Annotated in this window: 55 protein-coding genes, 1 tRNA gene and 2 riboswitches (2 of these 58 only partly in view); of the genes, 30 read left to right on the plus strand and 26 right to left on the minus strand. The window is 73.2% G+C overall.

The annotated features are described in order from the left end of the window. The 3 genes in view from LWC35_RS09855 to LWC35_RS09865 are tightly spaced (at most 5 nt apart) and all read right to left on the minus strand, a layout consistent with a single transcriptional unit that may run on beyond the window. On the minus strand, positions 1-346 hold the 5' portion of the coding sequence (locus LWC35_RS09855) for a GNAT family N-acetyltransferase (RefSeq protein ID WP_232869741.1). The gene continues 317 nt to the left of window position 1, outside the view; the window shows 346 of its 663 coding nt (coding positions 1-346); its start codon is at positions 344-346; its stop codon lies beyond the left edge, outside the window. Between the two features lie 5 nt (positions 347-351). After that, positions 352-1581 (minus strand): molybdotransferase-like divisome protein Glp, encoded by a 1230-nt coding sequence (gene glp, locus LWC35_RS09860; protein WP_232869742.1) that lies wholly within the window; start codon positions 1579-1581, stop codon positions 352-354. A 4-nt stretch (positions 1582-1585) separates the two neighbouring features. Then, positions 1586-2473, minus strand: a complete 888-nt coding sequence (locus tag LWC35_RS09865; protein WP_232869743.1) for a UTP--glucose-1-phosphate uridylyltransferase — start codon at positions 2471-2473, stop codon at positions 1586-1588. Between the two features lie 34 nt (positions 2474-2507). Here LWC35_RS09865 and LWC35_RS09870 point away from each other — a divergent pair, with 34 nt between their 5' ends. The 4 genes from LWC35_RS09870 (at position 2508) to mscL (ending at position 4848) form a co-directional block, all read left to right on the plus strand. Then, positions 2508-3203 (plus strand): 5-formyltetrahydrofolate cyclo-ligase, encoded by a 696-nt coding sequence (locus LWC35_RS09870; RefSeq protein WP_308194504.1) that lies wholly within the window; start codon positions 2508-2510, stop codon positions 3201-3203. Positions 3204-3254: 51 nt separating this feature from the next. After that, entirely contained in the window at positions 3255-3578 is a 324-nt protein-coding gene (locus tag LWC35_RS09875) for an FmdB family zinc ribbon protein (RefSeq protein WP_232869744.1), read from the plus strand. A gap of 97 nt (positions 3579-3675) precedes the next feature. After that, positions 3676-4383: an SAF domain-containing protein gene (locus tag LWC35_RS09880; protein ID WP_232869745.1), complete on the plus strand. Its 708-nt coding sequence runs from the start codon at positions 3676-3678 to the stop codon at positions 4381-4383. A 45-nt stretch (positions 4384-4428) separates the two neighbouring features. Then, complete coding sequence (mscL, locus tag LWC35_RS09885; RefSeq protein ID WP_232869746.1) at positions 4429-4848, plus strand: large conductance mechanosensitive channel protein MscL; 420 nt, start codon at positions 4429-4431, stop codon at positions 4846-4848. 55 nt (positions 4849-4903) lie between these two features. Here the strand turns inward: mscL and LWC35_RS09890 are convergent, their stop codons facing one another. Continuing rightward, the gene (locus LWC35_RS09890; RefSeq protein ID WP_232869747.1) at positions 4904-5071 is read right to left on the minus strand and encodes a hypothetical protein; all 168 of its coding nucleotides are present in this window, start codon (positions 5069-5071) and stop codon (positions 4904-4906) included. A 90-nt stretch (positions 5072-5161) separates the two neighbouring features. Here LWC35_RS09890 and LWC35_RS09895 point away from each other — a divergent pair, with 90 nt between their 5' ends. Next, a complete protein-coding gene (locus LWC35_RS09895) occupies positions 5162-5683 on the plus strand; it encodes an Rv0909 family putative TA system antitoxin (RefSeq protein ID WP_232869748.1) in 522 nt (173 codons plus the stop codon). Between the two features lie 42 nt (positions 5684-5725). Here the strand turns inward: LWC35_RS09895 and LWC35_RS09900 are convergent, their stop codons facing one another. Both LWC35_RS09900 and LWC35_RS09905 read right to left on the minus strand, forming a co-directional pair. Next, positions 5726-6217 carry a MogA/MoaB family molybdenum cofactor biosynthesis protein gene (locus tag LWC35_RS09900; RefSeq protein WP_372463029.1) on the minus strand — a complete coding sequence of 164 codons (492 nt, stop codon included), beginning with the start codon at positions 6215-6217 and terminating at the stop codon, positions 5726-5728. Positions 6218-6460: 243 nt separating this feature from the next. Then, positions 6461-7849: a S1C family serine protease gene (locus tag LWC35_RS09905; RefSeq protein WP_232869749.1), complete on the minus strand. Its 1389-nt coding sequence runs from the start codon at positions 7847-7849 to the stop codon at positions 6461-6463. Between the two features lie 144 nt (positions 7850-7993). Here LWC35_RS09905 and LWC35_RS09910 point away from each other — a divergent pair, with 144 nt between their 5' ends. Further along, positions 7994-8683, plus strand: coding sequence for an ArsR/SmtB family transcription factor (locus LWC35_RS09910; RefSeq protein ID WP_232869750.1), 690 nt, complete (start codon positions 7994-7996; stop codon positions 8681-8683). Continuing rightward, positions 8680-9339 carry an SRPBCC family protein gene (locus LWC35_RS09915; RefSeq protein WP_232869751.1) on the plus strand — a complete coding sequence of 220 codons (660 nt, stop codon included), beginning with the start codon at positions 8680-8682 and terminating at the stop codon, positions 9337-9339. The genes LWC35_RS09910 and LWC35_RS09915 overlap by 4 nt, the downstream gene beginning before the upstream one ends. Before the next feature lies 1 nt (position 9340). Here the strand turns inward: LWC35_RS09915 and LWC35_RS09920 are convergent, their stop codons facing one another. The 3 genes from LWC35_RS09920 to LWC35_RS09930 all read right to left on the minus strand — a co-directional run bounded on the left by LWC35_RS09920 (position 9341) and on the right by LWC35_RS09930 (position 12737). Beyond that, complete coding sequence (locus tag LWC35_RS09920; RefSeq protein WP_232869752.1) at positions 9341-10768, minus strand: HAMP domain-containing sensor histidine kinase; 1428 nt, start codon at positions 10766-10768, stop codon at positions 9341-9343. After that, positions 10765-11463, minus strand: coding sequence for a response regulator transcription factor (locus tag LWC35_RS09925; RefSeq protein ID WP_232869753.1), 699 nt, complete (start codon positions 11461-11463; stop codon positions 10765-10767). The genes LWC35_RS09920 and LWC35_RS09925 overlap by 4 nt, the downstream gene beginning before the upstream one ends. Before the next feature lie 101 nt (positions 11464-11564). Further along, positions 11565-12737: an MFS transporter gene (locus tag LWC35_RS09930; protein WP_232869754.1), complete on the minus strand. Its 1173-nt coding sequence runs from the start codon at positions 12735-12737 to the stop codon at positions 11565-11567. Between the two features lie 131 nt (positions 12738-12868). Between LWC35_RS09930 and LWC35_RS09935 the strand changes: the two genes are divergently transcribed. After that, positions 12869-12941: transfer RNA gene (locus tag LWC35_RS09935), tRNA-Arg, on the plus strand. 113 nt (positions 12942-13054) lie between these two features. Here LWC35_RS09935 and LWC35_RS09940 read toward each other — a convergent pair. Further along, entirely contained in the window at positions 13055-14200 is a 1146-nt protein-coding gene (locus tag LWC35_RS09940) for a CapA family protein (RefSeq protein ID WP_232869755.1), read from the minus strand. Between the two features lie 39 nt (positions 14201-14239). Here LWC35_RS09940 and LWC35_RS09945 point away from each other — a divergent pair, with 39 nt between their 5' ends. The 14 genes from LWC35_RS09945 (at position 14240) to LWC35_RS10010 (ending at position 27595) form a co-directional block, all read left to right on the plus strand. Next, complete coding sequence (locus LWC35_RS09945; protein WP_232869756.1) at positions 14240-15073, plus strand: HpcH/HpaI aldolase/citrate lyase family protein; 834 nt, start codon at positions 14240-14242, stop codon at positions 15071-15073. Continuing rightward, positions 15054-16214 (plus strand): CaiB/BaiF CoA transferase family protein, encoded by a 1161-nt coding sequence (locus LWC35_RS09950; RefSeq protein ID WP_232869757.1) that lies wholly within the window; start codon positions 15054-15056, stop codon positions 16212-16214. Before LWC35_RS09945 ends, LWC35_RS09950 begins: the two co-directional genes overlap by 20 nt. Next, complete coding sequence (locus LWC35_RS09955) at positions 16211-16702, plus strand: MaoC family dehydratase (RefSeq protein WP_232869758.1); 492 nt, start codon at positions 16211-16213, stop codon at positions 16700-16702. Before LWC35_RS09950 ends, LWC35_RS09955 begins: the two co-directional genes overlap by 4 nt. Continuing rightward, on the plus strand, positions 16699-17862 hold the full coding sequence (locus tag LWC35_RS09960; RefSeq protein WP_232869759.1) for an acyl-CoA dehydrogenase family protein: 1164 nt from the start codon (positions 16699-16701) through the stop codon (positions 17860-17862). The genes LWC35_RS09955 and LWC35_RS09960 overlap by 4 nt, the downstream gene beginning before the upstream one ends. After that, positions 17862-19043 (plus strand): MmgE/PrpD family protein, encoded by a 1182-nt coding sequence (locus LWC35_RS09965; RefSeq protein WP_232869760.1) that lies wholly within the window; start codon positions 17862-17864, stop codon positions 19041-19043. The genes LWC35_RS09960 and LWC35_RS09965 overlap by 1 nt, the downstream gene beginning before the upstream one ends. Before the next feature lie 9 nt (positions 19044-19052). Then, positions 19053-19358 (plus strand): muconolactone Delta-isomerase, encoded by a 306-nt coding sequence (locus LWC35_RS09970; RefSeq protein ID WP_232869761.1) that lies wholly within the window; start codon positions 19053-19055, stop codon positions 19356-19358. A gap of 64 nt (positions 19359-19422) precedes the next feature. After that, on the plus strand, positions 19423-20622 hold the full coding sequence (locus LWC35_RS09975) for a dipeptidase (protein ID WP_232869762.1): 1200 nt from the start codon (positions 19423-19425) through the stop codon (positions 20620-20622). 65 nt (positions 20623-20687) lie between these two features. Further along, entirely contained in the window at positions 20688-21989 is a 1302-nt protein-coding gene (locus LWC35_RS09980; protein WP_232869763.1) for an MFS transporter, read from the plus strand. Positions 21990-22000: 11 nt separating this feature from the next. Then, positions 22001-23182, plus strand: coding sequence for a M20 family metallopeptidase (locus tag LWC35_RS09985; RefSeq protein WP_232869764.1), 1182 nt, complete (start codon positions 22001-22003; stop codon positions 23180-23182). Then, positions 23182-24216, plus strand: a complete 1035-nt coding sequence (locus LWC35_RS09990) for an alcohol dehydrogenase catalytic domain-containing protein (RefSeq protein ID WP_232869765.1) — start codon at positions 23182-23184, stop codon at positions 24214-24216. The genes LWC35_RS09985 and LWC35_RS09990 overlap by 1 nt, the downstream gene beginning before the upstream one ends. Positions 24217-24280: 64 nt before the next feature. Then, entirely contained in the window at positions 24281-25054 is a 774-nt protein-coding gene (locus LWC35_RS09995; protein WP_232869766.1) for an IclR family transcriptional regulator, read from the plus strand. Positions 25055-25122: 68 nt separating this feature from the next. Then, positions 25123-25911, plus strand: coding sequence for an alpha/beta fold hydrolase (locus LWC35_RS10000; protein ID WP_232869767.1), 789 nt, complete (start codon positions 25123-25125; stop codon positions 25909-25911). Next, complete coding sequence (locus tag LWC35_RS10005; protein ID WP_232869768.1) at positions 25908-26174, plus strand: hypothetical protein; 267 nt, start codon at positions 25908-25910, stop codon at positions 26172-26174. The genes LWC35_RS10000 and LWC35_RS10005 overlap by 4 nt, the downstream gene beginning before the upstream one ends. Positions 26175-26191: 17 nt before the next feature. Further along, positions 26192-27595 carry an amidase gene (locus LWC35_RS10010; protein ID WP_232869769.1) on the plus strand — a complete coding sequence of 468 codons (1404 nt, stop codon included), beginning with the start codon at positions 26192-26194 and terminating at the stop codon, positions 27593-27595. Between the two features lie 193 nt (positions 27596-27788). On the opposite strand, the gene LWC35_RS10015 is transcribed toward LWC35_RS10010, so the two are convergent. Continuing rightward, positions 27789-28097: a hypothetical protein gene (locus tag LWC35_RS10015; RefSeq protein ID WP_232869770.1), complete on the minus strand. Its 309-nt coding sequence runs from the start codon at positions 28095-28097 to the stop codon at positions 27789-27791. Between the two features lie 131 nt (positions 28098-28228). Here LWC35_RS10015 and LWC35_RS10020 point away from each other — a divergent pair, with 131 nt between their 5' ends. Both LWC35_RS10020 and LWC35_RS10025 read left to right on the plus strand, forming a co-directional pair. After that, positions 28229-30187, plus strand: coding sequence for a potassium transporter Kup (locus tag LWC35_RS10020; protein WP_232869771.1), 1959 nt, complete (start codon positions 28229-28231; stop codon positions 30185-30187). 104 nt (positions 30188-30291) lie between these two features. Further along, on the plus strand, positions 30292-31017 hold the full coding sequence (locus LWC35_RS10025) for a DUF4118 domain-containing protein (RefSeq protein WP_232869772.1): 726 nt from the start codon (positions 30292-30294) through the stop codon (positions 31015-31017). A 378-nt stretch (positions 31018-31395) separates the two neighbouring features. On the opposite strand, the gene LWC35_RS10030 is transcribed toward LWC35_RS10025, so the two are convergent. The 5 genes from LWC35_RS10030 to LWC35_RS10050 all read right to left on the minus strand — a co-directional run bounded on the left by LWC35_RS10030 (position 31396) and on the right by LWC35_RS10050 (position 40478). Beyond that, a complete protein-coding gene (locus tag LWC35_RS10030; protein ID WP_232869773.1) occupies positions 31396-35772 on the minus strand; it encodes an HAD-IC family P-type ATPase in 4377 nt (1458 codons plus the stop codon). Positions 35773-35913: 141 nt separating this feature from the next. After that, entirely contained in the window at positions 35914-36387 is a 474-nt protein-coding gene (locus LWC35_RS10035; RefSeq protein WP_232869774.1) for a hypothetical protein, read from the minus strand. A 353-nt stretch (positions 36388-36740) separates the two neighbouring features. Further along, positions 36741-38972 (minus strand): xanthine dehydrogenase family protein molybdopterin-binding subunit, encoded by a 2232-nt coding sequence (locus LWC35_RS10040; protein ID WP_232869775.1) that lies wholly within the window; start codon positions 38970-38972, stop codon positions 36741-36743. A gap of 10 nt (positions 38973-38982) precedes the next feature. Then, entirely contained in the window at positions 38983-39966 is a 984-nt protein-coding gene (locus LWC35_RS10045; RefSeq protein WP_232869829.1) for an FAD binding domain-containing protein, read from the minus strand. Beyond that, positions 39963-40478, minus strand: coding sequence for a 2Fe-2S iron-sulfur cluster-binding protein (locus LWC35_RS10050; RefSeq protein WP_232869830.1), 516 nt, complete (start codon positions 40476-40478; stop codon positions 39963-39965). Before LWC35_RS10050 ends, LWC35_RS10045 begins: the two co-directional genes overlap by 4 nt. A gap of 501 nt (positions 40479-40979) precedes the next feature. On the opposite strand from LWC35_RS10050, the gene LWC35_RS10055 reads away from it, so the two are divergent. Next, positions 40980-41318 carry a hypothetical protein gene (locus tag LWC35_RS10055; RefSeq protein ID WP_232869776.1) on the plus strand — a complete coding sequence of 113 codons (339 nt, stop codon included), beginning with the start codon at positions 40980-40982 and terminating at the stop codon, positions 41316-41318. Between the two features lie 292 nt (positions 41319-41610). Here LWC35_RS10055 and LWC35_RS39085 read toward each other — a convergent pair whose 3' ends face one another. Continuing rightward, positions 41611-41745 (minus strand): hypothetical protein, encoded by a 135-nt coding sequence (locus LWC35_RS39085; protein WP_269803870.1) that lies wholly within the window; start codon positions 41743-41745, stop codon positions 41611-41613. A 233-nt stretch (positions 41746-41978) separates the two neighbouring features. Between LWC35_RS39085 and LWC35_RS10060 the strand changes: the two genes are divergently transcribed. Together LWC35_RS10060 and LWC35_RS10065 are read left to right on the plus strand one after the other, a co-directional pair. Continuing rightward, positions 41979-42989 (plus strand): thioredoxin family protein, encoded by a 1011-nt coding sequence (locus LWC35_RS10060; protein ID WP_232869777.1) that lies wholly within the window; start codon positions 41979-41981, stop codon positions 42987-42989. 537 nt (positions 42990-43526) lie between these two features. Beyond that, complete coding sequence (locus LWC35_RS10065; protein WP_232869778.1) at positions 43527-44414, plus strand: collagen-like domain-containing protein; 888 nt, start codon at positions 43527-43529, stop codon at positions 44412-44414. Positions 44415-44527: 113 nt separating this feature from the next. Here LWC35_RS10065 and LWC35_RS10070 read toward each other — a convergent pair whose 3' ends face one another. The 7 genes from LWC35_RS10070 to LWC35_RS10100 form a co-directional block, all read right to left on the minus strand. Next, entirely contained in the window at positions 44528-45892 is a 1365-nt protein-coding gene (locus LWC35_RS10070) for an NtaA/DmoA family FMN-dependent monooxygenase (RefSeq protein WP_232869779.1), read from the minus strand. Beyond that, complete coding sequence (locus LWC35_RS10075) at positions 45889-46974, minus strand: LLM class flavin-dependent oxidoreductase (protein ID WP_232869780.1); 1086 nt, start codon at positions 46972-46974, stop codon at positions 45889-45891. Before LWC35_RS10075 ends, LWC35_RS10070 begins: the two co-directional genes overlap by 4 nt. A gap of 17 nt (positions 46975-46991) precedes the next feature. Next, positions 46992-47984, minus strand: coding sequence for an ABC transporter substrate-binding protein (locus LWC35_RS10080; RefSeq protein WP_232869781.1), 993 nt, complete (start codon positions 47982-47984; stop codon positions 46992-46994). A gap of 34 nt (positions 47985-48018) precedes the next feature. Next, the gene (locus LWC35_RS10085) at positions 48019-48774 is read right to left on the minus strand and encodes an amino acid ABC transporter ATP-binding protein (protein ID WP_232869831.1); all 756 of its coding nucleotides are present in this window, start codon (positions 48772-48774) and stop codon (positions 48019-48021) included. A gap of 11 nt (positions 48775-48785) precedes the next feature. Beyond that, a complete protein-coding gene (locus LWC35_RS10090; RefSeq protein WP_232869782.1) occupies positions 48786-49739 on the minus strand; it encodes an amino acid ABC transporter permease in 954 nt (317 codons plus the stop codon). Beyond that, on the minus strand, positions 49732-50226 hold the full coding sequence (locus LWC35_RS10095; RefSeq protein ID WP_232869783.1) for a GNAT family N-acetyltransferase: 495 nt from the start codon (positions 50224-50226) through the stop codon (positions 49732-49734). The genes LWC35_RS10090 and LWC35_RS10095 overlap by 8 nt, the downstream gene beginning before the upstream one ends. Before the next feature lie 345 nt (positions 50227-50571). Then, positions 50572-50663, minus strand: a riboswitch (SAM riboswitch). 121 nt (positions 50664-50784) lie between these two features. Further along, entirely contained in the window at positions 50785-51936 is a 1152-nt protein-coding gene (locus tag LWC35_RS10100) for an LLM class flavin-dependent oxidoreductase (RefSeq protein ID WP_232869784.1), read from the minus strand. A gap of 4 nt (positions 51937-51940) precedes the next feature. Then, positions 51941-52033: riboswitch (SAM riboswitch) on the minus strand. Between the two features lie 310 nt (positions 52034-52343). On the opposite strand from LWC35_RS10100, the gene LWC35_RS10105 reads away from it, so the two are divergent. Further along, the gene (locus tag LWC35_RS10105) at positions 52344-53435 is read left to right on the plus strand and encodes an LLM class flavin-dependent oxidoreductase (RefSeq protein WP_232869785.1); all 1092 of its coding nucleotides are present in this window, start codon (positions 52344-52346) and stop codon (positions 53433-53435) included. Here LWC35_RS10105 and LWC35_RS10110 read toward each other — a convergent pair. Next, entirely contained in the window at positions 53432-53737 is a 306-nt protein-coding gene (locus LWC35_RS10110) for a hypothetical protein (protein WP_232869786.1), read from the minus strand. The two genes, LWC35_RS10105 and LWC35_RS10110, sit on opposite strands and share 4 nt — an antisense overlap. A gap of 333 nt (positions 53738-54070) precedes the next feature. After that, the gene (locus LWC35_RS10115) at positions 54071-54502 is read right to left on the minus strand and encodes an STAS domain-containing protein (protein ID WP_232869787.1); all 432 of its coding nucleotides are present in this window, start codon (positions 54500-54502) and stop codon (positions 54071-54073) included. Between the two features lie 494 nt (positions 54503-54996). Between LWC35_RS10115 and kdpF the strand changes: the two genes are divergently transcribed. Both kdpF and kdpA read left to right on the plus strand, forming a co-directional pair. Next, a complete protein-coding gene (kdpF, locus tag LWC35_RS10120; protein ID WP_232869788.1) occupies positions 54997-55101 on the plus strand; it encodes a K(+)-transporting ATPase subunit F in 105 nt (34 codons plus the stop codon). Position 55102: 1 nt separating this feature from the next. Continuing rightward, positions 55103-56182: the 5' portion of a potassium-transporting ATPase subunit KdpA gene (gene kdpA / locus LWC35_RS10125; protein WP_232869789.1), read on the plus strand. Its footprint extends 582 nt past the window's final position; only the first 1080 of its 1662 coding nucleotides appear in the window; its start codon is at positions 55103-55105; the stop codon falls past the right edge of the window.

The raw sequence follows: 56182 nt of genomic DNA on the forward strand, positions 1-56182 counted from the left end.
AGAGCAGCGGCTCCCGCACGACGTTGCCGACCATCACCTGGCCGACCAGGCGCCCGTCGAGGGTGATCGCGAACGGCAGCGCCGCCCCGCGCCGCGCGGCCGAGCGAAGCAGCCACCAGCGGCCCGGCCACTCCCCCGCCGAGTTGCGCCGGGCCCAGCCGCCGGGCGTCGACGGTTCCCATTGAACGAGGTGCTGCTGGTCGCGGATCCGGATCTCCGACCAGGCAGCGCCGTCCGACAGCTTGACCGGCCGGAGCTCGACCCGTCCGCCCGAGACCGTGAGCGGTCCCAGCCGTGCCGGCCAGCCGGGGTGACGCCCGGCGTACTCGGGCAGGGAGTGGGCCACCGCGGCTACCGGCGGACGGAGAGCAGGCTGACGTCGACGCGCTCGTCCACGGTCACGTCCGTGGTCTCCTCCGGTAGCGAGATCAGCGCGTTGGCCTCCGCGAGTGTGGCCAGCAGGTGCGTGCCGCCGGTGGCGAGGGGCTGCACGAGGTAGTCCCCCGACGCGACCTCGCGCAGCAGCCGGCCGCGCAGGTACGAGCGGCGCCCGGGCGGCGAGGACACCGGTGAGGTCAGCCGCGCGGACACCAGGCGGCGGTACGGGTCGGGCATGCCGAGCCCGAGCCGGATCAGCGGCCGGACGAACACCTCGAACAGGACCAGGGCAGTGGCCGGGCTCGACGGGAAGAGGAACGTCGGGACGGAGTCGCGGCCGAGCCTGCCGAAGGCCTGCGACGAGCCCGGTGCCATGGCGACCCGGGTCGTGTCGATCTCGCCCAGCCCGGTGAAGGCGGCCCTGGCCTCCGCCCCGGCGTTGCCACCCGCGCCGCCGCACACCACCACGACCTCGCTGAACGGCAGCAGGTCCTCCACCGCCGACCGCAGCTCCCGCGCGTCGCACCGGACCAGCCGCGGCGGGCGCGGGATCTCGGCGCCCGCCTCGCGGGCGGCCGCGGCGAGCGCGTACGAGCCCACGTCGGGCACGTGCCCGGCCGAGGCCGGACGCGCGACGTCGACCAGCTCGTCGCCCATCGAGACGACCGAGACCCGCGGGCGCGGGTGGACCAGCACCTTGTCCCGGCCGGCGGCGGCGAGCAGCGCGACCTGGGCCGCGCCGATGACGCCGTCCCGGCGGACGGCGACGTCGCCCGGCTGGATGTCCTCGCCGACCCGGCGCACGTACGCCGCCGACGGCACCCCGCGGGTGACCTGCAGGCGCGCGGACCCGCCGTCGGTGTGCGCGACCGGCAGCACCGCGTCGGCGAGCGTGGGCAGCGGCGCACCCGCGCTCACCCGGACTGCCTGTCCGGGCTGCAGCCGCAGCGGCTGGCGCGACCCGGCCGGGATCTCGCCGACGACGGGCAGTCCGACGGGCTCGGCCTCGCTCCCGCCGACGACGTCGACGCTGCGCACGGCGTAGCCGTCGATCGCGGCCTGGTCGAAGCCGGGCAGCGCGCGGGAGGTCACGACCTCCTCGGCGCTGCGCAGTCCCTGGGCGTCGGAGATCGCCACGCGCACGGGCGCGGGCCGGACCGCGATCTCCAGAACCCGTTTGAGCTGCTCGTCGACACTCCGCACGGCGTCAGTTTTCCAGCCGCTCCTGCAGCCAGGTACGCAGGGACGCGCCGTAATCCGGGTGCTGCAGGGCGAAGTCGACGAACGCGCGCACGTAGCCGCCGGGGTTCCCAAGGTCGTGCCGGCCACCCCGGTGGACCACGATGTGGACCGGGTGGCCCTCGTCGATGAGGAGCTGCACGGCGTCGGTGAGCTGAAGCTCGCCGCCCGCGCCGGGCTCGATGCGGCGGAGCGCGTCGAAGATCGCCCGGTCCAGCACGTAGCGGCCCGCGGCGGCGAAAGTCGAGGGCGCCTCCTCGGCGGAGGGCTTCTCCACCATCCCGTGCACCTGCTTGACGTCCGGGTCGCCGGTGTCGCTGACGTCGAACACGCCGTACGGCGAGATCTCCTCCTTCGGGATGTCGAAGGCGCAGAGGACGCTGCCGCCCTTCTCGGCGCGCACCTCGATCATCCGGTTGAGCACGCCCGTGGGCAGCACGATGTCGTCCGGCAGCAGGACCGCGATCGCCTGCTCGTCCTCCGCCAGGGCCTGCTCGGCCTGGGCGACCGCGTGCCCGAGGCCCTTGGGCTCGTCCTGGTAGACGGTCTTGACCTCGATCAGCCCGGGAGCGCGCTGCACCTTCTCCAGCAGCGCCTCCTTGCCGCGGGCCTCGAGGGTCTTCTCCAGGTCGGGGGCGGCCTCGAAGTAGGCGGCCACGGACTCCTTGCCCGGCGAGATGACGATCAGCAGCTGCTGCGCCCCCGCCTCGGCGGCCTCGGCGGCGATCAGCTCGACGCCCGGGGTGTCGACGACCGGCAGCAGTTCCTTCGGCACGGCCTTCGTGGTCGGGAGGAAACGCGTGCCCAGACCGGCGGCGGGGACGACGGCCGAGCGCAGGGCGGAGGGCTGGCTCATCCCGCGAGCCTATCGGCGCCACTAGCGTGGCCGGGTGCTGGAGCGTGAATCGCGACACGAACCGGGCTCCCGGGCCGCCGGGCGGCCGGGCACGGGGACCCGGGGTGACGGCGGAGACGACACCCCGGGCTCCGACGTCGCCCGGCAGAAGGACGCCCTGCGCGCCCGGGTGTTGGAGGCCCGCCGCGCGCTCACCCCTGAGCAGCGCGCCACCGCGGCCGAGGAGCTCCGCGGCCACGTGCTGGAGCTGGCGCAGGAGCTGCGGGAGGGCCCGGTGTGCGCGTACCTGCCGGTCGGCGCCGAGCCCGGTTCCCTCGCGCTGCTCGACGGGCTGCGGGCAGCCGGCCGCTCGGTGCTGCTGCCGGTGGTCCCGCCGCGGCCGGGACCGCTGGACTGGGCGGTGTACACCGGTCCGGACTCCCTCGGCCCCGGCCCGCTCGGGCTGCGCGAGCCCACCACGCCGCGGCTCGGCCCGGCCGCCCTGCGCACCGCCGTGCTGGTCCTGGTGCCCGCGCTCGCCGCCGACCGGTCCGGGCGACGCCTGGGCCGGGGCGGCGGCTACTACGACCGCACCCTGGGCGCCCTGCCCCCGGGCGTGCCGGTGGTGGCGTTGCTGCACGACGGCGAGCTGATCGACGAGGTGCCCGCCGACCCGCACGACCGTCCGGTCACGGGTGTGGTGCTGCCGACTCCCGGGACCGTGGCGACGGGGAACAACGGGCGGGGCTGACGGGTTATGCTGGCACTCGCTCATACAGAGTGCCAGTTTCCGGAGGATCACGTGCCGACCTACCAGTACGCCTGTACCGCCTGCGACCACCGGTTCGAGGCCGTGCAGTCCTTCTCGGACGACGCGCTGACCGAGTGCCCGGTCTGTGGCGGCAAGCTGCGCAAGGTCTTCTCCTCGGTCGGGATCGTGTTCAAGGGCAGCGGCTTCTACCGGACCGACAGCCGGTCCGGCGCCAGCAGCGTGGGCTCCTCGAGCTCCTCGGACGGGGCGAGCTCCTCCTCGGAGTCGTCGTCGGTGAAGTCGGACTCCGGCTCGGGCTCGAAGTCCGACTCCGGCTCATCGTCCACCAGCGCCCCCGCCGCGGCCGCCTCCTGAGGCCTCCGGGGCGGGAGTTGTCCACACCCCGCCCCGTTCCTCCACAGGCCTGCCGTCGGGCCGGGAGCCCGCACGTTCCCGGCCTAGCGTCACAGGCATGGCAGAGCGTCGCGCCCGGCCGGCCCCGAAGGCCGGCGCGGGCGGTTCCCCCCGTGCACCCGCCGGCCCGTCCCGGCCGGTCGAGGCCGTGGCCGCATTCCTCGGCAGGGCGAGCTGGCGGCGGGTCGTGCTGGTCCGCCGGTGCCTCGCGGGGGTGCTCGTGGTCGTCGCCGCCGTGCTCGCCCTCTCCCCCGCCGGTGGCCGCTCGAGCGAGGTCGTCGTGGCGGCGCGCGATCTCGCTCCGGGAAGCGTCGTGGCGCCAACCGACCTGACCGTCGCGACCTGGCCCGCCGAGCTCGTGCCGGCGGGCGTCGTGGGGGTCGCCGCGGCCGAGGGCCGCGTCCTGGCCGGAGCCCTCCGCGCCGGCGAACCCCTCACCGACCTGAGGCTGGCCAGGGCCGCCCTGGCCGCCGCGGCCACGGGCATTCCCGACGCGGCCGCGGTACCGGTCCGCCTCGCCGACCCGGACGTGGCCGCGCTGCTCACCCCGGGTGTCCGGGTCGACGTCGTCGTGGCCGCGCCCGAGGGCGGCACACCGACGGTGCTGGCCGACTCGGCGGTGGTCCTGACCGTGCTCGAGCCCGGTGGCGCGTCGGCCGGGAGCAGTGCGCGGGGCCGATCGGCGCTGGTCGCGCTGCCGCGCGAGCTCGCGACGCGGGTCGCGGCCGCCTCGCTCTCCGATCAGGTCGCCGTTACCCTCCGTTGACGGTAGTGATCACGCAGACCGATCCGTCGGTCACTGGAGGGAACCGTGCTCAAGGGCTTCAAGGACTTCATCCTGCGCGGCAATGTCGTGGACCTCGCGGTCGCGGTCGTCATCGGCGCCGCCTTCACCGCGATCGTCACGGCGTTCACCGGCAGCATCATCCAGCCGCTGCTCAACGCGATCACGCCGCCGGACGTGCCGGCGCTCGGCATCCAGCTGCAGGCCGACAAGCCCAGCACACTGATCAACTTCTCCGAGGTCATCGCCGCCGCGATCAACTTCCTGATCGTCGCGTCGATCGTCTACTTCGTCTTCGTGCTGCCGATCCAGACGATCAAGAACCGTCGCAAGCGGGGCGAGGAGCCGGGTCCCGCGGAGCCGACGGACGTCGAGCTTCTCGCCGAGATCCGCGACCTGCTCAAGGCGCAGGCCAACTCCAGCAGCAACGGCCGCCACCAGGCCTGACCGCGGCCCCACCCGCGAGGCGTACCGCGCCACTCCCGGCCCGCCCCCGGGACCGCTACCGGTCGTGGTGCGGGGGCCGGTTCGCCCGGTACCACTCCTCGTCGCGCTCCCGGTCCCGGTCCGCCGGGCGCGGGTCGTCGAGCTCGTCCCGGGTCACGTCGGGCATCGTGTCGCCGAAGATCTCCGCGAGCCGGCGGCGCACCCGATCCGGAAGTTCGGCCATCCCTCCATGGTGCCAGGCCACATCGGAACCGGTTCGGTGCCACCATGGCCGTGGAGGCCGGGTGACCGGGCGGCGAACAGGAGGGGCCCCATGACCCTGCAGGACATGACCAAGGAACTGCTCGAGAAGATCAAGCCCTACCTGGACCAGGCGCAGGAGAAGGCCAAGCCCTACCTCGACCAGGCCCAGGAGAAGGCCGGGCCGTACCTCGACAAGGCCTCCGAGAAGGCGGCGCCGTACGTCGCGAAGGCCAAGGAGAAGGCGGGGCCCTACGCCGAGCAGGCGCGGGAGAAGGCCGGGCCGCTGGTGGAGAAGGCGGCCCAGAAGGTCGACCACGCCACCGGGCACAAGTACAGCGACAAGATCGGCACCGTGAAGGGCAAGGTCGGCGACGCCCTCAAGCAGAGCGGCTCCACCACCGCCGGACCCACCACCACCGGGGCCACCGGAGCCACCGGGGCCACCGGGGCCACCGGGGCCACCACGGCCACCGACACCGCCGGGCCGACGGCCCCGGCCGCGCCCTCGCCGACGCCCACCGCCGCCCCGCAGGCCGCCGATCCCGAGGCACCCGGAGCGAAGCCCGGCAGCGGCACGACGCCGTCCGTCTGACGGCTCATGCTCGGGCGGTGCGCCCGGGCGCCCCCCGGCGGGTCAGGCGTCGAGGCTGGACAGCTCGCTGATCACATGCGTGACCAGCGGCGACAGGGTAGCCATGCCGTCGCGCACCGCGGCGCGCGAGGAGGCCAGGTTCACCACGAGGGTGCTGCCCGAGATGCCGACCAGCCCGCGGGAGAGCCCGGCGTCGACGGCGCCGGCGGCGAGCCCGGAGGCCCGCAGCGCCTCGGCGATGCCGGGGATCGGGCGGTCGAGGACGCCTGCGGTGGCGTCGGCCGTGACGTCCCGCGGGGACACCCCGGTGCCCCCGACGGTGATCACGAGGTCGACGCCGCCGATGACGGCGGTGTTGAGCGCGTTGCGGATCGCGACGGCCTCGCCCGGCACGGTCACCGCGCCGTCGACCACGAAGCCGGCCTCCTCGAGCAGCTCCGCGACGAGCGGACCGGTGCGGTCCTGGGTCTCGCCATGGCTGACCCGGTCGTCCACGATCACCACGAGGGCACGGCCGAGCTGCGGGGTCGCCATCTCCATGTGCTCACCGTAGTGGTCCCGGCACCGGGCGGCGCCTCGGGTGGCGGGTTCGTCGCCCGCCCGGACAGGGCGGGACCGCGCCGGCACTGGGAGGGGGTGCCGGCACCGACGCGGACCCTGTGTCCGGTCGCGGGGCACCACGACACGGACACCTCCATCATGACCCGAAACGCGGGCCCCGCGCCGCTCCCGGGCCGGATCTGGGCCGGTTGACACTTGCGGATCCCCCGGCGGCAGCTAGCTGGGCTCACCCGCGAGGGTGACGGTGACCTGACGGTCCGTGAGGGCGAGTCCGACCTGCTCACCGGGCTGATGGTCGCGGATCGCCGCGACCAGCTCGTCGCCGTCGGCGATCGGGCGGTCACCGACCCGGAGCACGACGTCACCGGGATGGAGTCCCGCCAGGGCGGCCGGCCCACCGGGTGTGACCTGCCCGACGACGGCGCCTCCGTTCGCGGGCTGTCCGACGGCGGTGACCGTCACCCCGAGGACCGCCCGGGTCGCGCGCCCGGTGCGGTTCAGCTCGTCGGCCACGCGCCGCGCCTGGTTGACCGGGATCGAGAACCCGACGCCGATCGAGCCGCCCTGGTTGCCGCCGGTGCTGGCGATGGCGGAGTTGACCCCGACCACGCGGCCCTGCAGATCGACCAGGGGCCCGCCCGAGTTGCCGGGGTTGATGGGGGCGTCGTGCTGGACGGCGTTGAGCACGGTCGCCTGGCCGCCCTGGTCGCCGCCGACGCTGACCGCCCGGTCCAGTGCGCTGACGATGCCGGTGGTCACGGTCCCGTCGAGCCCGAGCGGCGCCCCGATCGCGACGACCTGCTGGCCGACCCGCAGCGAGTCGGAGTTCCCCAGCTCGGCCGCGGTGAGTCCGCCGGCCCCGTCGAGCCGGACGAGGGCGAGGTCGGAGCCGGTGTCGCGGCCGACGATCCGGGCGGGGAACGCCCGGCCGTCCTGCAGCAGTGCGGTGATCGTGCCGCCCGCGGCCGCGGCGGAGACGACGTGGTCGTTCGTCAGCACGAGGCCGTCCGCGCTGAGCACGATGCCGGAGCCCTCGTCCTCGCCCGGACCGCCGCCCTCGACCTTGAGCAGCACGACACTCGGCAGCACCTTCTCCGCCACCGCCTCGACGGGGGTGAGCTGGGACGACGCCGGGTCGGCCTGGGGCAACGGCCGGCCGAGCGCGCCGTCGGACACGCTGCGCCCGGCGAGGGTCCAGCCGATCCAGCCGCCGGCCAGCCCCGCGAGGAGCGCCAGGACGACGGCCGCGGCGGCCAGCGGGGCGTAGCGGCGAAGCCGTCCGGACCAGGTGCGGGCCGGCGCCTCCCCCTCGTCGTCCGCTCCGTCCGCCGGAGCCGGTGCGGGCGCTCCCGGCGCGAGGCCGGGCCGCTCCGCCTCTCCCGCCGGATCCGGCAGCGGGGGTGCCGCGTCGTCCGGCTCGATCAGCGCGTGCCGACCGGTGTCGGTCACGGGATCGGGCACCGGCAGCCCCCGTGGGGGCGTCGCCTGCGCCGGGTCGCCTTCGAGGGGAGGCAGGGCCCCGCTCCCGTCGGCGGTTTCGGCGGGCGTGCGCCCGGCGGCGTGCCGCCCTCCGGCCCCGTGGCCGGAGCGCTCGTCGTCGGTCATCCGGGTCCCGTGCTCCTCGCTCCGACGGGCGCGTCCGCGGCCGCCGCCGCGACAGGGTAGGCGGGCGAGCGGTCCGCGCCCGCGCCGCCTCCGACAACGATTCCCTCCTTGACAGGATTTGTTGTCGGTGGCACCGTCGGTACCGTGACGAACCGGACGGCAGCACGGACCGCGGTGATCGAGGACGGGGCGGCCGCCGCGGTCGCCCTCGACCCGGTGCGGGCCCGGCTGCTGCGCGCGTTGCGGGAGCCGGGCTCGGCCACCTCGCTCGCCGTCGAGCTGGGTCTGACCAGGCAGAAGGTGAACTACCACCTGCGGGCGCTGGAGGCGCACGGCCTCGTCGAGCTGGTCGAGGAGCGCCGCAAGGGGAACATGACCGAGCGCGTGCTGCGGGCGACCGCGAGCGCCTACGTCGTCTCTCCGCAGGCCTGGGCCCTGGTCGCCCCGGACCCGGAACGCGAGCCGGACCGGGTGTCCGCCCAGTGGCTGCTCGCCCTCGCCGCGAGGTTGCTCCGCGAGGTGGGAACGCTCATCACGCGGGCCGGGCGCAAGCGGGTGGCCACCTTCGCCGTCGACGGCGAGATCCGGTTCGCCACCGCCGCCGACCGGGCGGCGTTCGTGCGCGAGCTCGGCGAGGCCGTCACCGAGCTCGTCGCCCGCCACCACGACGCGACGGCGCCGGGAGGGCGTCCGCACCGCCTCGTCGTCGCCCTCCACCCCGCCCTGCCGGACGGCGGGTCCCCGCCCGGCGCCGGGGCCGGCACCGAGTCCGACACCGGGCCCCACCCCGAGCCCCACACCGAGTCCACGACACGTACCGAGGAGCCGCCGTGAGTCGCCCGTTCGAGATCCGCCGCGAGGTGGTCCTGCCCGCGAGCCCCGAGGAGGTCTGGCGCGCGATCGCGACGCCGGAGGGACAGGCGGGGTGGTTCATGACCGGCCCCGATCCGGAGGAGGCCGGCGCCGAGATCGACGAGGACGCGCCGCGCCGGCTCGAACAGCGCTTCGGCACCCAGGCGATCGAGTACGTCCTCGAGGCCGCGAGCGGCGGCACGACCGTGCTCCGGTTCGTCCACAGCGGCATGGCCGAGGACGACTGGGGCGACGAGTTCGAGACCATGACCGGGTTCGGCTGGGACCTCTACCTCTTCACCCTCGGTGAGTACCTCCGCCACTTCCCCGGCCGCCCGGCGGTGTACGTCGAGGCCGAGGCGCCGAACTCGCCGGACGCCTGGAAGCGCATCCTCGCCGCGCTCGGCGACCCGGCCGAGGGCGACACCGTCGAGATCCTCGGCGGCCCCGGCGTGGTCGACAAGCGCACCGAGCACTACCTCGGCGTCCGCACCGCCGACAGCCTGATCCGCTTCCACGAGCGGTCGCTGCTCGGGATGCCGGTCGCCGTCGGGCACCACGACTACGCCCCGGGCGTCGACGTCGCGGCGAAGACCGCGGAGTGGACGCGCTGGTTCGCCGACACGGTCGCGGGCTGAGTCAGCCGGCAGCGCGCTCCTCCGGTGGCAGGACGTCCCCGCGACGGCCGGGCAGCCGCAGCGAGAGCAGCGCACCGCCCTCGGGGGCGCGGCCCGCCCAGGCCGCACCCCCGTGCCGCACCGCCACCTGCCGCACGATCGCCAGCCCCAGCCCGGAGCCCGGCATCGTGCGGGAGGTGTCGGCGCGGTAGAAGCGCTCGAAGACGTGCGGCAGGTCGGCCTCGGCGATGCCGGGGCCCGAGTCGGCGACCTCGATCACCATCGTCCAGTCGTCGAGGGGAACCATGCGCAGCCGGACCGTGCCGTCGGGCGGGCTCCACTTCACCGCGTTGTCCAGCAGGTTCAGCACGGCTCGCTCCAGGGCGGTGGCGTCGCCGACGAGCGTCCACGGCACCGGCGAGACGTCGAACGTGATGTCCCCCGCGCGCCGGCGCACCCGCTCCAGGGCCCGGTCGACGACGTCGGTCATCTCGACCGGTTCCCGGGGCACGGCCGGGGCGTCCTCCCGGGCCAGCTCGGTGAGGTCGCCGATGAGCTGGGTGAGCTCCTCGACCTGCGCCCGGACGTCGGCGAGCATCTCCTCGCGGTCCTCGGCGGGCAGGATCGGGGCGCCCGGCCTGTCGGCGGCCGCGAGCAGCTCGAGGTTGGTGCGCAGCGAGGTCAACGGCGTCCGGAGCTCGTGTCCGGCGTCGGCGACAAGGCGCCGCTGCTGCTCCTGCGACGCGGCCAGCGCGCCGAGCATCTCGTTCAGGCTCTGCGTGAGCCGGGCCAGCTCGTCCGACCCGCTGACCGGGATCGGCCGCAGCTCCCCCGTCGCCGTGACACGCTCGGCCGCCGCGGTGAGCCGCTGCACCGGCCGCAACCCGGCCCGGGCGACGGCCACGCCGGCGAACGCGGCGAGCACCACGCCGATGCCGCCGATCACCGGCAACGCCGTGGCCAGCTCGGACAGCACGGCCTGGGTGGAGTCCAGCTTCTGGGCGATCACGAGCGCCCGGCCGTTGCCGGCCTCGACCGCGACGACCCGGTACCCCGCCGCCGTCCGGAAGCTCTCTTCCTCGTCGCCGCGGGCGACGTCGAGCTCGGCGTCGCTCAGCGGCGGCGCGGAGGCCGGACCCTCGGCGGACTGCGCGAAGCCCGACGCGTAGACCAGGGCGACGCGGATGTCCCCCGCCCCCAGCACCTCCGGCGGGATCGTCGAGATCAGTTCGGGTTTGGCCAGCTCGCTCTGGGCGGCGGCCGTGGCGCGCCGGTAGAGGTTGTCGTCCAGCGTCTCCAGGATGCTCTGCCGCACGATGAGGAACGCGGCCAGCGACACCAGCACGACGACGCCGGCCGCCACCGCGGCGGCCAGGATCCCGATCCGCGCGCGCAGGCTGACCCGGTCGAGCCGCTCCCGGACCGAGGGCCAGTGCCCGCGCTCGGTCACGGCGGCGTCTCGCGCAGCACGTAGCCCACGCCGCGCACGGTGTGGATCAGCCGCGGCTCGCCGTCGGCCTCGGTCTTGCGCCGCAGGTAGCCGATGTAGACCTCGAGCGCGTTGCCCGTCGTCGGGAAGTCGTAGCCCCAGACCTGCTCGAGGATCTGCGCGCGGGTCAGCACCCGGCGCGGGTGCGACAGCAGGAGCTCCAGCAGCGAGAACTCGGTGCGGGTGAGGCTGATCGGGCGCTCGCCGCGGCGGACGTCGCGGGTCTCGGGGTCGAGCGAGAGGTCGGCGAACTCCAGCACGTGCGACTGCCCCGCGGCGGCCGCGATGTCGTCGATCGTCCGGCGCCGCAGCAGGGCGCGCAGCCGGGCCAGCAGCTCCTCCAGCGCGAAGGGCTTGGGCAGGTAGTCGTCCGCCCCGGCGTCGAGGCCGGCCACCCGGTCGGACACTGCGTCGCGCGCGGTGAGCACGAGGATCGGCAGCTCGTCGCCGGCCGCGCGCATCCGCCGGCAGACCTCCAGCCCGTCGAGCCGGGGCATCATGACGTCGAGCACCATCGCGTCGGGCCGCTGCGCGTCGACGGCCTCGAGCGCGGCGAACCCGTCGCTCGCGAGATCGACCTGGTAGCCGTTGAAGGCCAGCGAACGGCGCAGCGACTCGCGCACCGCACGGTCGTCGTCGACGACGAGGATTCGCATGGCCGTCAGTCTCGCGCGGTGTTCTGAGAAGCGTCTGAGAGGCCCCTGTGACGCTCGTCCGCTCCGGGCGGTTCGCGCGACGGGGTACGGCGGCCCGCGCGTCAGACGATGAACGGCTCCCGCTGCGCGCTGCGCCGCTCGACGACCGCCGAGACCGTCGCGACGACGAGCCCGGCGAGCGCGAGGACGGCGGCGACGACGTTGGGCGAGGTCAGCCCGAAGCCCAGCGCGATCGCCACGCCGCCCAGCCAGGCCCCCAGCGCGTTGGCCAGGTTGAACGCGGCGTGCATCGAGCCGGCGGCCATGTGCGGGGCGCCCGCGGCGCCGTCGATGATCCGCAGCTGGGCCGAGGGGATCAGCGAGAAGGTCGTGACGGAGAAGAGGAACAGCACGATCGCGGCGCTGACCGGGTGGTGCATCGCCGGGACCAGCGCGAGCGCGACGATCACGTCGGCGGCCAGGACCGTGCGGATCGCGCGCATCGGGTCGATGTCCGCCAGCCGGGCCCCGATGGCGTTGCCGACCGTCATGCCCACGCCGAACATCGCGAGCAGCAGCGTGATCGCGGCGGTCGGGAACCCTGCGACGTCGGTGAGCATCGGCGCCACGTAGCTGTAGCTGGCGAAGAGGGTCGCCCCGCCCAGGACCGCGATGAGCAGGGTCAGCCAGACCGGGCGGCGGGTCAGCGCGCGCAGCTCGTCGGCCAGGCGTGGCCGGCCGCCCTCGGGCCGGACGTCCGGGACCACGAGCCGGATCAGCACGGCGGCGGCCAGCCCGATCACGCCGACCGCGGCGAAGGTCCACCGCCAGCCGACGAGCTGCCCCAGGAGCGTCGAGAGCGGGACGCCGACGATGTTCGCGACCGTCAGGCCGGCGAACATGTGGGCCATCGCCCGTGCCCGCCGGTCCGGCGCCGCGAGGGAGCCGGCGACGATCGCCGCGATCCCGAAGTAGGCCCCGTGCGGCAGCCCGGACAGGAACCGCCCGAGCATCACGTAGTGGTAGCCCGGCGCGACGGCCGACAGCAGGTGCGCCACGCCGTACAGCCCGATCATCACGATCAACGCCCGGCGGCGCGGCAATCGGGTCGCGGCCGCGATGAGGAGCGGCGCCCCGACGACCACGCCGATCGCGTACGCCGACACGAGGTGCCCGGCCTCGGGGATCGACACCTGCAGGTCGCCGGCGACCTCGGGGAGCAGCCCCATCACGGTGAACTCGCCCGTCCCGAGGGCGAACGCCCCCAGCGCCAGCGCGAGCAGCGCGACGCGCACCGACCGCACGGTGACCCCCTTACGCACACAGAATGCAGAACTCTCCCAGCGTAGGCCTCGACCGGCCCTCAGCGGGTGTTCGACGGGTCACCCACGGGCCGCGGACGACGCCGTTAGGATGCTGCCCGCAAGCCCTCGTAGCTCAGGGGATAGAGCACCGCTCTCCTAAAGCGGGTGTCGCAGGTTCGAATCCTGCCGGGGGCACAGGTCAGCGTGTGCTTCGTGGATCTTGTTCTCGGACGTGGGAGCCAAATGGGAGCGAGTCTGTTGTTCGGCGTAACCATCCGTACACCGACGACGGATCGCCGCTTCGACCCTCAGCCGAATCCCACCTCCCCGTCAGGGGTCAGGCGGACCATCTCATCGATCTCACGCGAGTCACGCTCGAATGCCGCGAGGGTTCGTTCAGCAAAATCCGAAGTCGCCACCTGAGGCTCGCCTTTCGCGTCCAGCGTGATGGGCACGAGCCGGAGCCGTCCGGGCCCGCGCTCGGGCAGGTCGATCTCGAATGCCGCGCTGTCGAACCACCGACCGGTGAACAGCCTTGACGCCTGGTAGGGAAGCGGGAAGTAGAGTTCGGGCACACTGATCTCGGCGGCGTGGAACAGGAAGTTCCCGGCCGAGTAGAGGATCAAGCCGTCGTTCCATCTCTCGACGGGATGCAGGCAGTGCGGGTGCGTGCCGATCACGACGTCCGCTCCCGCGTCGACGAGTCGCCGTCCTAGCGGCTGTTGGTACTGCGCGAGCGGGCCCTGGTTATCCGGCAGGTACGCCCACGGGACTCCCCAGTGGAGGCAGACCACCACCCGGTCCGCCGTGCGCCGGGCGGCGCGGATGGCGTCCTCGGCCCGGGCAACATCTGCCTCCTGCGCGGCGGTGCGGAGGAACGGCGGCGTCCCGGGTTGTTCCTGCAACGTGATGCCGTCGAGCGCAAGGCTCTGGTCGATCCGAATGGGCGCGATTCCGGGGCGGGTGGTGGTCGCGTTGGCGCCGGGCGGAAGCGTGGAGCAGAAGCTCAGGACGGCGCCCCTGGAGCCCGCCGCCTCGACGACTGTGCCGCGCTCCGCCTCGGCGAGGGTCCGGCCACCGCCTGCATGCCGGACACCGGCGGCGTCGAGGGCCTCGATCGTGCTGAGTAGACCCTCCGTGCCGTGGTCGAGAGCATGGTTCGTAGCCAGCGAGACCACGTCGATCCCCAGGTCGGCGAGAAGCGGCGCCGTCGCCGTCGGGACCCCGATGGTCATCTCCTTCTCCGTCGGACTGTCGACGTCGACCAGCGGCGCCTCCAGGTTCGCGATCGTGACGTCGCCTCGCCTCAGCAGGGGCAGCGCAGAGGCCTCGGGTCCCGGCGTGCGGGCGAGCACGGTGTCGCCGACGCCCATGATCTTCATCGTTCCCCCTTCGTCCACCGGGTGGTTGACAGGATCCGTTGCCCGGTTCAGGATCGTCCCACTCTGCAGCACAAATCGTTCCGCAGATATGAACGCTCGGGAGACTACGTGATGCGCGTGGACCGCACGCTGCTGTTCACCCCAGGGGACGCACCCCGCCGGATCGGGCGGGCCCTGTCGCTCCGTTTCTCGACCGTCGTCCTCGATCTGGAGGACGGTGTGGGGGCGGGCCCGGCGAAGTGGCAGGCCCGGACCGCCGTCGTGCGTGCCCTGACGGTCTCGCGGCGGCCCGGGCTCATGGTCCGGATCAACGGGCTCGATGATCCTGAGCACCTCGCCGACCTCGAGGCGCTCCGGCCGGTCCTCGGCCATGCCGCCGCCGTCGTGGTCCCGAAAGTCGAGTCGGCGGCGCGGCTCGCCGAGCTCGCCGACACGGTCCGGGTACCGGTCGTTCCGGTGATCGAGAGCTGCACGGGCCTGCTCGCTGCGGCGGAGATCGCCACCGCTCCGCAGGTGGCGAGGGTGATCCTGGGTGTCCTCGACCTGGCGGCCGAGCTCGGCGTCTCACCGGTGCCGGGCGAGGCGGGCCTCGACCACGCGCGCACCCACCTCGCGGTGGCGTCCCGCGCGGCGGGTCTACGCGCCCCGATTGACGGACCCCACCCCGACCTCGACGACGAGGAGGGCCTGATCCGTAGCAGCCGCGCCTCCCGGGCGCTCGGGTTCGGCGGCCGCGTGGTGCTGCATCCCCGACACCTCGACGCGGTGGCCCGGGCGTACGCACCGACCGCGGCGGAGATCGAGCGGGCACGCCGGGTCGTCGACGCGGCCGGGTCAAGACCCGGCAGCCTGCGTCTGTCCGACGGCACCTTCGTCGACGCCCCGGTCGTGGCCCGGGCCCAGGCCCTGCTCGAGGAGGTGCACGGTGAGCCGACTCCCGCTTGAGGACGTCGTCGTCGTCGGCCTGGAGCAGGCCGTCGCGGCGCCGTACGCCACCCGGTTGCTCGCCGACCTCGGCGCTCGGGTGATCAAGGTCGAGCACCCCGAGGGCGGAGACTTCGCCCGGACCTACGACGACGTCGTCGGCGGGTTGTCGAGCGTGTTCGTCTGGCTGAACCGGGGCAAGGAGTCGGTGCAGCTCGACCTGAAGTCCGCGGCCAGCCGGGAGGCCCTGGAGGATCTTCTCGGAGCCGCGGACGTGGTCGTGGCCAACCTGTCCCCCCGGGCGCTGGCCGCACTCGGCCTCGGAGTCGAGGCACTCGGCGAACGCCACCCCGGCCTGATCGTCTGCACGATCTCGGGGTACGCACCGGACGGCCCGCAGCCGGAGCGCAAGGCCTACGACGCGCTGATCCAGGCGGAATCCGGTCTGATGGCACTCACCGGCTGGCCGGACTCCCCCGCGAAGGCCGGGATCTCGGTGGCCGACATCGCGGCGGGATCGTTCGCGCACAGCGGGATCCTGGCGGCGTTGCGTCACCGCGACCGGACGGGCGAGGTGCTGCCGGTGCACGTCCCGCTCTTCGGCGCGCTGACGGAGTGGATGGCCTACCCGCTGTACTACACCGCGCACGGCGGTGCGGCGCCGGAGCCGATGGGCACGGCGCACCCGACGATCGCCCCGTACGGGGCCATGCCCACGGCGGACGGTGGGCGGCTGATGATCGCGGTGCAGAACGACCGCGAATGGCGCCGGCTGTGCAGCGACGTCCTCCGGACACCCGCCCTGCTGGAGAACCCGCGCCTCGCGAGCAACGGGCTGCGAGTCGCCCATCGCGCCGAGCTCGACGAGCTGGTCGACGCGGTCTTCCGGACCCTGCCGGAAGCGGTCCTGGTGGAACGACTCGAGGCCGCGGACATCGCCTGGGCGCGGCTCAACCAGGTCACCGACCTGGCGCAGCATCCCGAGCTCGCCGTCCCGGCCCGCTGGCTCGACACCCCCACACCGAACGGTCCGGTACGCACGCTCACCCCGATCGCGACGCCCGGGGCCCGCGTCGCCCGCGACGGCGCCGTCCCGGGCCTCGGACAGCAGACCGACACCGTGCTCGCCGAGATCGCGGCACGCCGGAAGGAGACCGCATGACCACGCATGACGGCTGGCAGGGCCGGTTCTTCGAGGACTTCGTCCCCGGGGACGTCTACCGCCATCCGCTGGGGCGCACGATCACGACCACGGACAACATCTGGTTCACGCTGCTGACCCAGAACACCGCGCCGCTGCACTTCGACCACGAGTACGCGAAGCGCACCGAGTTCGGGAAGCCGCTGGTCAACTCCACGCTGACGCTCGCGCTCGTCGCCGGGCAGAGCGTCACCGACGTGTCCCAGAACGTGTTCGCGAACCTCGGCTGGACCGACATCACGCTGCCCGCCCCGGTCTTCGAAGGGGACACGATCCGCTCGTCATCCACCGTCGTCGAGGTCCGGGAGTCGAGGTCCCGGCCGACGGTGGGCGTGGTGATGGTGCGCACCACGGGGACGAAGCAGACGGGCGAGACCGTGATCGAGTACAGCAGGACGCTGCTGGTCTACAAGCGCGGGCACGGTCCGCGCGCGGAGGACGCCGCATGACCACCACTACCGACCGCACCGAGCTCCGCCGTGACCTGCGCGCGCTCATCGACCAGATCTGCACGGACTATCCCGACGCCTACTGGCGCGAGGTCGACGAGGCCCGCCGCTATCCCGAGGAGTTCGTCGACGCCCTGACCGGGACCGGCTGCCTCGGGGCGCTCGTGCCCGAGGAGTACGGCGGGCTCGGTCTGGGGCTGGGCGACGCGTCGGTGCTGTTGGAGGGGATCAACGCCAACGGCGGCAACGCGGGCCCGGTGCACGCCCAGCTCTACACGATGGGCTCGGTGCTGCGGCACGGCAGCGAGGAGCAGAAACGCCGCTACCTGCCCGACATCGCCGCCGGGAAGGTCCGGCTGCAGGCCTTCGGCGTTACCGAGCCGACCGCGGGCTCGGACACCACGAGCCTGCGGACCACCGCCACCCGCACCGACGACGGCTACGTCCTCAACGGGCAGAAGGTCTTCATCTCCCGCGTCCAGCATTCCGACCTGATGTTGCTGCTGGCCCGCACCACTCGCCGCGAGGACGTCACGCGCAAGTCCGACGGCATCTCGATGTTCCTCATCGACCTGCGCGAGGTCTCCGGCGTCGAGGCCCGCCCGATCCGCACCATGGTCAACCACGAGACCAACGAGGTCTTCTTCCACGACGTCCACATTCCCGCCAACGCCCTCGTCGGCGAGGAGGGCAGGGGCTTCCGCTACGTCCTCGACGGCATGAACGCCGAGCGCATCCTGATCGCCTCCGAATGCGTCGGCGACGGTCGCTGGTTCGTTCGGCGCGCCTCCCGCTACGCGAGCGAGCGCGAAGTCTTCGGCAGGCCGATTGGCCGCAACCAGGGCGTGCAGTTCCCCATCGCCCAGGCCCACGTGCACCTCGAGGCCGCCGACCTCATGCGCTGGAGAGCGGCCGACCTGTTCGACGCCGGACAGCCGTGCGGGGCCGAGGCGAACATGGCCAAGCTGCTGGCGTCCGAGGCCTCGTGGGAGGCGGCCGACGTGGCGTTGCAGACCCACGGCGGGTACGGGATGGCCGCGGAGTACGACATCGAGCGCAAGTTCCGCGAGACGCGGCTCTACCGCATCGCCCCAGTGTCGTCGAACCTCATCCTGTCCCACATCGGCGAGCACGTCCTCGGCATGCCGCGGTCGTTCTGATGGGCACGACCCTCGGCTACCTCGCGGACTGGGCCGCGCGGCTCGACCCCACCGACGCGGACCGGGCCCTGGCCCGGACCGCACTGGCCGACACCCTGGCCGTGACACTGGCCGCGGCGGACGAGCCGATCGTGTCCCACACCGTCGGGCAGCCCACCGCACTGCGGTGGGCGGCGATCGGGCACGCGCTCGATTTCGATGACGTCCATCTGCCGTCGACCTCGCACGTCAGTGTGGTCTGCGCGAGCGCCACCCTCGCCACCGGCGGGGGCGAACGGGAGTTCCTGGCCGCCGCCGGGGTCATGGCTCGGCTCGGCACCGCGCTGGGTTGGGGCCACTACCGGCGCGGATGGCACGCCACCTGCACTGCGGGCGCGCCTGCCGCGGCGGTCGCGGCGGCCCTGTCGCTCGGCCTGGACCCCGACGGCGTCCGACGTGCGATGGCCCTGGCCGTCCCCGCGGCGGGCGGGGTGCAGCAGGCCTTCGGCACCGAGGCCAAGCCGCTGCAGGTGGGGTTCGCGACGGACGCCGGGGTCCGGGCCGCCCGGCTCGCGGCGGCCGGTGCGGGCGCCGACCCGCGCGCGCTCGACGACTGGTTCGCACTGATGGGAGGCGCGCAGGAGATCGACCTGTCGGGCCCCGCGGTCCCCGGCGGTCTGGCCGTCAAGCCGTTCCCCTGCTGCTACGCCCTCCAACGGCCGATCGGGGCGGTGCGCCTGCTCGGCCCGGTCCCCGTCGACGAGATCGACACGGTGGAGATGTGCGTGGCCGAGTCCGTGCTGCAGCCGCTCGCCCACGACCGCCCGCGGACGGGAGCCGAGGGCAGGTTCTCCCTGCCGTACGCCGTGGCCGCCGCCCTGGTGGACGGCTTCCCGACCGCGGCGAGCTTCACCGATGCCGCGGTGCGGCGGCCCGAGGTCCGGCGGTTGCTCGAACGCATCGCCGTCCGCATCGTGCCGGGTGGCGAGGGCGTGCTCGCCGGCGACAGCACCGTCCGTCTCACCCGCCGCGACGGCGGGAACTTCGAGCAGACCCTGCACACCCCGCCGGGCCATCCCGACTTCCCGCTGTCACCCGCCGATCTGCACGCGAAGATCGCGGGCTGCGTCGGCGACGCCGCGGAGGTCGCCGACGCGACCTGGCGGGCTGCCGCCCGGCTCCTGTCCGACACCTACCCCTGAGAGCGAGCCATGGCCGATTTTCTGGTCTCCATCGACACCACCGACGTGTTCGCACTGCCGCCCGCCACGCGGTCGGACGTGGTGGACCGCGAACGCGCCGCGGGCCGGGCCCTGATCGAGGCGGGCACGCTCAAGGGGCTCTGGCGGGTGCCCGGGGAGAAGGGGAACGTCGGTATCTGGTCGGCCGCAGACGCCGACGAGCTCCACGACGTCCTGCAGGCGCTCCCGATCTTCCCCCATGCCCGCTTCCACGTGCGCCCGTTGGCGACGCACCCCCTGGCCAGCGGGGTCGACGACTTTTTCAACAAGCCGTAACATCCGTTCCGCTCTTCAGGACGCCGTTCCGAAATAGAGTACGGGCAACGTCGCCCAAGGAGGCATGAAGGTGGCACCACCGCACTACGCCGGGTACCGGTCGTTCTCCTACCTGGAGCCCGGTGAGGACTATGTCGAGTTCACCCTGGCCGCCGAGGTCGATCGGCTCCCCGCGCACGATCTCGGGCTGACCGCCGCCGAGGAGGACCGCGCCGAGCGGCTGCTCACGGAGAACATCGCCGTCTCGCTGCACGACCACCCGGTCCGGCTCCCGGAGAAGGCCGAGGCGGAGCTCTCTGCCTGGAACCGGGAGGCCCGCCTTGCCTACGGCTACGAAGGTCTGAGCCGCTCTGGGCTGGATGCAGTCTTCGACAACCTCGACTGGGGGGCCTGCGAGTCGCGCAACGGCTGGAAGTGGGACGACGTCATCACCGACCTGGGGATGCGGTTCTGCGACTTCGCCCACCAGGACTACGCGATCCGCGCCGAGTCCGTCGACGACATCCGGCGCGCCCACGCCGAGGGCCGCCTCGCCGCCGTCGCCGGGCTCGAGGGCGCCGCACTGATCGAGAACGAGGTCGACCGGCTCGACGTGCTGTACGGGCTCGGCGTCCGGCAGATGGGTGTCGCCTACAGCGACCAGAACTCCCTCGGCAGCGGCTTGCGCGAGCGGGGCGACGGCGGGCTCACCGAGTTCGGACGCCGCGCGGTCCGCCGGATGAACCGGCTCGGCATCGCGATCGACCTGTCCCACTCGGGCGACCGCACGGCCCTGGACGTGATCGAGGCCAGCGACAAGCCGGTGTTGATCACTCACGCGGGCGCGCGCGGGCTGTGGGACACCCCTCGGATGAAGCCCGACGAGGTCATCCGTGCCTGCGCCGAGTCCGGCGGCATGATCGGGATCGAGGCCGCTCCGTACACCACGGTCAGCCCGGACCACCGCAGGCACACGATCGAGTCGGTCATGGACCACTTCCGGTACTGCGTGGACCTCGTCGGGATCGAGCACGTCGGGTTCGGCCCGGACACCTTCTTCGGCGACCATATGGGACTTCACCACGCGATGAGCGAGAAGCTCGGCGTCGGGTCCATCACGGCCGGCCCGGAGTTCGAGCCGGTCGAGTACGTCGCCGGCCTGGAGAACCCCGGTGAGTGCTTCCGCAACATCACGCGCTGGCTGGTTAAGCACGGCTACTCCGACACCGACATCGCTGCCGTGACCGGCGGCAACGCGCTGCGGGTGCTCGAGAAGATCTCGTAAGGCCGTCCTCCGTCCCGTGGGCCCACGAGGCGTCGGGACGTACCCTGCTCCCACCGGAGTCACTCATGCAAAAGAAGGTCCTCGGCGCGGCCATGGTCGGCCACACCGTCGAGTCGTTCGACTTCGTGATCTACGGCTACTCGGCCGTGATCATCGCCAAACACTTCTTCCCGGCCGAGAACCCCGCTCTGGCCATCCTGTCCACACTGGCCGTCTACGGGCTGGCGTTCGTGGTCCGCCCGCTGGGCGGCGCCGTGTTCGGCAGCATCGGCGACCGGCTCGGCAGGCGCACCGCGCTGTCCACCGTGGTCCTGATCATGGCGGTGGCGACCGCGGCCATCGGCGTGCTGCCCACCTACGGCACCGCCGGGATCGTCGCGCCGATCCTCCTGCTGCTGTGCCGGACCGCCCAAGGGCTCTCGATGGGGGCCGAGTACACCAGCGCCGCCTCCTACGTGATGGAGCAGGCTCCACCCGACCGACGCGGCCTGTGGACCAGCGCGGTCGGCAGCGCGACCTTCATCGGTGCCGCCCTCGCCTCGTTCCTGCTGCTCGGCCTGCAGTCGGCGTCGAGTGCGGCCTACCAGGACTGGACCTGGCGGCTGCCGTTCTTCATCGGGGGCGCGATGGCACTGATCGGGCTCTACATGCGACTGCGGCTGTCCGAGTCGAGCACCTTCCGCGACCTCGAGGAGCGCGGTGAGACGACGGCGACGCCCGTGCGGGACTCCTTCCGCAACACCCGGTCGTTCCTGCTGCTGCTCGCGATCTTCTCGCTGCTCGCCGTGGTGTCCCAGAACTTCCTCGGCTACCTGCCCACCTACCTGACGACCACGGCCGGGCTGCCTTCTATCACCGTTCTGGTCGCGAGCGGCGTCGCCCTGCTGATCTGCGCCTGCCTGTCCGTCCTCACCGGGGCGATGTCCGACCGGATCGGGCGCAGGCCCCTGCTCATCGCCGGCGTCGTCGTGGCCGTGCTGGGGTCCTTGCCCGCCTACCTGATCGCGTCCATCGGTTCGCTCTGGTCCACGATCGTCGCGCTGATCCTGCTGGTCGTCCCGTCGGCGCTGGTCGGCATGACCGCCACTATCACCGCCGTCGAGCTGGTGCCGCCGCGGATCCGGGCGACGAGCACGGCGCTGACCTACAACATCGCCTACGCCGTCTTCGGTGGCACGGCACCGCTCGTCGGCGCCCTGCTCACAACCCAGTTCGGCAGGCTGGCCCCCGGCGGGTACATCACCGTGATCGCGGCGCTCGCGCTCGTGGTCGTCGTCGTCGCACTCCCGGAGACCCACGGCCGGGCCCAGGCCGTGGACCCCACTGCCGATGCCGAGCCGGCCCCCGACCCGCTGCCCAGCACGTGAGGAGCCACCCCGTGACGTCACCGGTGAAGGACCGGATCGCCGCCGAGTTCGCCCGGCACGAGCCCGAGGTCCTCGCGCTGTCGCGCCGCATCGGCGAGCACCCCGAGCTGGCGTTCGAGGAGTACAAGACCGCCGCGGCGATCGTCGACCTGCTGCGCGACCACGGCGGGTTCGTGGTCGAGGAGGGCGTCGGCGGACTCGACACCGCGTTCACCGCGACCGTCGGGTCCGGGTCGCTGGCCGTCGGGCTCTGCGCCGAGCTCGACGCGCTGCCGGGGATCGGCCACGGCTGCGGGCACAACGTGATCGCGACGAGCGCCGTCGGCGCCGCGCTCGCCCTTGCTCCCGTCGCCGACGAGCTCGGGCTGAGCGTACGACTCCTGGGCACACCGGCCGAGGAACGCGGTGCTGGGAAGGCGATCCTGTTGCGCGAGGGCGTGTTCGACGGGCTGCACGCGGCCCTGATGATGCACCCCACGCTCAAGGACATGGCGACCCCGCACATCCGGGCGCTCGGCACCTGGACGGTGGAGTACCACGGCCGGACCGCGCACGCGTCCCGACCGTTCGACGCGCTGAACGCGGCGGACGCGGTGACCGTCGCCCAGGTCGCCGTGGGGCTGTTGCGCCAGCAGAAGAAGGACTCCGACCGCATCCACGTCGTGGTCAAGGAGGCGGGCACCGCGGTCAACGTCATCCCCGGGCACGCCGTCGTCGAGGTCGGGGTCCGCTCCGACACCCTCGCCGAGGTCGAGGCCCTCTGGGCGCGCGTGCGGAACTGCTTCGAGGCTGGGGCACTGGCCACCGGGGTGCGCCTGGAGGTCTCCGAGCCCCTGATGTGGCTCAACGGGTTCCGCCACGACACGGACCTGGCCGGGCTCTTCCGGAGCAACGCCGAGGCCTTGGGCCGGACCTTCCCGGACTACGCCGACCGGTCCCTCGGCTCGACGGACATGGCCGAGGTGTCGGTGCACATGCCCGCCATCCATCCCGTCCTCTCCTTCGACCGGCCCGCCGAGGAGGGCAATCACACCGCCGCGTTCGCCCGCACCGCCTGCGGCCCGGAGGGCGACCGGGCCGTGCACGACGGCGGGCTCGCCCTCGCCTGGACGATCGCCGACGCCGCGCAGGACGACCGGCTCCGCGGCCGGCTGACCGCGAGCGGCGCCTTCCGCTGGACAGGAGCACAGTGATGAGAGCAGCCCGCATCAGCGCCTTCGGGGGTCCCGAGGTCTTCGGGGTCACCGAGGTCCCCACCCCCGAACCCGCCCCGGGTGAGGTGCTCGTCCGCATCCGGGCGGCGGCCCTGAACCGGGCAGACATCAACATCCGGGAGGGCCGGTTCCCGGAGGCCCCGCCCCCGCCGATGACCCTCGGCGTCGAGGGTGCGGGGGTCGTCGCGGCCCTCGGCGACGGGGTGACCGGGCTCTCAGTGGGCGACCGGGTCGTGATCAACCCGATGCTCGTCTGCGACGCCTGCGAGTTCTGCCGGAGCGGCCGCGACAGCGAGTGCCGCGGGCTGCAGGTCGTCGGTGAGCACTTCGACGGCACCTACGCCGAGTATATCGCGCTGCCCGTCCGCAACCTCATCCCGGCGCCGGACCGGCTCAGCGACACCCAGCTCGCCGCCGGACTCGTCGCCTACCTCACCGCATGGCACATGCTCAAGACCCGGGGCGGGCTCCGGCGCGGTGAGTCCGTTCTGGTCGTGGGCGCGGGCAGCGGTGTCGCCAGTGCCGCGGTCCAGGTGGCCAAGGCCCTGGGCGCCACCGTGATCGCTACGACCGGTAGCGAGCGCAAGGCCGAGCGGGTCCGAGCCCTGGGCGCGGACGAGGTCGTCGACTACCGCGCCGAACCGGACTTCCACGAGGCGGTCCGCAAGCTCACCGGCGGGGACGGCGTCGATCTCGTGCACGAGACCGTCGGCGAGGCCACCGTGCAGAAGTCCGTCCTCGCCGCGCGACACGGCGGCCGGGTCCTCGGCATGGGCTCCCACACCGGTCGCTACGCCGAGCTGGACCTGTGGAGCCTCTACCGGCGTGAGATCACGTTCATCGGGTGCCACACCGGCAACCGCGCGGAGATCGCCGAGTTCCTCCCGCTCCTGGCGGACGGCTCCCTCACCCCGGTCCTGGACTCGGTCCACAGCCTGGAGGACGCAGTCGCCGCCCAGGCGAGGCTCGCGTCCTCGGACCGCTTCGGGAAGGTCGTGCTGTCCGTTGACTGAGACTGTTAGCCTGTCCCACAATACGGAACACACCGTTCCAGGCGCCGCAGGACAGGAGCCCGTGATGGATCGACCCGAGGCGAGCAAGGGCATCAGCTCCGTGCTGAACACCCTGCAGGTCCTCGAGGCGGTCGCCCGGCAGCAGCCGGTCGGGGTCTCCGAGCTCGCCCGCGCCACCGGGATGCCGAAGAGCAGCGTGCACCGGTGCCTGCTCACCCTGCGGGAGGCGGGCTGGCTCCGTATCGTCGACCCGGACCGGGTGCTCTGGGGGGTCACCAGCAAGCCCCTCGACATCGGCCTGACCGGCTCCGGAGAGCAGAGCCTGCGCGAGGTGGCCCAGCCGCACCTGGAGGCGCTCCGGGACGTCACGAACGAGACCGTTCACCTCGTCATCCGGGACGGCGACTCGCTCGTGATCATCCTGCGCGAGGACTGCCGCCAGGCGGTGCGCACCTTCGTCGAGATCGGCACCCGCGCACCCATGCACGCCACCTCGTGCGGGCTCGCCGTCCTCGCGAAGCTCGACGACCCGGAGGTCGACGCCCTCCTCGGCCGGGGGCTCGACACCTACACCGACAGCACCCCCACCTCGCTCTCGCGGCTCCACCGGGAGATCGAGCACACCCGCGAGCGGGGCTACTCGGTCAACGACTCGTCCTGGTGGCGCCCGGACGTCAGCGCGATCGGCGCAGCGATCGTCAACTCCGCGGGCAGGCCCATCGGCGCGCTCGCCATCTCGGTGCCCTCCAGCCGCTTCGCCCCCGAGGACGTCGCCGGCTACGGCGCGCACGCCGTCAAGACGGCCGAGGCCATCGCCGAGTCGCTGACCGGCCGCTGACGCCCCCGTCCCACCCCGGACCCCCGGCCCCTCCCCAAGGAGTCCATTATGGAGACTCGCCCGTCCACATGGAGACTCGCCCGTCCACCGACACGACCCTCCACTACGACGTCACCGGTGCGGCCACCGGTCCGGCCCTCGTGCTCGTGCACGGCCTCGGCTGTAGCCGACGCGACTTCGACGGCCTCACGCCCCTCCTCCCCGCGCACCTACGGGTCGTGGCGGTCGATCTCGCCGAACACGGCGACTCCCGGTCCACACGCGCCGACTACTCGATCGGCGCGTTCGCCGCGGACGTGGTCGCCGTCCTCGACGCCGCGGGGATCGATCGCGCCATCCTCGTCGGCCACTCGCTGGGCGGCGCGGTCGCCGTCGAATTGGCCCGCGTGCGCCCGGAGCGGGTCGAGGCCGTGATCGGCCTGGACGCCCTGCACTTCCTGGGCATCTACCCTCTCCAGCCGCCCGAGGTCGTCGAGCAGACCGTCGCGTTCTTCGCCCAGGACTACGTGGAGGCCGTGCGCTCCCTGGTCGACACCGGCGTCGTGCCCGAGACCGACCCGAACGTGAAGGCGGCGGCGTTCGCGCAGATGTCGTCCGTTCGCCAGCCCGCCGGGCTCACCGGGCTGCGTGGGCTGCTGGAGTGGGACATGGAGACCGCGCTGGCGACCACCACACAGCCGATCACGGTGATCGCGGCCCGGCCGCTGTACGACGAGGACGCCCACCGGCGGTTCGGTGACCGCGTCGACTTCCGACCCGAGGATCTCGGGAGCCACTTCTTCCCGGTCGAGTTTCCCGACCAGACGGCACGTCTGATCCTCGATGCCCTCGCCCGAATCGGCGGCAGAGTGACGTGACCGCCCCCGTCCTGCGCCCCACGGAGTTCCCGATCTCCCGCAGCGTCGTCACCCGCGTCGCCGGCGGAATGGACGGCGTCCTCCGGGTGGTCGCTCTGCTCCGCGGACGCGGCTACAGAGTGCATGACCTCGCCGTGCGGATGCACGACGGTGTCGCCGTGAGCGAGATCGATGCCACGATCAGCCTCACCGCGTCCCAGGCCGCCCTCCTGCTCGCCCGGCTGCACCGGCTCCCCACCGTCGTCGACGCGTACACGCTCTGAGCCAACTGGAGATCATCGTGACCACGACCGCCTCGCGCTACGACCCCGCAACCTTCCAGGGCCTGCGCTTCCACACCGCGACGGACGCGTTCCTCCGGGACGAGGACACGCCCCGCGACTACCTCGAACGCTGCCTCGCCGTGATCGCCGACCGCGAATCGGTCGTGCGGGCCTGGGTGGTTCTCGACGAGGAGAGCGCCCGCCGACAGGCGGACGCGAGCACCGAGCGCTGGCGGCGAGGCGAACCGCTCTCCGCCGTCGACGGCCTGCCCGTCGGGATCAAGGACCTCCTCGAGACCCGTGACATGCCCACACAGATGGGCTGCGCCGCGTTCGCAGGCAACTTCCCCAAGCGGGACAACGCCGCGGTCTGGGCGCTCCGTCGGGCCGGTGCCGTGATCGTGGGCAAGACCGTGACGACCGAGCTCGGCGGCCCGGAGCCAAGCCCAACCACCAACCCGTTCGACCCCGCGCACACCCCCGGCGGCTCATCGTCCGGATCGGGCGCCGCCGTCGCTGCGGGGATGGTGCCCGCCACGATCGCGACCCAGACCGGCGGCTCCCTCATGCGGCCGGCGAGCTTCAACGGCAACTGGGGGCTCAAGCCTAGCCAGGGCGCGATCAACCGGGGCGAACGCCAGACCGCGAGCATGACCACCCACGGCGTGCTGGCCGCCTGCCCCGAGGACATGTGGTTGGTCGCAGCCGCCATCGCCCGACGAGCCGGCGGCGATCCGGGATGGCCGTCGCTCGTCGGGCCCGAGTCACCCCCGCTGCCACGCCGTCCGAGCACGGTCGCGGTCCTCGAGACCGAGGGCTGGGAGCGCCTGGACGCGGCCAGTCGCTCCGCGTTCGACCAAATCCTCGACCAGCTCGCGGTGAACGGAGTCACGGTGCTGCGCCGCGACGATACGGTGGTCGCGCGTCTCGAGAAGGCACTCGTGGGCGCGTCCGAGCTCGGCAGCGCCATCCTTGCGTGGGAGCACTACTGGGCTTTCCGCGACGTCCTCGCCGATCATCCCGACGGCCTCAGCGCTCGCGGACGACGGTTCTTCATCGAGACCGCCGAGCGCATGAACGCTGCGGACTACGACGACGCGCTGCGTGAACGAGTCTTCATCCGGGCAGCGCACGCCCTCCTCGGACCCTGTATCGACGCCGTCATCGCGCCGACCTCCACCGGGCCGGCCCCGGTGTGGCGCGGCGACGTTCCGGGCACAGAGCCCTCCCGGTGGCCGACCGGCGACCCGGCCTTCAACTTTCCCAGCTCGCTCCTCGGCGCGCCCGCCGTGAACGTGCCGCTCATGGCCGTCCGCGGCCTCCCGTTTGGACTGCAGGTCCTGGGACAACCGGGCACCGACGCGCGGATGACCGGTATCGCGCGGTGGATGGGCGAGACGCTTACCCCAGTAAGCGTCTGATGGCTCACCCCTTGATCATGCCGGACTCGCTCGAACTCATTCACCTCCTGAACAATGACTCCGGCTTCCGTCGTCTAATGGCTGAAGGCCGACCTGGCAACGACCAGGACCGCCGGTCGCACGGGCTCAACGCCGTGGGGAGCGTCGCGGGTCGGGGGAGCCATCGTGGGAGCGAAACGCTGAGGCTGGGGAGCTATCGAGGCTTTCGCTGTTCCAGGAATGCGAGGAACGCGCTCGTAGAGGCCACGGTGAACGGATAGGTAAACGCTCCTAAAGCGGGTGTCGCAGGTTCGAATCCTGCCGGGGGCACCACCTCCGCCCAGCGGTTCCGCTGGGCGGTCTTCGGCGAGATCAGGCGGCCACGCTCGACGCCGAGATGCTCGAGCGTCTGGACACCCGACTCCAGCAGTGCCGCGAGCTGTGCAATGGCCGACCGCGGGCCCGTCGCGCCTCCCGCCCGCCGGTGGCGAGCACCACCCGCAAGGTCCACCAGATTCTTCACACCGCCCTCGACCGGGCGGTGCGGTGGCGACACCTGGGCGTCAACTCGGCAGCGGCGGTCACGGGACAGCCTGACGGGGCACCACGGGCTCGGGCGATGCCCGGCCCGCGCCGCGGGTGCACACTGCGCGGGTGGATCAGCCCGAGGCGCCCGCACCGACCGCGGCCGAGCCGCCGCCCCCGCCTGCGAAGCCGGCGCACCCGGCCGTGCACTCCGGCGGGCTCGCGGGGCTGGTGCTCGGTGCGTTGGGGATCGTGTTCGGCGACATCGGCACGAGCCCGCTCTACGCCGTGCAGACCGTCTTCTCCATCGACGACAACGCCGTACAGCCCACGGTCGACGACGTCTACGGCGTCGTCTCCCTGATCTTCTGGTCGGTCACGATCATCGTGACGCTCAAGTACGTCACGCTGGTCCTGCGGGCCGACAACGACGGCGAGGGCGGGATCATGGCGCTCGCCGCGCTCGTGCGGAAGGTCTCGGCGCCGTTCGCCCGGCGGGCGGCGATCGCCCTGGCGCTCGGCGTGCTCGGGGCGTCGCTGTTCTACGGCGACTCGCTGATCACCCCGGCGATCTCGGTGCTCTCGGCGGTCGAAGGCCTCGAAGTGGCCCGGCCCGAGCTGGCCGAGCTGGTCCTGCCGATCGGGATCACGATCCTCACCGCCCTGTTCGTGGTGCAGCGGTGGGGGACCCACCGCGTCGGGCGGCTGTTCGGCCCCGTGATGGTGCTGTGGTTCCTGACGCTGGCCGTGCTGGGCGTCCCGCACATCGTGCAGCATCCCGGTGTGCTGCTCGGCCTGTCGCCGACCTACGCGCTCGCCTTCATCGCCGACCACCCGTACACGGCCTTCATCGCCATGGGCGCGGTCGTGCTGGCCATCACCGGCGCCGAGGCCCTCTACGCCGACATGGGCCACTTCGGCCGCCGCCCGATCCGGCTCGCCTGGTTCTCCCTGGTCTTCCCGGCCTTGATCCTCGACTACCTGGGCCAGGCCGCGCTCATCCTCGACGACCCGCGGGCGATCGACAACCCCTTCTACCTGCTCGCGCCCGCCTGGGCGCGGTTGCCGCTGGTGGTCCTCGCCACCGTCGCGACCGTGATCGCCTCGCAGGCCGTGATCTCCGGCGCGTACTCGGTGTCGCGCCAGGCGGTGCGCCTCGGCTACCTGCCCCCGCTGACCGTCCGGCACACCTCGGAACGGGAGAGCGGGCAGATCTACCTGCCGGCGGTGAACTGGCTGTTGTTCGGCGGCGTCCTCGTCCTGATCCTGGTGTTCGGGTCCTCCGCCCGGCTCGCCACGGCCTACGGCCTCGCGGTGACCGGCACCCTGCTCCTCACCACGACCCTGCTGCTCGTCTACGCCGGCACCGCCTGGCGCTGGCCACGCTGGCGGATCGCGCTCGTGGCCGTCGTGTTCGGTGGCCTGGAGCTGCTGTTCTTCGCCGCGAACCTGACCAAGATCACCCACGGCGGATGGCTGCCGCTGCTCGTGGCGGTCGTCGTCGTCACCCTGATGACCACCTGGCAGCGGGGACGCCGGATCGTCACCGCCCGCCGCGCCGAGCTGGAGGGCTCCCTCACCGAGTTCGTCGAGCGGATGCGCGTGGAACGCATCCCGCGTGTGTCCGGAGTAGCCGTGTTCCCGCACCCGACCAGCGAGACCGCTCCGCTGGCGCTGCGGGCCAACGTCGAGTTCAACCGCGTCCTGCACGAGCGCGTCGTGATCGTGTCCGTGGTGTCGGAGAACGTCCCGCACATCCCGATGGCCGACCGCGTGACCGTCGACCAGCTGGGCCCGGCCGACGACGGCATCGTCCACGTCGCCGCCCGCTTCGGGTTCCAGGACGAGCAGGACATCCCGGCCGTGCTGCGGCACGCCCACGGGCTCGCCGACGAGCTCGACGTCGACCCCGCGGAAGCGTCGTACTTCCTGTCCCGGATGTCGCTGGAACGCGGCGGCCAGCCCGGGATGCACGTCTGGCGCAAACGTCTGTTCATCGGGCTCGCCCACAACGCCGCCAACCCGGCCGCCTACTTCAAGCTGCCCGTGGACCGGACCGTCGTGATGGGCTCACGCGTCGAGCTGTGAGGCCGTACCGTCCCGTCCGCGGTGCGTCCGGTCGGGTGGTCCGGCGTCAAGAACGCGTCAGAGCGGCTTGTCCTCGCATCCGACCAGGTGTTGGCTCCCGGGTCGTGACCTGGCAGCAAACCCGACCGTCGGCGCTGGGGTGGGCGGTCCTGCTCCCGCTCGCGGTCGCCGCAGGCCTGAGCCTGGTCCGCCCGTGGGCGGCGAACACGAGCATGGCGCTGATCCTCGTGCTCGTGGTGGTCGCGGTGGCGGTGCGTGGTGATCGCCTCGAAGGCGTGGTCGCGGCGGTGGTCGCAGCGGCCTGCTTCGACTTCTTCCTGACGGCGCCGTACTACCACTTCACCATCCGCAGCCCGAGGGACGTGGAGACGGCAGCCCTCCTTCTCGTCGTCGGGATCGTGGTCAACGAGCTGGCTCAGTGGGGCCACCGCGAGTTGGAGCGCGCCTCGGCGCGTGAGGGCTACCTGGTCGGACTGACCACCGCAGCCCGGATGGCGAGCGACGGAGCCGGCTCCGCAGATCTCGTCTCGACGGTGGGGCGCATGATCACCGAGGTCCTCGACCTCGACGACTGCCGTTTCACCACCGAGCCGAGCCGGCCCGACAGGCCGCAGCTCCACCCCGACGGCGCCGTCACGTGGCGTGGAGGCCCTGTCGACGTCGACCGCGACGGTCTTCCCACGATGGACGTCGTCGAGTTGCCGGCCCGGCGTGGCGACGGCCTCTTCCTGCTCACCGCCGCTACTCGGGTCCGCCGCCCCTCGTTGGAGCAGCGGCAGATCGCGGCGTCGCTGGCCGAGCAGATCGGTGCCGCACACCCCCTGCCGTGAGGTCTCGACCGTCGACAACCTCGTCGGTCCCTCCAACAGGGTGCGGTCTCACGCTCGTCGCAGGCACCAGACCGGCCACGAGCCACCGGCGACGGCCACGATGCCGCCGACCACGAGCGAGCCCACTGCCAGCAGCATGACCCCGACGGCTGCCTCGAACCGGCTACGCGGTGGCCGGACGGACGGCGTCCCAGAGCGTGCGGACGAGGCGCACGGCGAGGCGTTCCAGGAGCGCCGCGGCGGCGGTCACCAGCACGGCCGTGAGGATCTCGCTCATCCTGTCCCCTTTCCGACGAGGTGGACCGAGCGTCACGTCTCACGGTGACCGCCCGGGACGATCGAGTTGGACGTGGAGTGACCGATCGGTGACGGACCGGCTCAGGTCCGGTCCGTGACGCGTTGGGCGACGAGCTGCGCGAGGGTGGCGGCCACGCTGGCGACCAGGGCGATCCCCCACTGGTGCGGCAGCAACGGACGCGAGCCGACGACGTGGCTGATGCCGGGTACCTGGACGGCGATCGCGAGCACTGCGAACGAGGCGGCGACCGCCAGTGCGACCAGCGGCGTGCGGCCGCGAACGGCAAGGGTCTGCCCGAGCTGAGCGCCGACGAGTGCGACGAGGCCGGTGGTGCCGGCCTGCCCGGGGGTGCTCACCGGGCGCGCGGCCAGCCAGGCGGCGCCGGCGGCGAGCGCGGTGATGCTCGCGCGCACGATGATGTCGCGGACCAGAGAGGCGCCGAGGGAGCGGTCGGGGCCCTCGGCGAGCAGCCTCTCGGCACTGACGTCCGGCGGCGGGCGGACGGCGACGGCCATGGCCGGCAACACGTCGGTGAGCATGTTGATCAGCAGCAGTTGCCGGGCGTTGAGGTTCCCGGGCCCCCCGACCAGCCCGGTGCCGACGGTGTAGGCGACCTCGCCGACGTTGCCGCCCAGCAGGATCGACAGCGCGTCCCGCACCGACGACCACATGCCCCGGCCCTCGACGACGGCGTCGGTGAGCGTCTCGATGCGATCGTCGGTGATCACGACGTCGGCGGCCTCCCGCGCGGCCGGGGTGGCGCGGGAACCGAGCGCGATCCCGACGTCGGCGAGCCGGATCGCGGCGGCGTCGTTGGCCCCGTCGCCGGTGACGGCCACCGCGTGGCCCGCCCGTTGGAGCAGTCGGACGATGCGGGCCTTCTGCGCGGGGGTGACCCGGGCGTAGACCGCGGTGCCGGCCATCGCCTCGCCGAGTTGCGCGTCGTCGAGCCGGTCGAGGTCGGCGCCGGTCAGCACACCGCGACCGTCGAGCAGGTCGAGGTCGGCCGCGATCGACTGGGCGGTGCTGGGATGGTCGCCTGTGATCATCGCGATCTCGACGCCGGCGGCGCGCAGCGCGGCGACCGAGCGTGCCGCCGTCGGCCGGACGGGGTCCACCAGGGCGACGAGACCGCGGAACTCGAGCCCGACCACGTCGTCCTCGGCCAGCCCGGACAGTCCGGACGCACGGCGCTGGGCGACGGCGAGCACCCGGTGCCCGTCGAGGGCGAGCCGGTGCACCTCGGCGTGGATCTCCGCTCGGGCCCGCTCGTCCAGGGTGGACGACTCTCCGTTCCGCAGCCTCCTGTCGCAGAGCGGCAGCACGACCTCCGGGGCGCCCTTGACGCTGATCCGGCCGCCACTGCGGCCCTGCCACAGGGTGGCGTGGTAGCCGCGATGGGTCTCGAAGGGCAGCTCGTCGATCTGCTCGACGACCGCGTGGCCGTTCTCGGCGGCGATCCCGAGCCGCTCCGCGCCGTGGAGGACGGCCCGGTCGGTCTGGTGGGTCACCTGGTGGGCGTCCGCCCGGAACGGGCTCGCTCGGACGGCCACGGCCACGACGTCGCGCAGGTCCTCGGGCACCGGATCGTCGACGGTCACCGTGCGGGCGCCGTCGGAGATCCGACGGAGGCTGATCCGGCCCTCCGTGAGCGTGCCCGTCTTGTCGAAACACAGCGCGGTGACCCGGCCGAGGGCCTCGATCGTCGAGGAGTTGCGGACCAGGGCTCCACGGCCGGAGAGCCGCCGGGCGGCCGCGAGCTCGGCCACCGTGGCGACGAAGGGCAGGCCCTCCGGCACGGCTGCCACGGCCAGACCGACCGCACGGGTCAACGCCGCGGCCGGGGGTCGTCGGCGGAGGAGGTCGATCACGATCACCAGGGCACCCGCCCCGAGCGTGAGTGGCAGGACCCGCGCGGTGAGCTCGCGCAACCGGATCTCGACGCCGGTCGGCGGCGCTTCCTCCCCGTTGCGGCGCAGGCTCCGGCCGACCTCGGTGGCGGCCCCGGTGGCCACCACCACGCCGGTCCCGCGCCCGGCCGCGACGACGGTGCCCTCGTAGAGCATGGAGTGGCGGTCGGCCAAGGTCCGGGCGTTGCTCGCCCGGGGGGTCTTGGGGACGGGGACCGACTCCCCGGTCAGTGAGGACTCGTCGACCTCGAGGTCGTGGGCGGTGAGCACGCGGCAGTCGGCGGGCACGGCGTCACCGGCGTGCAGCCGGACCAGGTCGCCGCGGACCAGTTCGTCGCTGCGACGGTCGGACTCGGAGTCACGACGACGTACCCGTACCCGGGTGGCGGTGCCGCGGTGCAGGGTGCGCAGCGCCCGCTGCGCGCCGACCCGCTGCCCGCCACCGATCAGCGCGCTGACGGCGAGCACTCCGAGGATGAGCAAGGGATCCAGGAACGAACCCGTCGCCGCGGAGATCCCGGCCCCGGCCCCGAGTGCCGGGGTGATCGGGTTCGCGAGCTCCTCCATCGCCGCCCGGACGATGCCGACCTCGGACTCGTCGGCGGCTGCCGGCTGCTCCCCGCGGCGGCGCCGCGCCTCCTGCTCGGTCAGGCCCGTCCTCGAGCTGCCCACGACCTCCAGGACCGCACGCGTCGACATGGCGTGCCACGGAGTGCGGTCGGAGGGCACCGGCGCCGGCCGCCGCCCGGGCCCCGAGCCGCTCCAGGTCCCGTACCCGAGGGCGAGCAGGGCGGCGGCGTGCACCGCGACCGTCGCTCGTCCGCTCGCCCCGCTCGGTGGGCCGAGGAGCGCGAGGACCGCGCCCAGCGCGGATCCGGCGACCGCGAGCTGCGCGGCCCGCCGGCTGGCCGACGTGGCGGGCTCGACGGCGTCGAGCACCAGGCACACCTCTGCCGCCGTGCGGCCCAGCACGTCGGCCGTCCACGGCGGCGCGACGTCACGACCCGGCACGAACCCGATCGCCAGATCGGCGGCGTCGAGGGCAGCCGCGTCCCGGCTCACCAGCCCGACCACGTGCCCGTCGGACTGCAGGGAGGCGACGGAACCGACCAGCTCCGCTCCACTCCTCACCTCGCCGTCGGCGCCCAGGCGGCGCGCCAGCTGCCGCGACCCCGCCACCAGCACCAGGCCCGCGCGGCCGGCCGCCGCGACGATCGCCTCGGCGTACGGGTCCAGTTCCTCCGCCACCCCGACCAGGGCGAGGATCGTGCCGTCGCGGCGCAGGACCAGGACGACCGGGGCGCGGCGGCCCAGCTCGGTCGCGGCCTCGCGGACCTGCGCCGTCGACGACCCGACGTCGCCGACGGGTTCGACCGACCAGGCCCCCCTGGCCCGACGCCGCCTCGGCCGGCGCAGGTCGACGAGGTCGTGTACGCGCTCGACGAGTTCGGACGTCTCGCCCTCGGTCGACGCGAGGACGGGGACCACCTCATCGACGACGTGACGTCCGGTGCACAGCACGTCTTCGTCGAGCACGATCGTCGAAACCCGGTCGAGGCGCCGCAGGGCTGCCGGGTCGATCAGCAGGCTCCCCCGCCCGGCCAGGTCACGCCCGACGCGCGCGGCGAAGGCCTGTCGGCCCACCTGCGCGGCCTTGGGCACGCCGGCGGCGAGTGCCGCGCCGGCCAGCGGCCGCGGTCCGGCCAGTCCCAGCAGGAGGCTGCCTCCGATGGTGAGTCCCGCGGCCCGGTCGGTCTCCTTCTCCACCGGCCCGCGCGGCAGGGCCACGGGTCGAGGGCGCTCCGCGACCGTGGCAGCGCGGTGGCCGCCTTCCACGGCCGCGAGCGCGCTCTCCCACGCCGTCCAGGCCTTCCGCCGCGCATGGGCCTCCTGGTGCAGGACGTACCGCTGGCAGGCGTCGACCGTCAGCCCGACCGGCCGCCTGCCGGTCGCGTTGGAGAACGCCGCGGCGCCGTTCAGCACCACGTCGGTCACCGGGTCTCCGAACGCTGCCACCAGCAACCCGCGCAGCCGAGGCGTGGAGTCGATCAACGAGGCCACCGTGCCCAGGAGCGCGACCGGCAGGAGGGGCACTGCCCGTCCCGCCGTGCTGTAGGCCAGGCCGGCGCCGTGCAGACACAGCAGGGCCGCCTCCCGCAGCGCGCGGGCCGGGTCCCCGGGATGCTCGCGCCCCGAGCGCGGCGCGGTGGCGAGGCCACATTCCTCCTCGGCCATCAGAACGACCTCGGCGATCCGGCGCCGCGGTACCTGGTCCGCGTCGAACTCGATCATCACCGAGCCGAGCACGCCGTTCACCTCGGCGCGGCGCACGCCCTCGTGCCGCTCGATCGCCCGCTCGACGGCCGCCGCCACGTCGGGGTCGGCATGGACACCCCGTACGGGCAGGTGGACCCGCGCCGACGACGCCGACGCGATCCCGGACCCGACCATCGAGAACACGTCGACGACGCCGTCGGCCAGACCGACGACGGTGCCGGCAATCGTCCCGGCGGTCGCGGCGGCCAGGTCGACCATGCGCTGCAGCACGAGGTACTCCCGCGGTCACGGCGTCGGAGAGACAACGCGCCGCCCCCGTACCGGCGGCCGTGTGCACGGGTCCGGGGACACCGCCCCACCGGAGGTGTGCACCTCCGACGGGACCCGCCGAACCGGATCAGGACGCTCCGGTCACGACGCTCCGCCTCGGCCGCCACCGGCCTCGGCCGGATCACCGGTCTCCGCCCGCACCGGCTGCTCCTGCCCCGGTCGTGGGGTCACGTCCGCCCTGCCCCGGCTCGCGAGCGCGCTCCCGACACCGATCGCGGCCGCGACGGGCCACTCGATCACCCCAACCGCCGCCGTCACCGCGAGGCCGCCGAAGAACAGCAGTGACCTCCCCGAGGGCAGCATGGACCGCGCACCTCGGGCCGCCGCCTCGAGGTCCCCACGTCTCGGGGCGTGCAGATCCGGCGCACGGAACTGCGCCGTCACGAACGGGAGGTTCACCGTCGCCGACCGGTGCCCCTCGAAGCGACCCTCTCCCGGTCGGTCCGGACGCACCTGCTCGGTCTCCGTGGCGGTGCCACCGTCGTCCGGCGCGGCCGCCACCTCCGCCATGCCCTCGCCCGCGCTCTTCTCCGCCTGCCTGGCCCTACCCGCCACGACTTCACCCCGCCTCACCGCGCACTGCCGCCGACCCGTCCGCATGCCCTGCTGACTGTGACGCAAACCAGTGATGAACAGAAGCCGGTGTCTCGGCCGAGTGGTGTTTCCCGCCGGGGCGAGCCGGACATACGGCGCCGTCACGGGAATACGGGGCGCACCCTCTCTCCGTCGTGGGCGCGCGGGACAGCGGCCGATCAGCACGACCTCGGCGCCCTCGCCCGCGCGCCGGGCCGTCTCGAGCCCGATCCTCGCGCTACCGCCGATCAGGACGACGGTCTGCCCCAGCAGGTCGGCTCAGGCACCGGCACACCATTCGATCTCATCGCCCTCCCGCTCGACGGCACCTCGGATCAGGACACCAGGGGTGGCAGCCCGGGCATGACCTTCTCGAGCGTGATGGGGAAGTCGCGCACGCGTACCCCCGTGGCGTTGAACACCGCATTCGCGACTGCCGCTCCGGCCCCGCAGATGCCCAGCTCGCCGAGGCCCTTCGCGCCCAGGACGTTGGCCTTGCCGTCGTACCCGTCGAGCACGACGGCGTCGATCTCAGGGATGTCGGCGTGCACCGGCACCAGGTAGTTCGCGAGATCCCGGGTGACGAAGGCACCGGAGCGCGCGTCGACGACGGCCTCCTCCTCGAGGGCTGCGCCGGCTCCCCAGATCATGCCGCCGATCAACTGCGAGCGTGCCGTCCTGGAGTTGAGAGCGCGGCCTGCCGAGAACACACCCAGCATCCGCCGGAGACGGATCTCGGCGGTGTCGGCGTCGACGGCCACCTCGACGAAATGCGCACCGTAGGAGTGGATGGAGTAGTCCCGGTAGTTCGGATCGTCCGTCATCGCGACGGTCGCGCCGTCCGCCTCCACCCCGTTCGGATGGTTGCGAGCGACGATCTCGCTCAACGCCTCCGACACGCCCTCGATGCTCACCCTGCCGTCCGCGAACGTCGCACGGGCCGGATCCGACCCGTGCAGCACGGACCGCGTGTCGGCGCACGCGGTGGCCACCAGCTTCTCGCGCAGGGCCAGGCACGCGCGATGCACCGCAGTGCTCGAGTTGGCCGCACCCCACGAGCCGCCCGAGCCCGCGCCGACCGGGTACTCCGAACGCCCGAGTTCGACCCGTACCCGATCCGGCGCCAGTCCGAGCCCGTCGGCCGCGACCTGGGTCAGGATGGTGTAAGTGCCCGTACCGATGTCGGTCATGTCCGTCTCGACGACGGCGCGGCCGTCCGCCGCCAACCGCACCCGGGCCGTTGTCGGCGCCTGGAAGTGTCCGCGGATCCCCGCAGCCATGCCGTGGCCGATCAACCACTGCCCGTCGCGCACGCTCGCCGGCGTCGCGACCCGGCGCTCCCACCCGAACCGTCGCGCGCCTTCGCGCAGGCAGCCGACCAGACGTCGTTCGCTGAACGGCACCCCTCGCTCGGGGTCGACGGAGGGCTCGTTGCGGATCCGCAGCTCGACCGGATCCATGCCGAGCTCGACGGCCAGCTCGTCCATCGCCGACTCGACGGCCAGCAGCCCCGGCGCCTCCCCCGGCGCTCGGACGTCTTCCCCGCGCAGCACGTCCAGCGGCATGAGCCGGTGGCTCGTCAGCCGGTTCGGCGCGGCGTAGAGGCTGCGTGTGGTGGCAGCCGTCGGCTCGATGTACTCCCAGTGCCGGTTCGTGGCCATCGTGGCCTCGTGTGCGATCGCGACCAGGCGCCCGTCCCGCTGCGCGCCCAGCCGAACGCGTTGGTCCGACGTCGGGCGCACGCCGGTGAGCTGGAAGATCTGTTGCCGGGTCAGCGCGATCTTCACCGGCCGGCGCAACGCGCGCGCGGCGAACGCCGCCAGGATCGCCTCGGCGTGGATCCGCAGCTTGGAGCCGAAACCTCCGCCGACGTACGGGGCGACGACGTGGATCCGCTCCGGATCCATCCGTAGCGTGCTGGCCATCGAGGCCCGGGCGGCGTCGACGATCTGCGTGCTGACGTAGACGATCAGGTCCTCGCCGTCCGGCACCGCCAGACAGGCATGCGGTTCCATCGGCTGCGAAAGCTCGTACGGCGTCGTGTAGCGCTCGTCGATCGTGACGGGAGAGGAACCGAACCCGGCTTCGAAGTCACCCACGGCGGTGGCGACCGGGACGATGCCGTAGATCGGGCCGGCGGGCACGTAGGCCTGCTCCAGGCCGGCGGCGAAGTCGAAGGAGCCGGGCTCGACCGTGTACTCGACGTCGACCAGGTCGGCCGCCGCCCGCGCCTGTTCGACGGTCGCGGCGACGACGAGCGCCACGGCTTCCCCGTAGTGGTCGACGTCGGGGCCGCTCATCACCGGATGGGCCCGCCAGAACTCGAAGGGGAGGGACGGGTCGGGGGTGCCCTGGGCCGGGAGGTCGTGAGAGGTCAGCACCCTGTGCACTCCGGGCGAGCGTCCGGCCCTGTGAGTGTCGATCCGGGCGATGCGGCCCCTGCCGATCGTCGCCCCGACGACGGATCCGTAGAGCGGCTGGCCGGCCTCCCAGTGCTCGTAGGCATAGGTCGCCCGACCGGTGACCTTGAACGGGCCGTCCACGCGGTCGAGAGCCTGGCCGATCATCGTCGCCTCCTCAACTCGCCCGGGCAACCTGCGCCAGCGTCCGGCAGAGCGTGCGCTTGGCCAGCTCGATCTTGAAATCGTTGCACCCCTGCCCCACCGCGTGGCGCATCGCCGCTTCCGCGGCGGCGCGATATGTGGCCATCGTGGCCGGACGGCCGGTCAGCGCGGCCTCCGCCTCGACGGACCGCCAGGGCTTGGGCGCCACCCCGCCGAACGCCACCCGTGCCGCACGGATCGTTCCTTCCTCGACCGCGGCCACCGCCGCCACGGAGACCAGTGCGAACTCGTAGGACGCCCGGTCCCGCACCTTGCGGTAGCGCTGCCGGCCCGGTGGAGGCGGCGGCAGGACGACGCCGGTGATCATCTCGCCCGGCCGCAACACGGTCTCTCGGTGCGGCGTCTCGCCCGGGAGCCGGTAGAAGTCCGTGATGTCGACCCGACGGAGGGAGTGAGCCGCGTCGAGCAACTCGATCCGGGCGTCCAGCACCGTCATCGCGACGGCCATGTCCGAGGGATGGGTGGCGATGCAGGCCTCGCTCGCGCCGAGGATCGCATGCATGCGGTTGAAACCGCCGATCGCCGAGCACCCGGAGCCGGGGTCGCGCTTGTTGCAGCCCGCGGCAGTGTCGGAGAAGTACGGGCAGCGGGTGCGCTGCACCAGGTTCCCCCCGACGGACGCCTTGTTCCGCAACTGGCCCGAGGCCCCGGACACCAGCGCCTCCGACAGCACCGGATAACGGTTCCGCACGCGGGCGTCGGCCGCGGTGTCGGAATTGGCAGCCTGCGCGCCGATCCGCAGTCCGCCGTCCGACAGCTCCTCGATGTCCCGCAACGGCAGCCGACTGATGTCCACCAGATGGCTCGGCCGCTCCACGTCGAGCTTCATCAGATCGAGCAGATTCGTTCCCCCGCTGATGAACTTCGCGCCTGCTCGGCGCCCTGCTGCCACCGCGGCCCGCGCGTCCGTCGCGCGCTCGTAGGTGAAGGGCCTCATCGCGGACCCTTCCCCGTCACGCTGTGAATGGCTGCAACGATGTTCGGATAAGCGGCGCACCGGCAAATATTGCCGCTCATTCGCTCGCGGATCTCCGCATCGGTCAGAGCCGTCCTCGGCGACGCGACATCAGCGGTCACGTGGCTGGGCCAACCCGCCCGCACTTCGGCGAGCATGCCGATCGCCGAGCAGATCTGCCCAGGGGTGCAATAGCCGCACTGGAAGGCGTCGCACTCGACGAACGCGCGCTGCATGGCGTCCAGATCCTCGCGATCGCCCACACCCTCGATCGTCACCACCCGGTCGCCCTCGTGCATCACCGCGAGCGTCAGACAGGAATTGATCCGCCGGCCGTCGACCAGCACCGTGCACGCGCCGCATTGCCCGTGGTCACACCCCTTCTTGGTCCCGCTCAGGTGCAGGTGCTCGCGCAACGCGTCGAGCAGCGACGTCCGCGCGTCCAGCTCGAGACGCTCCACCTGACCGTTGACGTCCAAGGTGATCGCCAACAGCTGCGGCGGTTCGTCCTCGTTCTGCTCCGCTGCGGGTGCTGCAGCCCCGGCCACGCCCGATGACGTCATCCCCGTGACGCCCGTCACCACGTCGCTCACCACGGCCTCCCGTCCTGGCTCGGTGTGCACGCCACTCGCGGTCGTGCGCCCCCGGTCGCGTCGGGAACGACGACCCCGGCGCACGCGAATCTCGTCACCCGGTCCGCGGACCTCGCGCGTCGGGCCCGGCGGCGGCGGCCACCGTCCGCGCCCCGGCCGACGTCGGCAAGGGCCATCGGACTCGGGCAGGGCGGGACCGCCGCTCCTGGCAACAACGTCCGCGGAGCAAGCACGCGCCCGGGCAGCCGGTGGTCGGCGTCGGGCGCCGCCAGGGACTGCCCATTGCGTGACCACCGTCACCTCACCTCGGGTGGACGATGTCCCGGACGTCCCACGGAGGCACGGTGCGCGTCGTTCGCCGTCTCACCGGGTCCGCCCGCGGCCCCGCAGAGGAGGACCGCAATGTCAACGACCACCACGCCTGCCGGCGCAGCACAGGAACCTCGGACCACCGGGACCTCCGCCGAGGCACCTGCCGTCCGGGTCGGCCATGGCGAGCTGTTGCGCGCGATCGAGAAGAACGTGCAGGACAACTCGGTCAAGGTCGAGATCTCGGGCCTGGGCACCGTTCGGCTGCCGGCCGCCGACTCGCTGGCCTGGATCGGTGGTCTGGTCACCCTGGCCGCCGTCGGAATCCTCGAGTGGCCGGTGGCCGCCGCGATCGGCGTGGGGCATCTGCTCTCCCGCCAGCGGCACCTGCGGCTCCTGCGGGACTTCGGGGAAGCGCTCGAGGAGGCATGAGCCTCCGGCCCCTGCCCTCCGCCGCCCGCCGGCGATCCGTTTCCGCAGGTCGCCAGGTCATCGGACCCCCGGCGTCGACGAAGAGAGCGCGGGGAGGGTTCGACCTCGTTCGAGCCCGAGGGTTGCCGGGCGACGCCATCGCGCCACCGGGCGCCCCGCCGTCGGTGTGGCGGGGCGTTCTGAGGTTCTCACCGGCGCCCGGAGGTGCTGGCCTTCGGAGGGGCCCGTCCGGCGGTGGGAGCTCCCGCTCGCCCTCGACGCCCGGCGATCACGGGCCCGAAGGATCCCGTCCTCAGCGGCGCGGCGAGGCGGTGATCTGGTGCCTCGCCGCCTGCAGGTACCGGGCGACCTCACCGGTGATCCGGTCCGCCTCCCTGCTCAGCACGTCCATCCGCTCGTCCACGGGCACCGAGGCGTAGGCGACCACGAGATCCTCGAGCCGGCCGCAGCAACATCGCGGCCGCCTCGGCCCGCGTCTCCCCCGGAGTCAGTACACGTTCCACTCCTCCAGTTGTCCCGCAGAACCGCCACCGCGGGCAACCGACGCGCGGGACGAGTCGATGAACAGCCCGTGTCGCTCGGCCCGCTGCTCCTGACGGCGGCTCGCGGTCACGCTGCGCGGCGGAGCCCCACCGGCTCCGACGCGCGCACACTCGCTCCATGGCGCCGAACGTCGGGTTCGAGGACGGTCCGGCTCGCGGGCAGCTACCCGTCGAGGGTGAGCTCCCGGAACTCGACGGTGCCACCGCGTGGCTGAACTCCGCACCGCTGACGCGGGACGCGCTGCGCGGCAACGTCGTCGTCGTCCAGTTCTGCACCTTCTCCTGCATCAACTGGCTGCGCACCGTGCCCTACGTGCGGGCCTGGGCCGAGAAGTACCGCGACGCCGGGCTGGTCCTGATCGGCGCCCACTCCCCGGAGTTCCCGTTCGAGCACGACCAGGCGAAGATCCGGACGGCCCTGGACCGGCTCGCCGTGGAGCATCCGATCGCGGTCGACAACGACTTCGCGATCTGGCGCGCCTTCGACAACGCCTACTGGCCCGCCCTCTACTTCGTCGACGGCGACGGACGCATCCGCCACCACCACTTCGGCGAGGAGGACTACGAACGATCGGAACGGGTGATCCAGCAGCTGGTCGCCGAGTCCGGCCGCGACGACGTCGACGGTGACCTGGTCTCCGTCGATCCCACCGGGGTGTTCCGCGCCGCCGACTGGGCAGCGCTGGGCACGCCGGAGACCTACGTCGGCTACGCCCGCGCCACCGGCTTTGCCTCGCCGGGCGGCGTCGACCCGGACCGCGGCAAGGCCTACGACGCGCCCTCCCGGCTCGCCCTCAACCAGTGGGCGCTCGCGGGCGACTGGACGGTGGGCGACCAGACCACGACGCTGAACGAGCCCGGCGGACGGATCCTGCACCGCTTCCACGGAAGGGACCTCAATCTCGTGCTCGGCTCCCGCACCGGCGCGCCGGTGCGGTACCGGGTGCGGATCGACGGGAGGCCGCCCGCCGGGGCCGCCGGCCTCGACACCGACCCGCGTGGCGAGGGCACGATCACCGAGGAGCGGCTCCACCAGCTGATCCGCCAGGACGGCCCGATCGCCGACCGTACCGTCGAGATCACCTTCCTCGACACCGGCGCCCAGGCCTACGTCTTCACCTTCGGCTGAGCGGGCGGGAGAGCGCGCGCGACCACGGGGACCGCCCGTCACCGTTCCTCGCGGCGTTCCCCGAGGCCCGGCCTGAGACCGAGATCTCGGCAAGGACGCTGCAGCACGCGGTCGGGCGAGCGCAGGGTCGCCCGTCTCGCGCATCGGGGGCGGACGGACGGCCAGATGCCGGTTCGACCGTTCCGGGGCAACGGTTCCTGACCTGGGCCGCCCCGTTTTTCCGGGAGTGTGGGCGCCAGAGCGAGGGGGTAGCTCCGGCACCGTCCGGCCTCGATGCGAGAGGCCCGGACCCGTGGACCCAGCACCGGCCGGAGCCGTCGAGCAGGCCGGTGCGACACGGGATCACGCCCACCACCGTCGAGAGGGAAGCGCACGATGGCTGAGGAGCCGAGGACCACGACGCCGAACCCGGCGAGGACCACGCGCCCGCAACCGGCGGCCACCAGGCCGACGAGCACCAGGCCGACGAGCACCAGGCCGACGACCACCAGGCCGACGACCACGGAGCCGGCGGACGCCACACCGAGCGAACCCGCGGTGACGCCGGTCGGTGTCCCCGTCGCCGAGGCCGACCGCGGCCGCACGGGCGCGAGCCACCGCACCCGCGAGCAGAACGACCGCCTGCCGAAGGGCTCGACCGGCCCCGCCGGCCCCATCGGTGAGCGGGGGGACAAGGGCCCCGAAGGCCCGGCCGGTCCGCCCGGCGAACCGGGCGACCGTGGCCCGAAGGGCCCGGCCGGACCCGTCGGCCCCGAGGGCGAGCGCGGCGACACGGGCCCCCGAGGTCCGGTCGGCCCGCGCGGCGAGCAGGGCCCGGAGGGCCTGACCGGTCCGCAGGGCGAGCAGGGCCTCCCCGGCTCCACCGGCCTGCCCGGTGAGCAGGGCGAGCGCGGTCCGCGCGGGCCGCAGGGCGAGCAGGGTCCGGCCGGCCCCGTCGGCCTGCCCGGCGAGACGGGAGAGCAGGGGCCCCGAGGGGAGCAGGGCCTGCCCGGCGCCCAGGGCCCGCGCGGGGTGATCGGAGAGGCCGGCGAGCAGGGACCACGCGGACTGCAGGGGCCCCAGGGCGAGCGCGGCGAGAAGGGCGCACCGGGGGTCCGCGGGCCCCAGGGCCCGCAGGGCGAGCAGGGCCCGCCCGGGCCGGTCGGGTTGCCCGGCGTCCAGGGCCCGCAAGGCCCCTCCGGACCGGCCTGGCTGTACCAGCCCAGCCCGGCCGAGCTCGCGACCAAGGTCAAGCGGGCCGCGCTGGACATCCGGCCGCGAACCGTGCTCGACCCCCGCGAGGGCGTCCGCTACCTGGCCACGTTGACCTCCCGGATCGTGAAGCTGCAGGGAGGCCTGATCCTGCGCGCGATCGTCGACACCGACGCCGCCGCGAACCACGCCTCGACGACCGGGCCGAGCAACGTGCACACCCTGGCGCGGTGACCCGCTGCGGCGCCGGCGGCCCCGTCAGCTCCGGCGGGCGGGGCCGCCCCGCCCTGCCCGCCGCCTCCGGCTCGGGGTCGGGTCTGCCCGCGACGGGACCGGGTCCGGGTCCCCTACCGGGAGTCCCCGGAAGGGCCGAGACCGAGGTGCTCGCGCAGGGTGGTGCCGGTGTAGCGCTCCCGGTAGACGCCACGGTCCTGCAGCTCGGGCACCAGTCGGTCGACGATGTCGTCGAGCCCGTCGGGCGTGAGGTACGGCGAGACGTTGAAGCCGTCGACCGCACCGCTCCGGACGAAGTGCGCGAACTTCTCGGCGAGCCCGCCCGGCGTGCCGACGTGCCCGCGCTGGGGCCCCAGCGCGATCACCGTCTCCCGCAGGGTGAGCCCACGCGCCTCGGCGGTCTCGCGCCAGGTCCGCACGATCTCCCGCGGGTCCTTCCACCGCCGGCTGCCCATCTCCCCGGTCGGTGCGGTGACGACCGGGTCCTCCGCGGGGAGCGGGCCGTCGGCGTCCCGGTCGGCCAGGTCGATCCCCCACACCTGCCCGGCGATCGCCAGCGCGGTCGCGGGCGTGACCTGGTGCAGCCGGATCCAGCGCGCCTTCTCGGCCGCCTCCTTCTCGGTGTCGCCGAGGATGATCTCCGTGCCGGGCAGGATGCGGAGCGCGTCCTCGGGACGCCCCGCCGTGCGGAGCCGGGCGCGGAGGTCACCCGCGAAGGCGAGTGCATCGGCGAAGTCACTGCCGTGCGCGGAGAAGACGACGTCGGCGTTGCGGGCGGCGAAGTCCCGGCCCTCGGCCGAGTCGCCCGCCTGGAAGATCACGGGGTGTCCCTGCGGACTGCGGGGCAGGGTCGGGGTGATCTCGACGTCGAACTGGCTCGTCCGGGCCCCGACGGTCGCGATGCCCTTGGGGTCGGCCCAGTCCTCGGCGTCGGGGCCGGTCGCGAGCGCGTCGGCGTCCCAGGAGTCCCAGATCTGCCGGGCCACGGTGAGGAACTGTTCGGCGCGGACGTACCGGTCGGCGTGGTCGAGATAGCCGCCGCGCCGGAAGTTCTCCCCGGTCCAGGCGTTGTCGGTGGTCACCACGTTCCAGCCGGCCCGGCCCTTCGACAGCACGTCCAGGCCGGAGAGCCGCCGGGCGAGGTCGGCCGGCTCGTTGTAGGTGGTGTTCTGGGTGGCGACCAGCCCGATCCGCTCGGTCACGCCGGCCAGCGCGGCCAGCTGCGTGATCGCGTCCGGACGGCCCGCGACGTCGAGGTCGTGGATCTTCCCGCCCGACTCCCGCAGCCGCAGCCCCTCGCCGAGGAAGAAGGCGTCGAACAGGCCGCGTTCCGCCGTGGTGATCATGCGGCGGAACGACGAGAAGTCGATCTGCGAGCCGCTCTCCGGCAACGACCAGATCGTCCAGTGGTTGACGCCCTGGAAGAACACCCCCAGGTGCAGCCGGGCGTCGGGACGCGGGTAGTCGGTGCTGCTCATGCGGTCCCCTCCACGGAGGTCAGGTGCCGGCCGAACCGGGAGGCGGGGCGGGGCAGCCCGAGGGTGCTGCGCAGGGAGGCGCCCGGTCGCGGGCGAGCGGCGGTACCGGACCGGAACAGGGCCGGGAGCACCCGGGCGGACAGCTCCGGCAGGTCCTCCTCGAGGACGGCGGGGCGCAGCCGCACCCCGTCGACGACGCCGGCGAGCTCCTCCAGCAGCGCGACCAGCCCGCCGGGCGGACCCGTGTAGCGCAGCCGCGGACCGGCCGGCCACGGTGCGCGCCGGTCGAGGTCGGCCAGCCGCGCCGCAGCGGTGTGGGCCGGGGTGTCGAGGGCGATCTCCAGCTCGGCGAACCGCAACCCCGTGCCCCGACCGGCGAGGGCGGCGACGGACCGGCCCTGCACGAGCTCGACGTCGGCCACGTCCTCGGGCAGCAGGCCCGCCGGTGCGAGCACCACCAGCTGCCCCTGCGGCGGCCGGGGCACGATCGCCGGGCCCTTCACCGAATACGTCTCGCCGACGAAGTCGATGTAGTGCAGCTTGTCCCGGTCCAGGTAGCGCCCGGTGCCGACGTCGCGGACCGCGGCGTCGTCCTCCCAGGAGTCCCACAGGTCGCGGGCCACCCGGACGGCGTCGAGGGCCTCGCGGCGCAGCGCCGCCGTGCCCTCGACGACCGGGCGCCCCAGGGCGCGGGCGGCCGCCGGGTCGTCCGTCGCGGCGACCAGCCACGCGGCCCGGCCGGCCGCGGCGAAGTCGAGCGACGCGAGCTGCGACGAGACGTGGAACGGCTCGGAGTAGGTCGTGGACACGACGGGCGCGAGGCCCAGCACGGTGGTGTGCACCGCCGCGAAGGCGGCCCGCTCCACCGCGCCGATCCGCCCGACCGGCCCGACCCCGCCGGGCGGCAGCAGCGAGTCGTCGAAGGTGACGAGGGTGAGGCCGGCGTTCTCGGCGACCTGGGCGAGCGCGCGAACGCGCTCGGGGGTGAGCAGGGCGGCGGGGGCGTGCGACGCCCGCCGCCACGCGGCAGGATGGGCGCCCTCGCCGTCGAGCTCGACGGCGAGGTGCAGAGGGCGGCTCATGGGGTGCTCCTCGCGGATCAGGACGCGGCCTTGCGCGGCAGGCCGGGCGGGTTGACGGCGGAGGTCTGCAGCGCCTCGTTCGTCAGGTTCCAGCGGCCGAGGACCTCGGCGTACTTCCCGTTCGCGATCACCGAGTTCAGCGCCTCGTTCAGCGCCGTGACCAGCCCGTCGTCCTTCTTGGTCATCGCCGCGATGTCGGCCTGCACGCCGCCGCCCCCGCCGTTGACCGAGCCGACGATCTTCGTCTTGCCGCCGGTGGCGACGTGGTAGGCGACGCCGGGGTTCGGCCCGAAGTAGGCGTCGAGGCGGCCGGAGTCGAGGGCGAGGTAGTAGTCGCCGACGTTCTGGTAGTACTGGATCGTCGCCGGCGCGAGCCCCGCCTTCTCGTTCTGCGCGTTCCAGTCGACCAGGATCTGCTCCTGGTTCGTGCCCGAACCCACGCCGATGGTCAGCCCGGAGATGTCGGCCGGCTTCTCGATGCGCTGTACCTTGCCGGTGTTCGCCGCCTCGAACGACACGGTGTCCACCCGGTAGGTGGCGAAGTCGTACTTGTCCTTGCGCTCCTCGGTCACCGTGATGTTCGAGAAGCCGGCGTCGTACTGCCCGGACTCGACGGCGAGGAAGAGGTTCTCCCAGGAGGTCGGCTGCAGGTCCAGCCGCAGCCCGAGGGTGTCGGCGACGAGCTGGGCCAGGTCGGGCTCGACGCCGATGACGGTGCGGTCGTCGTCGGCCCGGAACGACAGCGGCGGGTTCCCGCTGCCGGTGGTGCCCACGACGAGTGTGCCGCGGTCACGGATCGCCTGCGGGACCTTCGCCGCGATGGCGTCGACCTTGTCCGCCCGCACCCGGTTCTGCTCGGGGCTGGTGTTGACGGCGGCGCCGGTGGCCGACGGCGGTGCCGCGGCCTGGTCGGGGTCCGGCCCGGAGCAGGCCACGGCCGCCAGCACCGGGACGAGGAGGGCGACGGCGGTGAGCCGCAGGTGGCGCAGCGGCCGGGGGATGCGGGACATGGGTTTCCTTCGGTCGGGTGGGAGCGCGCCGGGGTCAGCGCAGGACGGCGCCGAGGAAGGCGCGGGTGCGGGGTTCGCGGGGGTCGTCGAGGACCTGGGCGGGCGGTCCCTGCTCGACGACACGGCCCTCGTCGAGGAACACCACGGTGTCGGCCGCCTCCCGGGCGAAGCCGATCTCGTGGGTGACCACGACCATGGTGGTGCCGCTGCGGGCGAGGTCGCGCATGACGTCGAGGACCTCGCCGACGAGCTCGGGATCGAGCGCCGAGGTGGGCTCGTCGAACAGCAGGAGCTTGGGGCGCAGGGCCAGCGCGCGGGCGATCGCGACCCGCTGCTGCTGGCCGCCGGAGAGCCGGCGCGGGTACTCGTCCACCTTGTCCGCGAGGCCGACGCGGTCCAGCAGCTCGCGCGCCTCGGCGAGGACGGTGACGCGGTCCCGGCCCTGCGCGGAGATCGGCGCCTCGGCGACGTTGTCGAGCACCGTGAGGTGCGGGAACAGGTTGAAGTTCTGGAAGACGAAGCCGATGCGGCTGCGCCGGCGCAGGATCTGCCGCTCGGGAAGCTCGTGCAGCTTCCGGCCGGAGCGCCGGTAGCCGATCAGCTCGCCGTCGACCCGGACGAGGCCGCGGTCGACCTTCTCCAGGTGGTTGATGGTGCGCAGCAGCGTGGACTTGCCGGAGCCGGACGGCCCGAGCACCACCGTGACCTCGCCGGTCCGGACCGTGAGGTCGACGCCGCGCAGCACCTCGATCCCGCCGAAGCTCTTGTGCACGCCGCGCAGGTCGACCATCGGCGCCGCGCTCACGCCGCCACCTCCCGGCGGAACCTGGTGAACGTGGCCCGCAGCCGCTGCAGGGGCGTGGGCGGCAGGACGCGCAGCGCGCCCTTGGCGTAGTGCCGCTCCACGTAGAACTGCCCGATCGACAGGACGGTGGTCAGCACCAGGTACCAGACCGCGGCGACCAGCAGCATCGGGATCACCCGGCCGGTCCGCGTGTAGATCACCTGCACCTGGTAGAAGAGCTCGGACAGCGCCATGATGTAGACCACCGACGTGCCCTTCACCAGGCCGATCAGCTCGTTCGCCGCCGTCGGGACGATCGTGCGCATCGCCTGCGGGAGCTGGATGCGGCGGAAGCGGCGCCACCGGGGGATGCCGAGTGCGGCGGCGGCCTCGAGCCGGCCCTGGTCGATCCCGAGGAAGCCGGAGCGCACGACCTCGGCGGCGTAGGCGGCCTGGTGCAGGGCGAGCCCCAGCACCGCGGCCGTGACCGGTCCGACCAGGTCCATCGTGCCGATCTCGAACAGCGCCGGCCCGAAGGGGACGCCGAACGAGATCGACTTGTACAGCAGCGCGAGGTTGTACCAGAACAGCAGCTGCAGGATCAGCGGCACGGACCGGAAGATCCAGATGTAGGTCCAGCTGACCGACCGCAGCAGGGGGTTGGGCGACAGCCGCATGATCGCCAGGACCGTGCCGAGTACGAACCCCACGACGATCCCCAGCACCGTGAGCTGCAGGGTCAGCAGCACCGCCCGGATGATCGACGGCGCGAAGAGGTACTGCCCGACGGTCGCCCAGTCCCACGCCGCGTTGGTCACCAGGGCGTGCAGCGCCATGGCGACCAGCACCGCGACGGCCGCGGTCGCCACCCATCGCCACGGGTGGCGGGCCCGGACGATCGTGAGGTCGGCGCCGTCGTCCGGGCCCTCCTCGCGGACGGGCGGGGCGTGGGCGGTGGCGAGCTCACTCATGGCGGTCTCCGGTCAGGTGCTTCTCGAACGGGTGGGGACCGATCTCCTCGGGATCACGGGAGCGGTCGTAGAGCGGGGTGTAGCCGGTGGCCAGGTACAGCTGCTGCGCCTCGGGCTGGCGGGGCCCGGTCGTCAGGTGGATCCGGCGGTAGCCGCGCTCGAGGATCTCGGCCTCGAGCTCGGTCAGCACCCGCCGGGCGAGGCCGCGCCGGCGGTGCGCCGAGTCCGTCCAGATCCGCTTGAGCTCGGCGGTGTCGGCGTCCCACCGGCGGAAGGCACCACCCGCGACGGGGACGCCTTCCTCGAGCAGCAGGATCAGCCCGCCGTGCGGCGGCGCGAACCGGGCCCGCTCGCGGCGTGTCTCCTCGGCGAGGTCACCGAGGGTGTGCCGGTAGCGCGTCCGGTACTCGTGGTCGAGCTCGACGAGCATCGGCAGGACGAGCGGATCGGTGTAGTCGACCCGTCGGATCTCGAGCGGAACCGTCACCGCGCCGCTCCGGCGTGGGTGTGCTGGTGCGGACAGGTGGACATGAGGGACCCCCGGAGCGGTACGCAGAGCGCGCATCGGAGCACTGTGGACGGACGGTCCGCGTTCGTGCGGCCGTGACGAAGGGCCGGCCTGCGAAAGCCGATCAGCGGCAGCCGGCCGGCGACGGGACGCAGCGGCGCCGATCAGGAGCAGAGACGATCAGCAGCAGGGCCGGCCCGCAGCAGGGACTGTCAGCGACAGAGCGCGGTGTGCGTCCGGCAGAGATCGACGTGCCGGCGGCGCGTCCACCAGCAGCGCAGCTGCCGGCGCGCGGGCACCCGGAGCACTCGGCTCGACATACCGCTCCCATCGGTCCCGGCGGTAGCACCCTGCGCCGTGGGCGCGGGTTGCTGCGGCGTCGTCGAGCCGGGTCTCTCGGCCGCTCTGGATGGACTTCTCGCACTCAACCCGTCACCCGATCCGGTTGTCAAGAGCATGAACGTGCAAGTGTCGCCCTCGCCACACCCGTTCTGACCTGCGAAAAGTCCGGACATCCGTGCGGGACACCGCCCGGGCTCAGGAGGCGAGGCGGGTCCGCGCCCGCGCCGCCCACTCCTGCGCCAGCAGTGCCTGGGAGGCGACCCGGTCCTCGTGCCGGTGGGTGATCGTGGTGACCAGCAGCTCGTCGGCGCCGGTGACCCGCTGCAGGGCCTCGAGGCGCTCGGCGACCGTGGCGGGTGCGCCGACGAACCGGGTCCGTACGCGATCCGCCACGAGCGCCCGGTCCTCGTCGGACAGCGGGTACGCGGCCGCCGCGACCGGGTCGGGGAACGGGATGGCTCCGGCGCCGGTGCGGATGCTGTGCACCCACGGTTCGTAGCCCGTGGCCAGCTCTCGCGCGGTGGCGTCGTCCTCGGCGACGACGACGTCGACCGACACCATGACGTGGGGAGCGCGCAGGTGCGGCGACGGCCGGAAGGCCTCGCGGTACGCGTCGACCGCCTCGAGCACCGTGCCCGGGCTGACGTGGTAGTTCGCGGCGAACGCCAGCCCGCGCTCCCCCGCCACCACGGCGCTGTCCCCGCCGCTGCTGCCCAGCACCCAGGGCTCGACGCCGGCCCCCTCGCCCGGCACCGCATGCACCTCGACGCCCTGCGACGAGCGGTAGCGGCCCGCGAGCAGGTCGAGGACGTCGTCGACGATCCGGTCGTAGGCCGGTGTCGTCGCGCCCGGTTGGCGCAGCAGCTCCAGCTGCGCCCGGAACCGCGGCGACCGCAGCAGCCCGCCGATCGAGAACCGCCGCGGGATCAGCACGCCGTCGACGACCCGCTCCTCGGCCGGGCCGGGCGGCTCGTCCCGGGTGCGCGGGCCGCCCGAACGGCCCAGGCCGAGATCGATCCGGCCCGGGTACAGGGCGTCGAGGATGCCGAACTCCTCGACGACCGACAGTGCGGTCCGGTGGCCGGTCTGCACGGCGCCGGACCCCACGCGGATCGAGCTGGTGGCCTGCGCGACCGCCTGGATCAGCAGCGGTGGCGAGGCGCCCGCGACCCCGGGGTTGAGGTGGTGCTCGGCCAACCAGTAGCGCCGGTAGCCCTGCCGCTCGGCGTGCCGGGCCAGGTCGACGGTGTTGTGCAGCGCCTCGGCCACGCTCGACCCGGCCACGATCGGGGCAAGGTCCAGGACGGACAGCGGCACGTGGGAGGTCCCGGGGAATCCGCTCGACATCGCTCCTCCATCGCTCCCGGCATGAGCACCCGCACCCGTCGACGGGGGGTTGCTGCGGCGTCGTCGAGCCAGGTCTCTCGGCCGCTCTGGATGGTCGTGACCCCGCGGGGCCGGTTCCACCTTAGGGATCACCACGGCCCGTCCGTCAATACTCTCGGTGACTTCTGTGATGCCCGCCGCCGAATCCCCGTCGTCCTGTCCGGACATCATCGGCGAGGCTTCCACCAGCCGAAACACGGCACGGACCCGGCGCCGCTCCTGACCGGACAACCCCGCGACGGCACCGGTGGGACTCCCCATCGCCCACCGATCGTGGTTACGGTGGGGCTCCGTCCCGGATGCGAGGACGAGTGCCGCCACGACCGCGGCCCGACACCTCTCCGGCCGTCGCCCTCAGGAGCTTCCGCATGCGCTTCCAGGTTCTCGACATCGTCCCGCACGCCCCGCACCCGGTGACCGGGGAGATCATCTCGGTGCACGAACGGTTGCAGCGGGTGGTGGAGAACGCCGTGCTCACGGAACGGCTCGGCTTCGACTCCTACGCCGTCGGCGAGCGGCACGCCGGCGAGTTCGTCTCCTCCGCCCCGACCGTCCTGCTCGGCGCGCTGGCCCAGGCCACCGAGCGGATCCTGCTCAGCACCGGGGTGACCGTGCTGTCGCTGCTCGACCCCGTCCGGGTGGCCGAGGACTACGCGACGGTCGACCAGCTCTCCGGCGGACGGCTGGAGATCGTGATCGGGAAGGGCAACGAGGACAAGCACTTCCCGCTCTTCGGCCTCGACCTGGCGAAGCAGTACGAGTACCTCACCGAGAACCACGAGCTGCTGCGCCGGCTCCTGCGCGAGGAACACGTGTCCTGGACCGGCGTGCACCACCACGACCTCGACGACGTGACGACCTACCCGCGTCCCTTCGACGGACCCTTCCGGATCTGGCACGGGTCGGCCACCTCCACCGTCGCCGTCGACCTCGCCGCGCGATGGGGCGACCCGATCTTCAGCGCCAACGCCCTGCAACCGCGGGAGAACTACCTGGTCCTCATCGACCGCTATCGCGAGCAGCTCGAGGCGCACGGGCACGACCCGGCCCTCGGCTACGTCGGATCGGGATCGGGCGGGTTGTTCCTGGCCGACACCGACGAGCAGGCGGTCGCGGAGTATCGACCGATCTACGAGGCGCAGGCGGCCAAGCTGGCCGCGGCGCACGCCGGCGACCCGCGCAGGGGCAAGACCATGTCCTTCACCACGATCGAGGAGGCCGTCGCGCACGGCCCCGCTCTGGTCGGCACCCCGGAACGGGTCGCCGCGAAGATCCTCGACTACCACAAGTCCTACCGGCACGACGTCCAGTCCGTCTCGATCAACCCCGTGCTGCCCTACCCGCAGCAGCAGGAGGTGCTGACGCGCTTCGCCGAGGAGGTCGTGCCGCTGGTCCGCCGCGAGGTGTCCACGACGCTGTGGGGACCGGAGGACCCGGGTCGCGCCCGGGGCCTGACCTAGCTGCCCGACGGGACCTCGCCGTCGACCGTCCGTACCTGCCGCGGCGGCTGCGGGGTCCGGCGGAGGGCGGAGCGCGCCACGGCCAGCTCGTGGGCGACCTCGGCCGTGATCAGCTCGGCGTGCAGGCCGCCGGAGCCCGTGTTGAGCAGGGCGCGGTGCCGCTGCACCAGCGCCTCGAGCCCCTCGAGCAGCCGGGCGCCGACATCGACCCGGCGCTGTTCGGGAGCCGTTCGCGCTGCGGTCGAGGTGTCGACGCTCGCGACGGCGGTGCGCGAGGCGGAGTGGGGGGTGAGGAAAGGCATGACGGTGCTCCGTGGGACGGCGGAGTGGGCGCGCGGGGGCCCGGGTGGACACGGCGTGCAACGACCCGACGGCGGCCACGACCCGTCGGCGGGTGCGGCGTCAGCGGTGCGGGGTCGTCACCGGCTCAGCGACAGAGCGCGGCCTCGGTCCGGCAGAAGTCCACGTGGCGACGGCGGGACCACACCGGCGCCCCCAGGGGCAGGCCCGACGGCCCCTCGATCCGACGTCCGGTGCGCACGATGCTTCCCCTCACGGCCCCGCGGTCGCACCCGACCGTCGTCGGACACCACGGAGGACCTTCGATCAAGCAAACCGAGCGCCCCCACCCGCTGTCAAGGCGTTGCGCGATCGGCGACGGGCCTCGGTCGCCGGCAGGCAAGGGCCACGCTGTCGTAGAGGTCGAAGGAGGACCCGACCAGCCCCAGGACGCGGCCGAGGACCGGGTTGTGCGACACCACGACCCGTACCTCGGTGCCGCGCCGGCGCAGGACCGCCTGTGCCTCGTCCAGCCGCCTGACCGCCCGCGCCGCGACGAACCCCACCATGCTGAGGTCCACCACGACCCGCTCGGCGTCCTGGGCCTCCACCCATGCGGCGACCTCGGCCGAGTTGGTCAGGTCGAGCTCCCCGGACACCATCAGCAGCGTCAGGCCCGGAGCGGGGCACACCGCGCGCACGGCGGCCTGGCCGTAGCGCGAGAGCTCCCCCTCCGGCGCGCGCGACGCGCACCCGGTGGTGGGGCGTTCGGGAGCGAGATCGTCCACGTCACGGTCCTCTGGGTCGTCGACGGCTCCCCGCGAGGGTCGCGGGGCTGCACACGGCCGACTGCGTGACCGAGAACGACGGGGACAGGAGACCGCCCGGGACGTCGCAGCCGCCACTGCACCAGGGCCGGGGGCGTGAGCGCAAACCTCGAGGACCGGGTGCGGCCGACGGCACCGCCGAGCTGGTCCGTCCGGAGCCGTGCCGCACGGCCGTACGGCGACCCGGTTCCCCTCCGCCCGCTCGCCGGGTGTCCCGGCGACGGGACACGCGTCGCCGGGTCGTCAGGATCGCGTCAAGATCGGGCGGCGGGGCGTCAAGGTCCTGTTCGGTTCCCGCACGCGCACTCCCGGGACGCCCAGACTCGCCATCGGTCTCGCCGGAGGGTCCGGCGGGTCGAGCGTGAGGAGTGTCCGGTGGCCGATGTGCTCTATGCACTGCTGCTGGTCGGCGGGTTCGCCGTGCTGGTGCTGTGCCTGCACGGTCTGGAGCGCCTGTGAGTGCGATCGGCGACGTCGTGACGAACGTGGTGGGCGGCGTCGTGGCGCTCGCGTTGCTCGTCCACCTCGTGGTGGCCCTGCTGCGGCCGGAGAGGTTCTGACGTGGACGACACCCTCGCCGGCCTGCTGCAGGTCGTCCTGCTGCTGGTCCTGCTCGCGGTCTGCCACGCGCCGCTGGGCGACTACATGGCCAGGGTCTTCACCAGCGAGAAGGACTGGCGCGTCGAGGCCGCGCTCTACCGGCTCGTGCGGGTCGACGCCTCGAGCGGTCAGCGGTGGCCCACCTACGCCGCCGGCGTGCTGGGCTTCTCGTTCGTCTCGATCGTGCTGCTCTACCTGCTGCAGCGGCTCCAGCCGCTGCTGCCGATGTCGTTCGGTCGCGGCGCGGTCGGGCCGGCGACGGCGTTCAACACCGCGATCTCGTTCGTGACCAACACGAACTGGCAGTCCTACGTCCCCGAGCAGGTCCTCGGGAACACCGTGCAGATGGCGGGTCTGACGGTCCAGAACATCCTCTCCGCCGCCGTCGGCCTCGCGGTGGCCGCGGCACTGATCCGCGGCTTCGTCCGCTCCGGCACCGACCGGATCGGCAACTTCTGGGTCGACCTGACCCGGGCCACGTTCCGGATCATGCTCCCGATGGCGTTCGTCGCGTCGGTCCTGCTGCTGATCACCGGTGTGACGATGTCGCTGCGCGCGGGCGTGGACGTGACCGGGGTCGACGGCGCTACGCACACCCTGCCCCTGGCGCCCACGGCCTCCCAGGAGGCCGTGAAGATGCTCGGCACCAACGGGGGCGGCATCTTCAACGCCAACTCGGCCCACCCGTTCGAGAACCCGAACGCCCTGTCGAACCTGCTCGAGATCTTCCTCATGCTGGTGGTCCCCGTGGCCATGACCCGCACCTTCGGCACGATGGTCGGCAACCGCCGGCAGGGCACCGTCCTGCTGTCGGTCATGGGGATGCTGTGGGGTGCCCTGCTCGCGGTGGCATGGTTCGCCGAGACCCACCCGAACGGCCCGGCCACCCTCGCCGCGGGCGGCGCGCTCGAGGGCAAGGAGGTCCGCTTCGGCATCCCCACGTCGATCCTCTTCGGGGTGTCGACCACCGGGACCTCGACGGGTGCGGTGAACTCGCTGCACGACAGCTACACCGGCGGCGCGGGCGGGGTGACCCTGCTG

It is taken from the genome of Pseudonocardia kujensis, from assembly GCF_021283305.1.
GTDB lineage: Bacteria > Actinomycetota > Actinomycetes > Mycobacteriales > Pseudonocardiaceae > Pseudonocardia > Pseudonocardia kujensis.

What these genes read in the sequence shown, in the direction of transcription:
- LWC35_RS09865 (WP_232869743.1), bottom strand. Translation starts at nt 2,473, where the DNA reads ATGAGCCAGCCCTCCGCCCTGCGCTCGGCCGTCGTCCCCGCCGCCGGT.
- LWC35_RS09880 (WP_232869745.1), top strand. Translation starts at nt 3,676, where the DNA reads ATGGCAGAGCGTCGCGCCCGGCCGGCCCCGAAGGCCGGCGCGGGCGGT.
- LWC35_RS09890 (WP_232869747.1), bottom strand. Translation starts at nt 5,071, where the DNA reads ATGGCCGAACTTCCGGATCGGGTGCGCCGCCGGCTCGCGGAGATCTTC.
- LWC35_RS09895 (WP_232869748.1), top strand. Translation starts at nt 5,162, where the DNA reads ATGACCCTGCAGGACATGACCAAGGAACTGCTCGAGAAGATCAAGCCC.
- LWC35_RS09900 (WP_372463029.1), bottom strand. Translation starts at nt 6,217, where the DNA reads ATGGCGACCCCGCAGCTCGGCCGTGCCCTCGTGGTGATCGTGGACGAC.
- LWC35_RS09905 (WP_232869749.1), bottom strand. Translation starts at nt 7,849, where the DNA reads ATGACCGACGACGAGCGCTCCGGCCACGGGGCCGGAGGGCGGCACGCC.
- LWC35_RS09925 (WP_232869753.1), bottom strand. Translation starts at nt 11,463, where the DNA reads ATGCGAATCCTCGTCGTCGACGACGACCGTGCGGTGCGCGAGTCGCTG.
- LWC35_RS09945 (WP_232869756.1), top strand. Translation starts at nt 14,240, where the DNA reads ATGCGCGTGGACCGCACGCTGCTGTTCACCCCAGGGGACGCACCCCGC.
- LWC35_RS09955 (WP_232869758.1), top strand. Translation starts at nt 16,211, where the DNA reads ATGACCACGCATGACGGCTGGCAGGGCCGGTTCTTCGAGGACTTCGTC.
- LWC35_RS09960 (WP_232869759.1), top strand. Translation starts at nt 16,699, where the DNA reads ATGACCACCACTACCGACCGCACCGAGCTCCGCCGTGACCTGCGCGCG.
- LWC35_RS09965 (WP_232869760.1), top strand. Translation starts at nt 17,862, where the DNA reads ATGGGCACGACCCTCGGCTACCTCGCGGACTGGGCCGCGCGGCTCGAC.
- LWC35_RS09970 (WP_232869761.1), top strand. Translation starts at nt 19,053, where the DNA reads ATGGCCGATTTTCTGGTCTCCATCGACACCACCGACGTGTTCGCACTG.
- LWC35_RS09975 (WP_232869762.1), top strand. Translation starts at nt 19,423, where the DNA reads ATGAAGGTGGCACCACCGCACTACGCCGGGTACCGGTCGTTCTCCTAC.
- LWC35_RS09980 (WP_232869763.1), top strand. Translation starts at nt 20,688, where the DNA reads ATGCAAAAGAAGGTCCTCGGCGCGGCCATGGTCGGCCACACCGTCGAG.
- LWC35_RS09990 (WP_232869765.1), top strand. Translation starts at nt 23,182, where the DNA reads ATGAGAGCAGCCCGCATCAGCGCCTTCGGGGGTCCCGAGGTCTTCGGG.
- LWC35_RS09995 (WP_232869766.1), top strand. Translation starts at nt 24,281, where the DNA reads ATGGATCGACCCGAGGCGAGCAAGGGCATCAGCTCCGTGCTGAACACC.
- LWC35_RS10000 (WP_232869767.1), top strand. Translation starts at nt 25,123, where the DNA reads ATGGAGACTCGCCCGTCCACCGACACGACCCTCCACTACGACGTCACC.
- LWC35_RS10040 (WP_232869775.1), bottom strand. Translation starts at nt 38,972, where the DNA reads ATGATCGGCCAGGCTCTCGACCGCGTGGACGGCCCGTTCAAGGTCACC.
- LWC35_RS10045 (WP_232869829.1), bottom strand. Translation starts at nt 39,966, where the DNA reads ATGAGGCCCTTCACCTACGAGCGCGCGACGGACGCGCGGGCCGCGGTG.
- LWC35_RS10055 (WP_232869776.1), top strand. Translation starts at nt 40,980, where the DNA reads ATGTCAACGACCACCACGCCTGCCGGCGCAGCACAGGAACCTCGGACC.
- LWC35_RS10060 (WP_232869777.1), top strand. Translation starts at nt 41,979, where the DNA reads ATGGCGCCGAACGTCGGGTTCGAGGACGGTCCGGCTCGCGGGCAGCTA.
- LWC35_RS10070 (WP_232869779.1), bottom strand. Translation starts at nt 45,892, where the DNA reads ATGAGCAGCACCGACTACCCGCGTCCCGACGCCCGGCTGCACCTGGGG.
- LWC35_RS10075 (WP_232869780.1), bottom strand. Translation starts at nt 46,974, where the DNA reads ATGAGCCGCCCTCTGCACCTCGCCGTCGAGCTCGACGGCGAGGGCGCC.
- LWC35_RS10080 (WP_232869781.1), bottom strand. Translation starts at nt 47,984, where the DNA reads ATGTCCCGCATCCCCCGGCCGCTGCGCCACCTGCGGCTCACCGCCGTC.
- LWC35_RS10085 (WP_232869831.1), bottom strand. Translation starts at nt 48,774, where the DNA reads ATGGTCGACCTGCGCGGCGTGCACAAGAGCTTCGGCGGGATCGAGGTG.
- LWC35_RS10090 (WP_232869782.1), bottom strand. Translation starts at nt 49,739, where the DNA reads ATGAGTGAGCTCGCCACCGCCCACGCCCCGCCCGTCCGCGAGGAGGGC.
- LWC35_RS10100 (WP_232869784.1), bottom strand. Translation starts at nt 51,936, where the DNA reads ATGTCGAGCGGATTCCCCGGGACCTCCCACGTGCCGCTGTCCGTCCTG.
- LWC35_RS10105 (WP_232869785.1), top strand. Translation starts at nt 52,344, where the DNA reads ATGCGCTTCCAGGTTCTCGACATCGTCCCGCACGCCCCGCACCCGGTG.
- LWC35_RS10110 (WP_232869786.1), bottom strand. Translation starts at nt 53,737, where the DNA reads ATGCCTTTCCTCACCCCCCACTCCGCCTCGCGCACCGCCGTCGCGAGC.